Origin of the sequence: Microbacterium sp. W4I4 (assembly GCF_030816235.1) — a bacterium.
Taxonomy (GTDB): domain Bacteria; phylum Actinomycetota; class Actinomycetes; order Actinomycetales; family Microbacteriaceae; genus Microbacterium.
Genome location: NZ_JAUSXT010000001.1, coordinates 343,097 through 400,767 on the forward strand (window position 1 = coordinate 343,097; position 57,671 = coordinate 400,767).

The window sequence follows — 57,671 nt, forward strand, 5'->3', positions numbered from 1 at the left end:
CGTCTCGATCGGCGGCGGATTCGTCGGCGTCGCCGGCGCCGTCTCGGTCTGGTCGATCGGCACCGCGCCCACCGCGTCGTACTCGAGCGACGCGCACGGTCCGCACCGCGGGGCATGGAGCAGCACGACCCCTTACGCCTCCGGCGATGTCGTCACCTACAACTCGAAGACGTGGATCGCGAAGAAGAACAGCACCAACGTCACGCCCGGCTCGAACGCGACGATCTGGCAGGAGGACGTGCCGAAGACGGCCACCGACGGTGAAGGGACCGACGGCCAGCACCAGGCCGATCAGGTCGCCTCGGGCGAGGGCAGCGACGCCCCCGCACCGGCCTGGAACAGCGCCACTGCGTACTCGAAGGGCGACTACGTCACCTTCGACGGCACCAGGTACCAGGCGACCGTCGACGTCTCGGCCGGTGCTGCCGATCCGGCGAACAGCACTTCCTGGTACGCCGTCAAGGACGGTTGGAAGTCGGCACTCGACGGCGCCCCCGCCGACGGCACCGCGGCGTTCCTCCTCGGTGCGGCGTACGCGACCGGCGACTATGTCACCTTCGGCGGCCACAGGTATCGCGCGAAGGTCGCCATCGCGAGCGCTGACGCCACCCCGATCGTCGATCTCGACCGCTGGGCGAACGCCGACGACGACTACCGATTCCGGGTGTTCGGCGGCGCGGCGGCATCCGACTCGAGCGTCGCCGGCTCCTACTCCGAGTCGAGCCCGACCGCGGACCAGTTCTCGCAGCCCGCCCCGCCTTCCGGTGTCTCGGCCGGCATCTACGGCACCGTCCACTCGATGCTCGCCGACGTCGAGGTCGTGGCGCGCGAGCGCGTCGACGTCTTCGTCCTCGCCGGCGCCGTCGCGGGCGGCGCGGGAGCGATCGGCGCGGGCATCGCGATCCTGAACATCGCGGGCAGGGTGGATGCCGGGATCTTCGGCACGGCCGTAGTCTCCGCAGGCGGCGCCGTGCGCGTCACGGCCGACCTCGACGAGAACGTCACGATCATCGCCGTCACCGGCACCGTCGGTGCAGTGGCGGTCGCAGGACAGATCCTGGTGCTCACCGACACCAGCTCGACCACCGCCCACATCGACGATTCGGCCGACGTGCTCAAGGCAGCCGCCGGGATCTTCGTGACGGCGCACTCCGACAAGACGGCCGCGGGATACGCCGTCGGCATCACGATCGCCCTCGGCGGCGTCGGCGCAGCCATCTCGGTCATCGAGGTATCGGGCGACACGACGGCGCTCATCGGCGACGTGGCGATCGGCGCAGGCGGCGCGATCGGCGGTATCACCGTCACGGCGACCGACGCCTTCGACCCCACCGCATGGGCCATCGGCGTCGTGGGCGGCGTCGGAATCGGCCTCAGCGGCATCGTCGCGGTGATCACCTACTCCGGTCTCACCCGCGCCGCATCGTTCGCGCACGGCGCCGTGACGATCGGCGGAGGCGTCTCCGTGCAGGCGTTCGGCCAGCGGCAGCAGATGACGGGGCAGACGCTCAACATCACCACGGGAGCCGCGGCGCTCGGGTTCACCGTCTCGATCGCGACGATGGACCGCGACACCGAGGCGGAGCTCGGCGGGTCGATCACGGCATCCGGCTCCGTAGCCGTCAACGCCGAGGCGACCAACGTGGTGACGGCCAGCACGCCGAGCGTCGCGATCGGCGGGATCGCCGTAAGCGCCATGATCCCGATAGCCACGGTCTCCGGCCACACCACCGCGACGCTCTCCGGCATCATCGGCGGATCGGCGAGCGCCCAGGTGCGGGCCGCTGCCGAGAACCGCGCGACCGCTGATGTCCTCGTCGTCAGCATCTCGGGTCTCGGACTCAACGTCGCCGTCGCCGTGGCCGAGGTGACGGCGGATGCCGACATCACGGCGACCGTCGCCGACGGCGCGTCGATCTCCAGCAGCGGGGCAGTGTCCGTGACCGCGCTGGTGCTCGGCTCGAGCGGACGTATCGAAGCGATCGCGAAGGGCGAGAACGTCGCCGCGGCCCTCTTCGGCAGCGGCGCGGTCTTCGTCGCGATGGCCACGCAGGCCGCGGCGGTCGCCGCCCGGCTCGACGGCGACGTCACCTCGTCGACCTCGGTGTCGGTCACCGCGACGGGCGGCAGCAGGGCCAAGGCCGATCTGGTCGTGGTCGCGGCAGGCGGCCTGGCAGGCATCGCCGTCAGCGTGGCGGTCGCGGAGATCTCCTCCGGGGCCGACGTGACGGCATCCTCGTCCGATGCGAACGACGACCAGCAGATCACGAGCAGCGGCAAGGTCTCCTTCAACGCCACCTCGACGAACGTCGCGACCGTCACGACCGGCATGGGCGCTGGCGGCGCGCTCTTCGGCGTCAGCGTCTCCGTGCCGTCCGCCCTCGTCGGCGGCGCGACCACGGCGAGCGTGCAGGGCGATGTCACGGCAGGCGCGGCGGGCGTGGAAGTCGGTGCGACGAGCCACAACTCCGCGACGACCGATGTGCTGATCGTCTCGATCGGCGGCCTCGGAGCCGCAGCGGTGAACGTCGCGGACGCGCGGATCACCTCGGCCGCCTCGACCCGGGCACTCGTGCTCGCGGGCGCCTCGGTATCGGCACCCGGCGGCGCCGTGAGCGTCCACGCCACGGCCACGAACGTCGCAGCGGCCTCGACCACCTCGGTGTCGGCATCCGCGACGCTCAGCGTGAGCGCGCAGAAGAGCCTCGTCACCATCGCCGGTTCGACCACGGCGTCGTTCGACGGCGACATCCCCTCGACGACGATCAGGACCGCAGCCCTCTCCGTCACGGCCATCGCGAGCAACGACGCGTTCAGCGACACCAAGGTCGTCACGATCGGCCTTCTCGGCGGCGCGACGGTGATCGTGTCCGAGGCGATCGTCTCGTCGAACACGGATGCCGTGATCGACGCCGACGCGAACATCGCGCTCTCGGGTGCCCTGTCCATCGATGCGCACCTGGCCACCGGTGCACGCGGCGGGTACCAGAACGTCGCGGAATCCAAGATCCGCGGCGCGGGCGGCGGCCTGGGCGGCGGATTCAACCTGATGAGCGCCAAGGCGACGGTCTCGGGTTCGACGAGCGCCAAGCTCAACGGCGCCGTCACCGCCGCGTCGTCGTTCACGATCAACGCCGACGCCCGCGCCGACGCACTCGCGACCAGCGACTTCGCCAGCTTCGGCGGTGTCGCGATGTCGGGCAGTGAGACGATCGCGCTCGTCAGCGGCCACACCATCGCGGGCGGCGACAGCGGCACCGCGGGCGGCACCGGCGCGTTCACGGTCACGGCCGATTCGACCTACAACGCGACCGCCGAGTCGGACGGACCGACCATCGGCCTGCTCACCGTCGACGTGAAGCTCCCGAGTGCGGCTGTGAGCGGCAGCACCAAGGCGAACTACCTGGGCCAGGTCACCAGCGGCACCTCGGCCACCGCCACCGCGAACTCGCACAACACGGCCCTGGCCGACGCATCCGACATCATCTCCATCGGCCTCATCGCGGTGTCGGTCGCGTACGCGCTGGCCGTCGTCAGCTCGTCGACCGAAGCGGCTCTCGGCGGGGCGAGCGTCAGCGGCACCGTCCTGGTGAGCGCGACCTCCGACGACGACGCGACCGCCCTCGCCGGCGGCGTCTCGGGCGGCGCGATCGGCGTGCAGCTGCTGCAACCCGACGCCCGGTCGCAGGGGAGCACCCGGGCCTTCGTCGGCAACGGCAAGACCGTGTCGGGCACGTCGCTCACGATCCAGGCGATCGCGACGCCGGACGCGCACACCGAGGCGAACATGGTGGGCTTCGCCGCCGTCGCCGACGTCCTGGTCACCAACCCCGTCTCCACGATCGGCGGCACGACCGAGGCCTTCATCGGTGACGACGAGACCGTGACCCTCGGGTCGGGCGCCGTGACCCTGACCGCCACGCGCACGGCGAACGCGAGCGTCGAGGGCACGAGCATCGCGATCTCGCCGATCTCGATCTCCGCGGTCGACCTGCAGGCGACGACCGGCGGCACGATCGCCGCGCACATCGACGACCGGGCCGACGTCACAGGCGGGTCCGTCTCCCTCACAGCCGGCGGCACGAGCAGCCCCGTCGCCTCGAGCACCAGCGTCGGCGTCTCGGTCATCGGACTCGCCGGAGTCTCGCTGTCGACGACCGACTCCACCACCGTCGCCAGTTGGATCGGGCCCGTCGACGGCGCCTCGGCTGCGGATGCCGCCGACCCGACGAACGTCACGACCTCCACGGCATCCGGAATCTCCGTCAAGACCGACTACACGGCGCACGTGCTCGCCGACGCGATCGCGGCGGGCTTCGGCCTGCTCTTCGCCGGCGCTCTCGTGCACGGCACCGCGACCGCCACGCCGACCGTGCTCGCGTACCTCGGTCACCGCGCCGAGCTGCACGCCGACGGCGGCGGCAGCATACTGATCGAAGCCGCGGCCGTCGTCACTGCCATCGCCGACGGCACCGGGTTCAGCGCCGGTGCGATCGCGGCCGGACAGATCACGACGAAGGCGGACCTGCGCCCGATCGTGAAGGCGTACACGGTGGGCGGCGGTGCGCTCAGCGGCACGGGCGTGACGGTTCGCGCGCGAGTCAACACGGACACCTCGGGCGCGGCCATCAAGCCCACCTACACGTACAACACGATCGCAGGCAACGCCCAGCCGACGACCGTCGCGCCGGCATTCGCCCGCGCATCGCTCGGCGGTGCTTCTCTCGTCGCGAGCGCATCCGGCGCGACGGCGACGGCGATCAATTCGCCCACCGTCCTCGCCGCCGTCGGCACCGGCACCTCCGTCAGCGCGACCGGCGCCCTGAACGTCATCGCCCGCTCGCTCGGCGACTCGGAGGTCGACGGATACGCCCTCGCCGCGTCGATCGGCGTCGGCATCGGGCTCGTCAGCGGCACGGCGACCAGCGGCGGCAGCGTCGACGCCGGATTCCACGGCGTGTCGGGGGCGATCGGATCCGCCAATATCCTGGCCATCGTCTCGGCCCACGCGGAATCCGCCGGGCGCGGCTTCAGCGGGGCGCTGGGCGTCGCGATCAACGCGGGAAGCCAGCAGGCGACCGTCTCGGTCACGGTACGCGCTCTCGTGGGCGGAACGCTCGTCGCGACGGGTTCCGTCCTGGTCCGCGCCGACGTCCGCACATCGGCCTCTGCCGAGTACCGGGCGCTGCAGCTGGCGGCTCTCGCAGCAGTCGGCACCGCCGATGTCGACGCCACCGACGAGTCGAGCATCCGGTCCGCCGTGACGGGCAGCGGACTGATCCGGTCGACCTCGGGCAACGTGACGGTGTCGGCGTGGCACAACTTCGACGGCAGCGACTTCATCGACACCAACCGCGTCGAGGCGTCTTCGAAGATGGCCAGCGCCGGGCTGCTCGCGATCGGAACCGCGAGCCTCGACGCCGTCGCGAAGGCCACGACGAAGGCCGAGGTCGAGGCCGGAGCGACCCTCGCGGCGCCGTCGGGCGGTGTGACCCTCGAATCACTCTCCGGCGACTACGCGCTCGCGCACTTCGAGCGCACTCAGGGTGGATTCGCCAGCATCGCACCGTCGGCGAACCCGACGGCGGAGGCGAGCGGCACGACCGAGGCGAACCTGCTCGGACACGTCCGGGTCGTCTCGGGAGGCACCTCCAGCGGCGGGTCGAGCCTCACGGTGCTCGCGAAGGCGGAGGACCTCGCGCGCGCGGGCATGGACAACGCGGCGGGCGGACTCCTGGAGATCTCCAGCTCCAACTCCACAGCGAAGGGCACACCCCACGTCAAGACGACCCTCGGCGGCGCCGCGAGCGTCATCCTCACCACGGGCGCGATCACCGCGAAGGCGGAGAGCCTGAACGATGCGGATGCCGCGACCTCCAGCGCCTCGGGCGGTCTGCTGCGCATCTCGACATTCTCGGCCTCGGCGACGATGACACCCACCGTCTCGCTCGTCGTGACGGGCGGCGCCTCGATCACCAGCGCGAGCGGAACGATCACGATCGACGCGACGAGCAACCGACCGCCGCCGCCGAGCTCCGACGGCACCTTCAATGCCGGCACGGTCTCGGGCAACACGATCTCGTTCGCTCTGCAGCACAACGCCTACACGGGCCAGCTCGTCGTCTACGACACGCAGAATGCCGGCGCCCCCGTCGCGACGGGCCTCAACGGTCGCAGCATCAACATCATCGTGACCGGTGCGAACAGTCTTCAGCTCGGGCTCGAGTTCACCTTCGACGACCCGTCCACCACGGACGTCATTGAAGGCGCGACGATCGACCCCGACACAGACATCATCGACTTCGGCTTCCAATCGCACCATTTCGAGACCGGCGACCTGGTCGTCTACCAGCCGGTGGGCGGTGCCATCGGCGGGCTCGCGGCAGGCGTGTACAAGGTCTACAAGATCGATGCGACGCACCTCAAGCTGCAGTCGACGTCGGTGGACGTGACCAACCCGCCGCAGGCCGTCGCGACACCCGGTCAGATCGACACGGCCACCGATCGCATCACGGGCAGCCTGAGCAACGGGCAGTACGTCACCTACCATGCGGCACCGGCGGCGAACTTCTTCTCGTCGTCGAACGTGAGCGGCAACACCATCACGGTCGCTGCTGACACCGTCCCCTCCAGCGGCACGCCGATGCAGTACTTCACCAACGGCGCCGCGATCGGCGGGCTCTCCAACGGCGCCACCTACTACGTGATCCGCGTGAACGGCTCGCAGCTGCGGCTCGCGACGACGTACTGCAACGCCCGAGGCATCGCTCTCGGTGCCAACGCGGTGTGCAACAGCACATTCGCCGGCGGCATTCTCGGCGACGACGGCGCGGCCGGAAGTGCGAGCGTCGTCGCGATCTCGCTCAACGCCGGTGCCAGCGCCACGACGGTGCGCCACCAGCTCAACGCGACGACCACGCGCACCCTCGGCCCGCTGCAGGACCTGCACGGGTACTGGGTCGTCGGAGCGAACGGATCCAGCTTCCAGCTGTCCACGGGCTTCAACGGCTCCGCGATGAACCTCACCGACGGCGGTGCCTACCCGCACATCTTCCGCGTCGAGGGTCTCGACCTCACGGGCAACGGCAGCGGCATCCAGCGACTGGTCCTGCAGATCTCGCCGACCAGCGGCACACAGCGCCTCAACGGCATCGGCGGTCCCTCCGGCGCGGCGAACTCGAACGACGGCATCGTCTCGGCGACCGCCGCGGGTGGTGGCGGTGGCGCGATCAACGTCTCCACCGCGAGCTCGACCGCGGCGACGACCGTGACGGTGAGCGTCACGGTCGAAGGCAGCGCCGCGATCCGGGGCACGGACGTGACCATCACCACGCACGGCACGGCGCAGGCCACGGGCGTCGCGGGCAACGCCGGCGGCGGCGCGATCTCGATCGGCGACTCCGACGCACAGGCCACGACCACGATCGACAACGACATCGCCATCGTCTCCGGCGCGGTCATCACAGCGACCGATGACCTCACCATCGCGGCTTACAGCAACCTGCAGCCCAAGGTGCTCGCCTCGACGCAGCAGGGCGGTCTGGTCGGCGGGTCCTTCGGATCCACGGACGCCCGCGGGGCCTATTCCACCAGGACCACCACGAACGGCACTCTCACCGCCGGGGACCGTCTCGCCGTCGAATCGCACACGGCGTTCTCCGGCTTCGCCGACTCCGTCGCCGATGTCGGCGGTCTCGGTGCCTCCGCCGAGACCGAGGCGAATGTGCTGATCGGCGTCGGCGGCGACGACGCGGACACCCTCACCGAGGTCGGAGGAGCCCTGACCGGCCGGCACGTGCGGATCGGGTCCTTCGTCGACGCGGCCAAGGCGTACGCGCACACCTACACCTATGCGATCGCGCTGGGCGCCGACTCCGACGCATCCTCCCAGATCAACATCGAGGGCTACACGCGCACGACGCTCCTCGCGAACGCGGCGATCGTCGGGCACGTCGACACGGCCATCCTCTCCGAGTGGCTCGGCGTCGACTTCAACGCCGACGCGTTCGCCGAATGCGACTGCGGCGGCGGCGACACCGACTCCTACGCCAAGATCTTCCCGACCCTCGAGGCGAAGGTCGTCGGTCGTCACCTGAGCGTGATCACCACCTCCGACCTGACCGTGCAGGTCAACGACCGGATCGATCGGATGCGGCGCCACGCCAGCACCTCGGGCGGGCTCTTCGACGGCGGCAACGACGGCGATGCAGAGGGGAGCAACTCCGCGCTGCGCAGGGAGATCTTCTGGGAGACCAGGGTGATCATGCTCGGCGAGCCCAACCCGATCCTCCAGATCGACGCCACCGGCGCCATCACCGCCATCGTCAACCTGCGCGTCTGCGACGACGCCGGGCACTGCTACCAGGACGACCCGTTCACGGACACCCACACGCAGGGCACGCTCTCCGGCACGACCATCACCGTCGACGACATCGAGTACGACCACGGCGCCCAGGCACGGTTCCTCGCCAACGACCTGTCCATCATCGGCGGACCCGAGGGCAGCATCTGGGGCGGCGTCGGACGCTTCGAGTTCCAGCAGACCTGGGACTTCGTGCGCATCCTCAACGCGTCGAGCCTCAACCTCGTCACGAACATCATCGACGTCGTGAACGCGCAGAACCCGCCGCGCATCGACATCCGCGTCGACACGATCTGGGACAACGGCGCCGCCGCGAACGCCTCGCTCAGCGAGGACGACCCGAACACGACGTTCGACTTCGACATCGAGTACACCTTCCCCCCGACCTACGTGCAGATCCACAACACGTGCGCGTTCACCTGCCCGGTGCGCCAGCCCTTCATCCGCCTGGACGACTACATCGAGAACCCGCTCGGCGAGACGGAGATCTTCAACGCCTCGGGGGACATCCTCTCCGGCTCCGGTCACGAACTGATCCGCACCAACGTCATCGACATCGACGCCCCGCACGGCGACATCGGACACCAGAGCCCGACCCACCAGAACCCCGACCCGGTGCGCAATCCGATCGAGGTCGAGCTGGTGCACTACATCCACCCCGATCCCGACTTCTGCGCAGGCAGCGCCCCGTGCGACAAGGCACCTGTCGTCACACTCGACGCCGGCTGGGACGTGGTCGTCGACCTCACGTACTTCCGCCGCACCGACACCGCACTCGGCACTGCCGCGACCATCGTCATGGATCGCATCCGCGCGGGCGACGACGTCGACGTCGTGCTCAACGACTCCAAGAACGGCGACGACCCGAGCGAGCTCGTGCTCGTCATCGTCGACATGTACGAGCCGTCCTCGTCGTCCACCTACTACGGGTTCGCCTTCCCGTCGACGTACACACCCGCGATCAATGACGGCGACTCGATCGAGCGCGGCGGCTGCACCGGCGCCTACCCAGGCGACTGCGGCACAGGCTCCGGCAGATACGAGACCCACTTCCGTCCCGACGTGTCGGATGCCGACCTCGCGCACATCCTCCGCGCCCTGGGCACCGACGTCGACGGCGAGATCGACTCGACCTACGACTTCACCGAAGTGCGCGCCGGCGACGACATCGACATCTGCCACGTCACCACCGGCGGCCAGGAGCCCAAGACCTGCTTCACGACGACGATCGACAGCGCCGCGCACAACGTGACGAGCGACCCCGCCTCGGACACCCGGATCGACATCGTCATCGGCACCGACGTCGCGTGGACCGGAGGAGCCGGCCACACCGGCCCGGTGGACGACCCCGGCATGACGGTGAACGTGGCACAGATCTTCATCCGCACGGACGGCGACATCACCGCCACGGAACTCGTCGGCGACATGCTCGTCGGCCACATCCACTCCACGAACGGCGACGTCGAACTGCACTCGCCGATGCGCATCCTCGACGCCGACGGCAGGTCGACCATCGACGTCACCGGCGTCGACATCACCATGTACGCGGGTGAAGCCGGCGGCGTCGGCGGGATCGGAACCCCGACCGACTGGCTGGAGATCGACACCGCGGTGCTCGACCCGACGTGGGACAGCGTCTCCGATGGCGTGCTGAAGGCCTACGACCTCGACTCCGACGATGCGCAGACCACCGGCATCCACCTCGACGAGCTCACCGGCGACATGCCTCTGTGGGAGATCTTCACCGCCGGAAGCACCTCCACCGCGACCGGCAACGTCACCCTGCGCACCGTGGGCGGCAGCATCCTGAATGCCAAGACGGATGCCGATGAGGACAACATCCGCGGCGACTCCGTCGACCTGGACGCCAACGGCGGCTCCATCGGCCTGCAGTCCAAGGACGTCATGGTCGACTCGGGCCGCGCGCCCCCGTTCGGCTGCACGTACCTCAACTGCGGCAACGACCCCCTCACCGGAGCATCCGACCCCGCTCTCGCCGCAGCCGGCGATGACGTGGGCCTGGAAGCCACCGGGGGCATCTACTACACCGAGACCGACTCCCACCTGCGACTCGTGCTGGCGCACTCCCTCATGGGGAACATCCGCCTCACCGTCCGCGAGACCGCTCAGCTCGACGAGGACCTCTACCTCGTCCGCAGCGGCACGGCGCAGTTCGCCGAGTCGAACACCCGCGGACCGAACGGCGATGTCGACGCCCCGCGTGCGATCCCGAACGGGACGATCTTCGCCGAGACCGGCAGCGTCGAGCTCCGCGTCGGCGACGACGTCACGCTGCACCAGAACACTCAGATCCTCGCGAACCTGTCGATCGACATCCGCGGCGATTTCGGCAACGCCGACACCGGCGCCGTCGGCACCGAATACGGCACCTCGATGATCCTGCGCGGCCGCCTCATCGCCGACTGCGTCGTGACCCCGGGCGGACCCGGCGACGAGCCGATGGGCGTCTGCGCACCGTCGGCCGCGAACCCCGACGCCGGTCGCCAGACGAACATCTGGGGCGGCAGCGACGTCGACATCATCCAACTCGGCGACCCCTCGGGCCTCGATCTCTCCCAGCCGGGCGCGAAGACGACCTGGGGGAGTGCAGGGTACGTCTTCCTCGGCTCGAAGACACTCGTGCACGGCAACGCGACCCTGACCTCGAACACCGCCGACGGCGAGGACGAGATCACCGTCTGGCACCTGCAGTCGATGAACGTCGTCACGAGCCCCACCGGGCTGCAGTCCGGCGCCGGCGCGGGCCACACGCTCACCCTCGACGGCCAGGGCGAGACCGACCACTACGCGGTGTACACCAGTGGCAGCCACGGCAGCGTCCGCAACTACGTCATCAACGTGCTCGACAGCGGTCCCGCGAACGACGGGGTGGACGAGCTCGACGTGTACGGCTACGACAACACCGCAGCCGGGTACAACGGCCCGAGCGGCGCCACGGACGACATCTGGCTGATGCGCGCGCTGACCTGCATCGACAACCAGTCGCCGTTCGCGCTGAACGCCGGTGCGCCCGCGACCTGCGCCACCCCGACCGAGCAGGCCGACCACCCCGCGTTCATCGCGCTGCTGGCCGGCAACGGCAACGCCGATGGCGGCATCGGACTGTACCGCGACCGCGTCCAGGGCAACGAGCCGAGCTCTCTCGTGCAGCGGATCACCTACGACCGTGCCCTGAACGGACGCATCACGGTGTTCGGTCTGGCGGGCAACGACGCCTTCTACGTCGACGACACCCAGGCGACCATGACCCTCGACGGCGGCGCCGGCAACGACACGTTCCAGATCGGCCAGATCTTCGGCACGCAGCGTGACGGCCAGCCCGCGCCGGACGGCGGGGCGCTGCTCTCGGCCGACACCTTCCCGTCGCTCGTGCCGACGACGCGCGGCTGGCTCAGCCCCGGCACGCACGCGCCGCTGCTCGCCGCCGGCGGCACCGGCAACGACCGGTTCGTCGTCTACGCGAACCAGGCGGAGATCCAGCTCAGCGGCGACGACGGCAACGATCTGTTCATCGTGCGGGCGTTCGCGATCGCGGCGGTCTGCGACACCAATGCCGACAACATCGCCGGCTGCGGTCTGAGCGACGTCGACTACCGTCCCGCAGGCGGGGTCTTCCCGCAGGATGCCGCAGACGGCACCGTCGACGGCCGGTGCCTGCTCACCGGCGGATACATCCGCTACGACAACAACGGCGACGGCGTCTGCAACAACGCCGACGCCCACATCACCTACAACCACGCGGCGGGCAGTAACGTCGACCTCGATCACACCATGTGGCGGGACGACGTCATCCCGCTGAACGCCGGCGTCGCGGTGCCGGTCATCGGCCTCGGCTTCTCGACCAGTCGGCCGCTCGACATCCGCGCCGGCGGCGGTGAGGACGAGGTGCAGTACAACGTCAACGCGCCTGTCAACGTCGATGGCGGCACCGGGTTCGACAAGCTGGTCGTGCTCGGCACGGAGTTCGCCGACGACTTCGCCATCACAGACAAGGCGATCTACGGCGCCGGCCTCAACGTGAAGTACACCACCATCGAGGTGCTCGAGATCGACGGGCTCGAGGGCGACGACCAGTTCTTCGTGCTCTCCACCGCGTACGGCGTCGCCTACCGGGTGATCGGCGGCCTGGGATCCGACCAGATCTCCGTCGCCGGCGACGTCACCACCGACATCGTCACGCGCGAGCTCGAGGGCATCTCGGGCGCCGTGGACCACATCGTGCTCTCCGACGACCCGCGCTACGACGGCATCGTCGTCGACGGGGTGCCGTACAACTTCGCCACACCCGGGTCCGGCGTCGTCGTCATCAAGGAATCCGGCTCCTCGACGAGCGTCCGCGAGGGCACCACCGGCGGACCGATCACCGAACGCGACTACTACACGGTGGAGCTCAGCCACGCGCCGACGGGCAGCGTGTATGTCACGGTCTCGGCGGCCCTCTCTCCCGACGAGGAGGCCCGCGACACCTTCCACAACCCGACCGGGTACGGTCTGACGGACGGTCCGGCCGACACGATCTGGGTGTGCGTGGACACCTTCCCGTACGGCGACCAGTGCATCACCGCTTCCGATTTCCAGCGCCACTACCTGCGTAACGGCGTCATCGTCGACGAGGCGGGCAGGGCTGTCGTGCTCACGTTCGACGCCGCCAACTGGAACACGCCGCAGCGCGTGTACGTCCGCGCCTACGACGACCTGCGCTCGGAAGGCGACCGCACGGTGGTCGTGCAGCACTCGGTGATCGCCGCCGACCCGATCGCGGACGCCGAATTCGACGGCGCGACCGTGCGTCAGGTGAACGTTCGGGTGTACGACGACGACACACCCGGCGTGTACGTCTCGCACGTCGAGCCGTCCGCCTCCTGCACCGCAGTTCACGCGACCTGCGTCCTGGACGACAGGGGAGTGGTCATCGAGGGCAGCACCACGACGCAGCGCACGGATCAGGTGCTCGTGCAGCTCGCGAAGGACCCCGGCGGCCTCACGATCACGGTGCGGATCTCGATGGATGCCGCATCGCAGCGCATCCTGCAGATCCTCGACCCCGGACTCGGCGCGAGCCGCTGGACCAAGGTCACGGATCCCGCGCTCGGCACCTGGTACCTGCTGACCTTCGACTCGACCAACTGGGATGACCCGGTGCTCCTCACGCTGCAGGCCAGGAGCAACCCGGAGCCCGGTGACCCGACGACCGCGGTCATCAGCTGGGGTCAGGAGTTCGCGACCAGCGCCTACCGCTTCCCGAACCTGCGCTCCGGGGTGCAGCGCAGCGATGTGCTCGTCTATGACGACGAGGCGGCCCAGGTCGTCACTGTCCCGACCGGCACAGACACCGTCGTCGTCCAGTGCGGCGACACCGCATGCACGACGCCGGGGCTCACGGACGGCTATGACATCCGCCTGACGACGGAACCGAACGGCGACGTGCGCGTGGTCATCACACCGGACGGCCTGGTCGATGTCGTCTCGGTGAACGGCGTCGCGATCAGCCCCGCCCAGTACGTCGCCATCGGCGGCGACATCCCGTCGCGCGTCTTCCTGGGCAACCTGACGTTCTCGGGATCCACGGTCACCAGGGCGAACGGCAGCGACACCGGCAGCTTCCTCTCCGACGGGATCGCCGCAGGCATGCGGGTGCGCTTCGCCGCCTGCACCGACCCGGCGATCGGGTACTACACCGTGCTCGCCGTCGCCGCCGACGGGAAGTCCTTCACACTCACCGTGCCGCTGATCGGATGCGGTGGGTCGGCGTCGGGCACGAGCATCAACGTGCTCACCCGCCGCGGCATCTGGGATGGCGCGGCGAGCGCGGCGACCGCCACCGGCGACGACCTGCTCTCGCATTACCGCTTGACCCGCGCCGGCGGGGGCTGGCTGTCCGACGGCTTCCTCGAGGGCCAGTGGGTGCAGATCTGCGACGACTTCGGGCACTGCGTGCGGGCGAAGATCCAGAACATCCGCGGCACCAACCTCACGCACGACCAGCAGCTCGAGTTCCGGCCCGTCTCCTACGACGACCTCGCCGCACTCGTCGGCACGCACTTCACCGTGGTGCGCATCGCCGCACAGGCGACGTTCACCGCATCCGACTGGTATCTCGATCAGCGCGTCGAGCTGCAGGCCGACCTCGGCTACTACCAGCCCATCGTGCGCCAGGGCGTGAAGACCTTCCCGGCCTCGCAGCACCTCCTCTCCCGCCTGCGCGGACCGCTGGCCGTCGAGGGCGGCGTCAGCGGCGCCGACCGCTCGCTCGAGCTCGGACTCAAGCTCCCCGGCGAACAGGACGGTCCGCTCTTCGGGATCGCCGCGCAGGCACCCGAGTCCAAGCAGATCGACGTGCTGAACATCTACGGCGACGGCAGCGTGGCGCACAACTGGGGAGCGATGACGTCGACGACGATCCGCGGCCTCGGAATGGCAGGCGACCTCGACTTCGGCGCGAGCTACGGCGGGGCGCAGGACGAGACGTTCGGCGAACCGCAGGTGTTCCCCGGCGGCATCAGCTTCGGATCGGTGTCGTTCGTCGACGGCGCCTACGCGACCGACGGCGGTCGCAGCACGATCGAGGTGGTCAACCTCTTCCTCGGATCCGGCAATGACCGCTTCGACGTACAGGGAACTCTGCAGCCCGACGTCCCCGTCAAGCTGATCGGCACCGTCGTGCTCGCGGCATCCGCCGGACAGTTCGGCTCGACCCACCGTCTCTCCCGGACTGCGCCGTTCGATTGGAAGGCGCAGGGCTTCCTGGTCGGGCAGCCCGTGACCATCAGCGGCATGAGCGGCCTGTTCCGCGTCGTCGGCTTCGGCGACGACGATCCGATGGACACCACGGATGACACGGTGATGTATCTGCAGCTGCTCAGCGGCTCCGCATCCGTCGGTACCGCCCTGCGCACGGTCATCGCACAGGACGTCCCCGTGACCATCACCGTTCCGGTGACCATCGTCGGCGGTGCCGCGGGCGGCACCGTCACCCGCGCGACCGGCAACTGGATCACCGACGGCTTCGTCGTCGGCCAACTGGTGCGCATCGCGAACATCTCCGGACAGTGGCGGCTCGTCGGCGTCACCGCGACCACACTCACCCTCGACAGGGGAGACGCGCTTCCCAGCATCGGCGCTCCCGTGACGCAGACCGTGTTCGTCCCCGGCCCGCACGGAGGTCTCACCACCGTGCACGGCGGCGGCAACTCGCCGATCCGCACCGTGTTCGAGATGGACCGCACCGCGCCGACCGCCGCGCAGAGCGCAGCCTTCCCCGGCGCCGCACTCGTGCTCACCCGCCTGGACGGTCTGAACTGGGCGTTCAACGGCATCCTGCCCGGCAGCGGCTACCACGCCGGTGACCCCTATCTGCACCAGTACCAGCACGTTCAGCTGGCGGGCGAGAACTTCACCCGGATGATTCTCGGATTCCAGGATCTGCCGTGGGAGCTGTGCCCCTACTCCGACCCGTTCCCGGGTTGCGGTCTCGGGTCGATCATGATCCTCGGCGGACCGAACATCGCTCCGGTCGCGCCGGTGGCACTGCCGCTCGGCAGCGCGCTGGTGACGGACGTGCGTGCGGCGACGCCGGTGAAGATCGAGGTCACCACGCCGGTGCAGGTGCGCACCTCGAGTCTCACCCGCGCCGACGGCGCGAGCTGGGCCGCGGCCGGATTCAAGGTCGGCATGCAGGTGCGCATCAGCGGCTTCGCCGGACCGTTCACGATCTCGGCCCTGTCGGGCAGCGTGATGACCTTCGCGAACACCGCGTGGGCCCCGAGCATGCACCTCAACGCCGCAGGCATCGCCGTCTGGCACGCGGTCGGCCTCACCGTCACCGCGTGGGACGAGTACCGCCAGTCCACCGGCATCCGCATCGGCGGCGACATCCTCACCGTCTGCAACCGCTCGCCCCTGCTGTTCCGCATCGACGCGGACCTCGACGGCGTGGTCGACGACACGGTGACCTGCGACCAGACGCACACCGCGGGTCCCGGCTCTCCACTGGTGATCTACGGCGACACGTCACAGGACGGCATCTGGTACTCCGGCAACCCGGGCGACAACCTCGGCATGGAGTTCGGTCCCAAGCCGTTCGACCCGTTCACCTACATCCCCGACGCCGAGAACGAGGACGACGAGTGGATCTTCGGCCTCGCGAACCCGTACGACTTCAGCGGCGACGACATCATCGACGCCTCCGGTCTGTTCGCCGAGCTCGCGCCGGCGAACCTGCCGAGCGTCGGCATCACCGCCTACGGCGGACTCGGTGACGACCTCATCATCGGCAGCCAGGCCGGAGACCACCTGGCCGGCGGATCCGGCGACGACGAGCTCCGCGGCCAGCGCGGCGTCGACCACATCTACGGCGACTCCGGCGTCAACGTCGACGTGCTCACCCGGGCGCTCGAGATCGCGACGATCAATCGCAGCCCGCGGCCCGGCGTGACAGGGGCGGGCTTCATCCCGAACGGCACCACGCTGACCCCGACGGCCGGCGGCGTCGCGGGCATCGTCGACGACCTGCTCGTCGCCGGCTACGACCTCATCCACGGTGAAGGAGCGCCCGGCCTCGGGCTCGGCTCCTTCATCGTCAACGCCGGAGCACAGCCGGACAGCGCCTACGACGACATCGTGTTCGGCGACCACGGCGCCGTCGATCAGGATGTCGCCGACCCGAACGAGCCCGACGCTCGCCTGCAGAAGATCCAGACCACCGCGCTGTCGACCGTCATCCGCATCCGCAGCGTCAATCTCGACAAGGGTGCCGACGATGTGATCTTCGGCGGACTCGGCCGTGACGTGCTGATCGGCGGAGCCGGGAACGACATGGCGGACGGCGACGCGGCCGACGACATCCTGTTCGGCGACGCCGTGTGGTTCGACCGCGCCGACTGGCTGAGCGGACGGTTCCAGACGCTCTGCGGCACCCTGCTCTACAGCCGCAGCGACATCACCGCAGCCGGGAATCTGTGCGGCACGCTGCACCCGGTTCCCACCGAGAACGCCTCCGGCGAACTGCTCGTCGACGGCGCACCCCGCCCGTACCGCGACCCGGACGGCGCACCGTGGTGGGCCGAGTACGACGTCACCAACCTGTTCCACGACGTCGCCTCCGACACCGGCTCCAAATGGGCGGGCACCTGGGGCAACGATCACCTCGCCGGAGGACAGGCGAACGACCTGCTGTTCGGTCAGCTCGGCGACGACGTCATCCAGGGCGATGGCGACCTCGACCGGGCGCGGCGCCGCTGGATCGACGACCACGCACCCGCGGTGCGCGTGGGAGCGTCCCGCACGCCGCTCGGCTGCATCGGGACCCCGGGCGCATCCCTGTTGTGCGACTACACCGGCGTGCTCGTCGTGGTGCCGGCTGTCGAGGCGGCCACCGACGGCGAGGACTACATCGAGGGCGGTGCCGGCGACGACGTGATCTTCGGCGGCCTCGGCCAGGACGACATCATCGGCGGCTCGAGCGACTTCTTCAGCCTGGTCACCGCCGACCAGCGGCCCGACGGACTCATCGCTCCTGCCCTCGCCTACCTGCCCGGTCATGACCGCGGCGCCGACATCCTGTTCGGCGGCGCCGGAACCCGGATCGGCATCGACGACCAGACCACCGGCGCAGGCGGCCTCGCGAGCACCCCGGTGACGGGCGGCTCGCTCGCAGACGGCACGACGACCGCGAACATGGATGCGCGCGACGCGGACACCATCGTCGGCGACAACGGCCGCATCATCCGCATCGTGGGTGTGAACGGCGCCGACGTGAACGGCGACGCGAACACCGGCTCGCCGAACGTCGCGCCCACCACCGGACCGAACTACGTGACCTTCGCGTACGACGTCTACGGCGCAACGGCGGCCGGCGGCCAGCGGCTGGTCGTTCGGGGCGTGCACCTGCTCGACTACACGGTCGGCGGCCCCGACTACCTGCCGCAGAACTTCGGTCTCGGCGAGGGCGCGGACTGCAACGGCTCGCCGACGCAGCCCACCTGCTCGCTGGTGCTCGACACGGCGACCGGCACCTGGCGCAACACGGCCTTCCCTGGCGGCGCGGGCGCGCAGACCGGCGGACGCGACGAGGTGCATGGCGAGACGGGCGACGACACCGTGTACGGCGGCGCCGACCACGACGTCATCTACGGCGACGCGCAGAACGACGACATCATCGCCGGTTGGGGTAACGACTGGGTCTCCGGCGGCACCGGATCGGACGGCATCCTCGGCGACGACGGCCGCATCTTCACCAGCCGCAACACGGGATGCTCCGCCGCATCCAGCACGGTGTGCACCGAGCTCGCCGAGCCGCTGTACGGCATCCGCAGCCTGCGACGCGTCGACCCCGACGCCAAGACCAGCCAGGGCGACGTGCTGAACGAGTACATCTACACGCCGGGCAAGGTGCAGGCCGCCACGATCAACATCGCCGGGGCACTGGTCAAGTCCGTCGATCTGACGGTCTACAACCTCGGCCCCGACACCAACCAGAGCCAGCACCACGTCGCCAACCAGCCCACCTACGACGCCAACGACTCGGACGACATCCTGTTCGGCGGGTGGGGTTCGGACTGGATGCACGGCGGCTCGGGCGACGACGCGATCAGCGGATCCGAGGCGATCGGCGTGGGCGGCACGAGCGGCTACGCGCAGCACTTCGACGACGACGGCGATCCGATCGGCGTGGAGTACATCGACTTCGCCCACCCGTGGAACCCCGGCGACGTGCTGCACTTCGGCGCCGACAGCAACCCGTGGCACGCCAACAACCACAACGAGCTGCGGCTGGGCGAGTTCTACCTGTACGACGAGTACGATCCGCGTCGCGCCATCCTGTTCGACGGCACCGGCGACGTGTGGCAGTGCACCTCCACCTCGCCGAGCGGTCACACCTGCACGGGAAGCGACGACCGCGCTCTGTTCCCGAACCAGTTCTTCCTGAACAACGAGGACCTCACCGGTGACCACGTCACCGCCTGCATCGCGGTCGACAACCAGGGCAACTGCACCCTGACGATCACGAACCAGCGCTCCGACGGCGACGACTCGATCTTCGGCGATCTCGGCAACGACTGGATCGTCGGTGGCACAGGGCAGGACACACTGTGGGGCGGCTGGGGCAACGATCTGCTCAACGCCGACGACGACCTGCACTCCGGGTGCGTGACGGCCCAGCCCAACGGCACCTGCGCCCAGACCGGTGACACCTGGCTGAACGACACTCCCGACGGGGTCAACTCCAGCTTCCAGGACCGCGCGTTCGGCGGCGCCGGACTCGACATCCTGATCGGCAACACCGGCGGCGACCGTCTGATCGACTGGGTGGGGGAGTTCAATACCTACCTCGTGCCGTTCTCACCGTTCGGCATCGCGACCGTCAGTCGCCAGGTGGAGCCGCAACTGCCCGAATTCCTCTACGCGCTCAGCCGCAGCCAGGGTGTCGACCTCACCCGCTGGAGCGATGAGGGCACCGAGCAGCTCCGCAACGGCGAGCCCTACGGCGAGCTGGGGCTGATCACGCAGCATGATCACGGTCAGTGGCAGACGCAGACCGGCGGACCCACCGACCCGCAGGCCGGCAACATCCCCGGCGGTCGGCGCGACACGCTGCGCGGCTCCGACTTCAACGACGGCACCATGCAGGGATTCGCCACCGACTCGGGCGTGTTCGCCGTGCAGCAGGGCGTCCTCAAGGTCACCGCCGCCGACGTCAGCGGCGACGCCGTCGCCGTCTGGTACTCCGACGCGTACAAGAGCATCTACTACGAGGTCTCGGCGAAGATCTCGATGGACAAGCCCACCGCCGGCTGGAAGGCCAACGCGTACATCGTGCTGGACTACTTCGGACCGGATGACTTCAAGTTCGCAGGCATCGACCAGTCCACCAACAAGGTCGTCATCGGGCAGCGCGCGAGCTGGGGCTGGGCGGTGCTCGCACAGGCCTCCGTCCCCGGTGGTGTGAAGGCGGGCACCTACTACGACCTGAACGTCATCGTGAACGGGCTGATCGTCTCGGTCACGATCAACGGCCGCACCGTGCTGTCGTACACCTTCCCACCGCGCATGCTGAACGGCGACCAGGTGGCGCTGAACAAGGGGCTGGTCGGCTTCGGCTCCGATCGGGCCCGCGGCTGGTTCGACAACATCGCACTGACGGTGATCGCGCCGGCGATCACCGTGGACCGCACCGAGTACTTCGACGGCACTCCGCAGACCGTCACCACCCCGCAGACCGGCAGTTGGAGCACGCAGGACGGCAGACTCGAGGGACGGACGGATGCCACCGGCACCGCCGTCGCGCTGATCGGGGTGCCGCTGTCGGGCGGGGGCGCCGCGCCCGCGTTCGACGCCGCAGCCTACGTCGAGCTCGAAGCGGTGTTCCAGCCGATCGGCGTGAGCGGCTTCGTGTTCGACTGGTACTCGGCATCCGACCACAAGTTCGTCGCGCTGGACGTCGCGGGTCAGCGCGTGCTCATCGGCCATGTCGGCCGTGCGGGCCGCACCATCGACCTCGTCATCGGCCGCACGATCCCCGCCGGCATCGACCACACGCTGAACATCGTGCTGAAATACCGCGTCGTGACCGTCACGCTCGATGGCCAGGTGCTCGCATCGTACGCGTTCAACTCGCCGCTCGGCGATGGCAGGCAGGGCATGTTCGGGCTGGGCAGCGGCAAGGTCGTCTCGATCGACTCCTACCGACTGCGCACCGACGAGGTGGTATACGTCGGGGCGCCTCCGCCGTTGCAGAGCGTGACGATCTCGGACACGGCCGTCGTCGAGGGCAGGCGCGGCACCTCGCGCACGGTCACACTGACCGTCACCCGCTCGTCGGGGGAGGGCACGCTGTCGGTGGGCTGGTCGATCGATCCGACCGAGAGCACCGCGACTGCCGGAGTCGACTACACCGGGGCGACTTCGGGGGTCATCACCTTCGCCGAAGGACAGACCGCGGCGACGATCACGTTCACCATCACCGGGGATGCCGTCGCCGAGGGCGACGAGTCCATCGCCGTGCGCCTGCAGCCCAGCGCCGACATCAACCTCAGGCGCTCCCGCGGCACCGTCCTCGTCACCGACGACGACGGCTAGCCGCGCACAGCTTGGCGGGTCGGGCCTGACCTCCCCCGACAGGTCCGACCCGCCAGGGACTAGCTGACCGTCAGCCGCGCGACGGGATGCGGATCATGATCTCCTGCGCGACGGTCGCCATCAGCACGCCGTCGCGCGTGTAGATGCGCCCCTGAGCGAGGCCGCGTCCGCCGCGGGCGTTCGGGGACTCCTGCACGTACAGCATCCACTCGTCGACCCTGCCGAAGCGATGCCACCACATCGCGTGGTCGAGACTCGCGACCTTCAGCCCGGGTGTCTCCCAGGTGACGCCGTGCCCACGCAGGATGGACTCCTGGATGGTCATGTCGCTCAGGTAGGCCAGCGCTGCGCGGTGCAGGCGCGGGTCGTCGGGCAGAGGCGCGCGCATGCGCATCCACACCGCCTGCTGCGGTACCTGCTCGCCGCCGGCGTCGATGAACAGCGGACCCGTGACGTGCCGGATGTCGGCGGGACGCTCCGCGAGCAGACGACCCGTGATGGGATGCACGCGCCCGATGAGCTCGTCGTCGGACGGCAGCGACTCCGGATCGGGGATGCCCTCCGGCATCGGCTCCGCGTGATCCAGCCCCGGGTCCTCGTCCTGGAACGACGAGATCATCGAGAAGATCGGCACGCCGCCCTGGTACGCCTGCGAGCGGCGGGTGGAGAACGATCGCCCGTCGTGGATGCGATCCACGGCGAAGGTGATCCCCTGCGTCGCATCGCCGGGCCGCAGGAAATAGCCGTGCATGGAATGCACGATGCGCTCCTCGGGCAGCGTGCGCTCGGCGGCGATGAGCGACTGCGCGAGCACCTGCCCTCCGTAGACCCGGCCGGTCGGCATCAGATGCGAGACTCCGGTGAAGATGTCCTCGGTGGTGCGGGCCGTCGACGCGTCCAGGTCGAGGATCGCGAGAAGGTTCTCGATGGAGCGGAGGGCATTCGTCTCTGCGGTCACGCCCCCATCCTAGAAGCAGGGGCTAGTTTAGAAGGAGTGACCACACCTCTCGTTCTCGCTGATGCGCCCACGGCTCGCGATGTGCTGACCTTCTCCGGACGTGCCGAGCGGGCCGGGACGGACGGCGTCCGCCTGCAGGCCGCCGGCGGCATCCTCGCCCTCACCTCTGCCGCTCTCGCCCCCCAGGGGCTGTTCGATCAGACGCCGACCATCCTCGCGATGCGGATCGTGCGGGCCGACCCCGAGCTGCGCTGCGACCTCGTGGTCGAATCGCTGAAGGAGGGTGCACAGCCGACCGAGCTGGCGCTGCCGGACACCGCGCTCTCGCCCGCCTGGGCGGGAATCGCGCCACCGCGGGACGGATGGGAGCATGTCGCCGATCTGCCCGCCAGGATCCTCGCCGAACGCGCGCAGTGGGGCATCTCCGCGGTCGCGCACGGCAGCCCCGACGGTTCCGGCGAAGAAGCGGTCCGCGCCTTGAGAGCACGCATCTGGGGCGAGCCGGATGAGGATCTCCACGGTCTGCCGCGGGGAGTGGCCTTCGCCGCGCAGGCATTCGGCTTCATCCTCGGTGCGGAACAGGTGCGCGTGACGCGATCCGGCCGCTGGTCCCGTCTCGCCTTCGAGCGCGGACACGTGCTCAGCAGGGGTCCGGCTGTCACCGGCCTCACCGCCGTGCGCGAAACGGGCTCGCCGTCCCTCTAGGCGTGCTTCAGCGGCTCGCGGCGCGCCCCGCCTGACGGCCCGAGAACAGGCATCCGCCCAGGAACGTCCCCTCCAGAGCCCGATAGCCGTGCACGCCGCCGCCCCCGAATCCACTCGCCTCACCGGCCGCGTACAACCCGGGAATCGGCGCGCCGGCCGCATCCAGGGCACGGCCGTCGAGATCGGTCTGGATGCCGCCGAGCGACTTCCGCGTCAGCACGTGCAGCTTCACGGCGATCATGGGCCCGGCGGCCGGATCCTGCAGGCGATGAGGTGCCGCGGTGCGGATGAGCCTGTCGCCGCGGTAGGAGCGCATGGATCGCAGCATCGCGATCTGCGCATCCTTGGTGAAGTCGTTCTCGATCTCGCGGTCGCGGGCGATGATCTCCCGGCGCACCCGGTCGATGTCGAGCGACTCGCCACCGGGCATGCGCTGCATCTGCGTCAGCAGGGTCTCCAGGTCGTCCTCCACTATGAAGTCCGCGCCCTCGTCGAGGAACGCCTGAACAGGACCCGTGGGCCCCTTCGCGAGCCGAGATGACAGCAGCAGCTTTACGTCCTTGCCGGTCAGATCAGGGTTCTGCTCGCTGCCGGAGAGCGCGAACTCCTTCTCGACGATCTTCAGCGAGGTGATGAACCACGAGTGGTCGTGCCCGGTGGTTCGCAGGTGCGCGAGCGTGCCCAGCGTGTCGAAGCCCGGGAACAGCGGCACAGGAAGGCGATTGCCGCTGCCGTCCAGCCAGAGCGAGGACGGCCCGGGAAGGATGCGGATGCCGTGAGCCGGCCACACCGGATCCCAGTTGGCGATGCCCTCCACGTAATGCCACATCCGATCGCCGTTGATCAGGTTGGCGCCGGCGGACTCGGAGACCGCATGCATGGACCCGTCGACGTACGCGGGCACGCCGGTGAGCATGTGCTCCGGAGGGGTGCCCAGACGCTCGGGCCAGGCCGCACGCACCAGGTCGTGGTTGCCGCCGATGCCGCCGGAGGACACGATCGTCGCGTCCGCCCTGATCTCGAACTCACCGGCCCTCTCCCGCGAGGAGGACACGCCGCGCGGCTCTGAGCTGGGCACCAGTACGTCGCCGCGCGCGCCGACGACCGCACCGGACTCGACGACCAGTTCGGTCACCCGGTGTCGGGGGAGGAGCGTCACGCGGCCCTCGGCCTCGCCGGCCTCGACCGCGTCGATGAACGGCGCGACGATGCCGGGACCGGTGCCCCACGTGATGTGGAAGCGCGGCACCGAGTTGCCCGGGCCGATGGCGCCGCTGCCGCCGCGCTCCGCCCAGCCGACCACGGGGAAGAAGCCGACGCCTCGCTCGCGCAGCCAGCTGCGCTTCTCTCCGGCGGCGAAGGCCAGATAGGCCTCGGCCCACCTCCGGGGCCACTCATCCTCGGGGCGGTCGAACCCGGCATTGCCGAACCAGTCCTGGGTTGCCAGTTCGAGCGAGTCGCGGATGCCCATCCGACGCTGCTCGGGGGAATCGATCAGGAACAGCCCGCCGAAGGACCACCAGGCCTGGCCGCCGAGGTTGGCGCGCGGCTCCTGGTCGACGATCGTCACACGGCGTCCGACCGCCAGCGCCTCAGCGGCCGCCACGAGGCCGGCGAGCCCCCAGCCGATGATGAGGACGTCGGTCTCGAGGGTGCTGTCTGCCATGGCGACTCCTTCGTCGATGGTGGGGGATTCAGGTCAGGACGTCAGCCCGAGGTCGGGTCGGTTCTGCTGTGCGGGACCGACGCCGGGTGAGGGTTCGAACGTGTTCACCATGGCGTGCGCGGCGCGATCCAGATAGTCCCACAACTCTGCGTCGTGCAACGGGGAGAGCTGGAGCTCGTCCAGTGCGGTGCGCATGTGCGTGAGCCACCGGTCGCGGGCGTCGGGGTCGACGTGGAAGGGCACGTGCCGCATCCGCAGCCGCGGGTGGCCGCGGCGTTCGCTGTACGTCGACGGCCCGCCCCAGTACTGCTCCAGGAACATCGTCAGGCGCTCCGCGGCCGGACCCAGGTCCTCTTCGGGATACATGGGTCGCATGACCGGATCGATCGCGACCTCGCGGTAGAACACCTCGACCATGCGCCGGAACGTCTCGTGTCCGCCGACCTCGTCGTAGAACGTCATTTCGCAGGGCCCTCCTCGTCGCCGGACTTCTTGCGCCGCCAGATGCCGCGTTCGGCGACCGGAGGCACTCCCGTGACCGCGTTCGGGCGGGTCATGGGCGGGTTGGCGCCGCGCACCCGGCGTGCGCCCTCGAAGCCGGTCAGGTTCACGGATGCCAGCTGAGGGATCTGCACGTCCTTCGCGACCAGCGCGTCGCGCAGGCGGCGGCGCAGTTCCTGCGCGACGTCATCCATGGCGACCGCTCGGGTCTTCATCACCACGCGCACGACGAGCGCATCGCCGTCGATGGTGCGCAGCCCCCAGATCTCGGGCTTCTCGATGATGCGGGTGCGCCACTTCGGGTCCTTCGCGAGTCCCTGCGCGGTCTCGAGCATCGTCGTCTCGACGAGCTCCAGGTCTGCGTCGGGGGTGACGCCGATGTCGATGATGGCGCGTGCCCAGCCCTGTGACATGTTGCCGATGCGGGTGACCTCGCCGTTGCGCACGTACCAGAGCGTGCCGTTCACGTCGCGAACCTGGGTGATGCGGACGCTGACATGCTCGACGACGCCGGAGGCGAGCCCCAGATCCACGACGTCGCCGATGCCGATCTGATCCTCGGCGACGAGGAACAGGCCGTTCAGCACGTCCTTGACGATGTTCTGGGCGCCGAAGCCGAGTCCGGCGCCGACAGCCGCGGTCAGCAGCGTGAGGGAGCTCAGCAGTTCGGGGGAGAGCTGCCACACGATGAGCAGCAGCGCGACCACGAGGACGATGACGTTGACGATGTTCTGCAGGATCGATCCGAGCGTCCTGGTGCGCTGGATCAGACGCATGTCGGCCAACGGCGAGCGCTCGAGCGCCTGCGTGTCCTCGATGTTCGCCTTGGACTTCGCAGTGGCCACGATGCGGCGCACGACCCGGCGGATGACGAGACGCAGCAGCATCGCGAGGACGTACGCGGACACGATGATGACAGCGACCCAGAGGGCCTTCATGCCGATCTTCCCCAGGGTGTCCAGGATCGTCGTCCAGGTGTCCTGTGGAGTGGCGGGATCGGTGGCGAAGCGCAGGAGAGGCACGTCTCGATCCTAGCGATCAGGCCTCGGCATGCCCTGGAAGCGCCAGAGCCCGTCCATATGGCGCGATCTGCCCCGAAATGCTGCGAAAGGGGGCGGAATGCGCCATATAGACGGGCTCTCGGGAGGGATCAGTCCTCGGCGTCGCGGGACTGCGCGGCGAGTGCGCGCTCCACGTCGGCGAGGTTCTCGTGCACCAGTCGGCGCAGCGCGGGCGCCGCGTCCTGGTTCGACGAGAGCCACGCCCTGGTGGCGTCACGCAGCTCGACGTTGGCGAGCGTGCGCGGGTACAGTCCGACGATCAGGTAGTCGGCGATCTGGTAGGTGCGATCCTCCCAGATGGGCACGAGCATGTCGAAGTACTTCGGGATGAACTCGCCGAGCGCCACGACGCCGGACGGATGCACGAATCCGAGGGCCGCGGAGCGGACGATCGTGTTCGGCAGGTCGGCGTTGTCGATCAGTGACGACCAGGCCGCGTGCTTCGCCCCGGGGTGAGGCAGTGCGGCACGCGCCTGAGCGGCGAACTCGGCACCCTTGGACGTGTTGTCGGCGGAGAGAGCCGCCTCGATGGCACCCTCATCCGTGGCGCCCACCGCGGCGAGGCCGTTCAGCAGCAGCCACGACAGGTCGGCGTCGATCTCGAGACCCGGCAGGGTCTCCTCACCGGAGCGCAGGCGACCGATGATGCCGGCGTGCTCGGGAGTGACGAGGGTGTTGGCGAATGCGGTGACCAGCTGCAGCTGGCTGTCGCTGCCGGGCTCGGCCTGCTGCGCGAGGGCCCACAGTCCGTCGGCCACCTTCTCCCGCGACGCGACGCGCTCGGAGGGGACGACGTAACTGGAGGCGGCCAATGCCAGCTGCGAGAGCGTGGTGCGCACCGTGGTCGATTCGGTCTCGCGGCCGATGTTGCCGAGCACGAGGTCGATGTAGTCGGATGCGGCAGTCTCGGCATCCCGGGTCTGATCCCAGGCCGCGCCCCACACGAGCGAGCGGGCGAGCGGGTCGCTGATGTCTGAGAGGTGCTCGATGGCCGTGGCCAGCGAGCGCTCGTCCAGACGGATCTTCGCGTACGCGAGGTCCTTGTCGTTCAGCAGCACCATGTCGGGGCGTTTGAGGCCCTGCAGTTCGGGGATCTCGGTGCGGTCGCCGTCGACGTCGACCTCGACGTGGTGCGAGCGCACGAGCGCGCCGCCGTCGAGGTTGTAGAAGCCGATGCCGAGACGATGCGGCCGGATCGTCGGGTAATCCGCCGGAGCGGTCTGGGTGACGGCGAATCGCGTGATGACACCGGAGGCGTCCTCGGCGATCACCGGAGCGAGCGTGTTCACGCCGGCGGTCTCGAGCCACTTCTTCGCCCAGCTGGTCAGCTCGCGACCGCTGGTGGCCTCGAGCTCGACGAGCAGGTCGCTGACCTCGGTGTTGCCCCAGGCGTGCTTCTGGAAGTACTGCGAGACACCGGCGAAGAACGCCTCGATGCCGACCCAGGCGGCGAGCTGCTTGAGCACCGATCCGCCCTTGGCGTACGTGATGCCGTCGAAGTTGACTTGCACGTCCTGCAGGTCATTGATCTCCGCGACGATCGGGTGCGTGGAGGGCAGCTGATCCTGGCGGTACGCCCAGGTCTTCTCCATGGCGTTGAACGTGGTCCACGCCTCGGTCCACTCGGTGGCCTCGGCCGTCGCGATGGTCGATGCCCACTCGGCGAACGACTCGTTCAGCCACAGGTCGTTCCACCACTTCATGGTGACGAGGTCGCCGAACCACATGTGCGCGAGCTCATGCAGGATGGTGACGACGCGGCGCTCCTTGACGGCATCCGTCACCTTGCTGCGGAACACGTAGGTCTCGGTGAACGTCACCGCGCCGGCGTTCTCCATCGCCCCGGCGTTGAACTCCGGTACGAACAGCTGGTCGTACTTGGCGAACGGGTAGGGCACGCCGAACTTCGACTCGAAGTAGGCGAAGCCCTCGCGGGTCTTGTCGAAGATGTATTCCGCGTCCAGGTGCTGCCACAGGCTCTTGCGGCCGTAGACGCCGAGCGGGATGACCGCGCCGGACGAGCTGGTGAGCTCGGAGAACGTCGACTCGTACGGGCCGGCGATCAGTGCGGTGATGTACGACGAGATGCGCGGGGTGGGCTCGAAGCCCCAGGTCGCGGTCTGCTGCGTGCCGGAGTCGGTCGACGCGTCGTGCACGATCGGCTCGGGAGTGGGGGAGTTCGAGACGACCTTCCACGCAGCCGGGGCGGTCACGGTGAACTGGAACGTCGCCTTCAGGTCGGGCTGCTCGAACACCGCGAAGACGCGGCGGGAGTCGGGCACTTCGAACTGCGAGTACAGGTAGACCTCGCCGTCGACCGGGTCGACGAACCGGTGCAGTCCCTCACCGGTGTTCGTGTAGAGGCAGTCCGCATCGACGATCAGCACGTTCTCGGCCTGCAGGCCGCTCAGCGCGATGCGCGAATCGGCGAACGTCTCGTTCGGGTCGATCTGCTCGCCGTTGAGCGAGATCTCGCGCACATCGCGGGCGATCAGGTCGATGAAGGTGAAGCTCCCTGGCGTCGCGGTGAACCGCACGACGCTGCGGGATCCGAAGACCTCCGGGCCCTTGGTGAGGTCGAGCGAGACCTCGTAGGACTGAGTGTCGATGAGGCCGCGGCGCTCCTGCGCTTCGGTACGGGTGAGGTTTTCTCCTGGCACAGCTGTATCTCCCAGTGGTGAGGGGTGTCGTCCCGCGTCGGCGCGGCTGGCGCCGACGACAACCCTGACAGCCTACGCCAGGGGCGCGGGACGCAACCTCCTCCGGTCGGTTCCGCGCCGGCTCATAGCCAGGAGTGAGAACATGAGTGACGTGACTTCTGAAGTGACCGATGCCGTACTGCACGCCTCTCCCGCAGCATCCGGAGGCGAACCCTTCATCGAGCAGCCGGTCGCGTATGACGCGATCCTGCTGGCCGGATTCGGTGGGCCGGAGGGCCAGGACGACGTGATCCCCTTCCTGCGCAATGTGACGCGAGGGCGCGGGATCCCCGATGAACGACTCGAGCAGGTGGCCCACCACTACCGGCACTTCGGCGGCATCAGCCCCATCAACGGGCAGAATCGCGCGCTGAAGGCCGCGCTCGAGTCTGAGCTGAAGGCCCGCTCGATCGACCTGCCGGTGTACTGGGGCAACCGCAACTGGGCGCCGTACCTCGAGGATGCCGTCGCCGAGGCGGCATCGAACGACGACACGACGCTGCTCGCCTTCGCGACCAGCGCGTACAGCTCGTTCTCCAGCTGCCGTCAGTACCGCGAGGACCTCTCCCGCGTGCTGGACGGCACGGAGTACGACGGCGTGGTGACGATCGACAAGATCAGGCCCTTCTACGACCATCCCGGTTTCGTGCAGGCCTTCGTGGAGGGCGTGCACGACGCCGTGGCCGAGTTCCTCACGGACGGCATCCCCGCCGACGCGGTGCAGGTGCTCTTCTCGACCCACAGCATCCCGACGGCCGATGCCGAGCGCTCCGGGCCGCGCGACGTGGACTGGGGCGGCGAGGGCGGAGCGTACGCCGCCCAGCACGAGGCCGTCGCCGCATGGGTGATGGACCGTGTCGCACAGCTGCTGCCCTCGGCGGCATCCGTGCCGTGGGAGCTCGTCTACCAGTCGCGCTCCGGCCCCGCGACGCAGGCCTGGCTCGAGCCGGACGTGTGCGACGTGATCGGCGAGCTGGCAGGCCGTGGCCGTCAGGCCGTGATCGTGGTGCCGGTCGGATTCATGAGCGACCACATGGAGGTGCTCTGGGATCTCGACACCGAGGCGAAGGAGGCGGCGGAGGCCGCCGATCTGCGCTTCGCCCGCACACCCACACCTGGCGTGTCGCCGTCGTTCGTGGCCGGCATCGTCGACCTGATCCAGGAACGGCTCGAAGGGCGCCCCGCGGCCGATCGTGCGCACGTGACGACCGTGGGCGGCTCCTTCGACGTGTGCCGGCCCGGATGCTGCGAGAACGTGCGAGCCGGCTTCAAGCGGGCCGCCGCGGGCATCGCGCCGTAGCACTCGGCGCGCGGGCCGGACCCTCAAATAGGATCCCCACGCCCCACTCCAGTCATCGCTTCGCGCTGACTGGAGCCTCGGGGGCGCGTGGGCCCTGCATGGTCGTGCACGGGAAATAGGATGTCCTCATGCGCATCCACATCGCCACCGACCACGCGGGCCTCGACTTCTCCACCCGGCTGCAGGACCATCTGCGCTCAGCAGGGCACGAGGTCACCGACCACGGCCCAGTGGAGTACGACGCGCTCGACGACTACCCGGCGTTCTGCATCCGCGCAGCTCAGGCCGTCGTCGCGGATCAGACCGCCGGCGTGGAAGCTCTCGGGATCGTCTTCGGCGGCTCGGGCAACGGTGAGCAGATCGCCGCGAACAAGGTGCAGGGCATCCGCGCCGCTCTCGTCTGGAACACATCGACGGCGGAGCTGGCCCGCGAGCACAACGACGCGAACGTCATCTCGATCGGCGCCCGTCAGCACACCTTCGACGAAGTGACCTCCTTCATCGACACGTTCATCGCGACGCCGTTCTCGAACGAGGAGCGCCACTCGCGGCGGATCGCCCAGATCGCCGACTTCGAACGGGACGGGTCGCTGCTGCCGGATCCGAGAGCCTGACATGCCCGAGGGTCATTCCGTCCACCGCATCGCCCGGCAGTTCGCACGCAACTTCGTCGGCCGCTCGGTCAGCGCCTCCAGCCCGCAGGGCCGCTTCTCCCAGGGCGCGGCCGTGCTCGACGGGCGCGAGATGCTCTCGGCGAAAGCCGTCGGCAAGCAGATGTTCCTCGAGTTCGAGGACGACACCTGGCTGCGCGTGCACCTGGGCCTCTACGGGGCGTGGGACTTCGCCGGCGAGATCCTCGTCGATCCGACCATCGCCTCCGCCAACGGGCGGATGGGCCAGACCAATCAGCGCGGCACCGAGCTCGGCGATGGCGATGACGCCATCCTCGACGACGCAGGCGAGAACTCGCTGACCTCGATCGGTGCGCCCCGGCGCACGCGTGTGCACGTGCGGATGTCCGAGCAGACCAAGGGGCTGGCCGACGAGGGCGAGGAGTGGCCGCCGCCGGTGGTCGGGCAGGTGCGCCTGCGCCTGCTGACCGCGTCGACCTGCGCCGACCTGCGCGGACCGACCGCCTGTGCGCTGCAGACGCCGGACGAGATGCTCGCCACCGTCGCCAAGCTCGGACCGGATCCCCTGGTGGGGGACCCCGCCGAGGGCGAGGAGCGCTTCGTGCAGATCGTGCGCCGCAAGCCCACCGCGATCGCGCTGCTCCTCATGGACCAGTCCGTCGTCAGCGGGATCGGCAACGTCTATCGCGCCGAGATGCTCTATCGCGCCCGCCTGGACCCGCACACGCCTGGTCGTGACGTGCCGGAGGAGATCGTGCGGCAGCTCTGGCGGGACTGGGTGCGGCTGCTGTCGATCGGTGTCGAGACCGGGCAGATGATGACGATGGACGACCTCTCGCCCCATCAGTACCGGGCGGCGATGGCCAGCCGTGACGACCGGCATTGGGTGTACCACCGCGCGGGGCTGCCGTGCCGGGTGTGCGGCACCGAGATCGCCCTGGAGGAGATCGGCGCGCGCAAGCTGTACTGGTGCCCGTCCTGCCAGCGCTGATCGCGACGGTCGGCGCTTCTGCGCGAATCTGACCGTCGGCTGTGAATAGGATTGCCGAATCCGTTCGCATCGATGCACGACAGGAGTAGCCATGGATCTATCCGGCCTGCAGGCGGTTCTCGAGAACATCAGCTCATGGATCTGGGGACCGTGGATCCTCATCCCGCTTCTTCTCGGCACGGGCCTGTACCTCACGATCCGCCTCGGCGGACTTCAGTTCCTCAAACTCGGCGCCGCGCTGCGACTCGGACTGTTCACTCGGCGTGACCCCGGCTCCGACGGCGACATCTCGCAGTTCCAGGCGCTGACGACCGCACTGGCGGCGACGGTCGGCACGGGCAACATCGTCGGCGTCGCGACCGCGATCGGCATCGGCGGGCCCGGTGCGCTGTTCTGGATGTGGGTGACGGGCCTGCTCGGCATGGCATCGAAGTACTCCGAGGCGTTCCTCGGGGTGCGCTTCCGCACCACCGACGCCGCGGGGGAGAAGTCCGGCGGCCCGCAGTACTACCTCGAACGCGGCATTCCGAACAGGTTCGGAAAGTTCCTCGCGATCTTCTTCGCCATCGCCGCCGTCATCGCCTGCTTCGGCATCGGCAACATGACCCAGGGCAACTCGATCGCCACGAACATGGAATCCAGCTTCCACGTCCCCACCTGGGTGACGGGGATCGTGCTGACGGTGTTCGCCCTGGTCGTCCTGGTCGGCGGAATCAAGTCCATCGGCCGAGTGACCGCCGGGCTCGTGCCGGTCATGATCATCTTCTACGTGGTGGGAGCGATCTACATCCTGATCGCCAACATCGGCGGGGTGCCGGCCGCGTTCGCGCAGATCTTCACCGAGGCGTTCACCGGAACCAGCGCGGTCGGCGGGTTCGCCGGCTCGGCGATCATCATCGCCGTGCAGTTCGGTGTCGCCCGCGGCATCTTCTCCAACGAGTCCGGCATGGGCTCCGCCGCCATCGCCGCCGCAGCGGCGAAGACCAGTCACCCTGTGCGTCAGGGGCTCGTGTCGATGACGCAGACCTTCATCGACACGATCATCGTCGTCACCTGCACGGGCCTGGTCATCATCACCACGGGCGTGTGGAACATGACCGACCCCGAGACGGGCAAGCAGATCAGCCCCGCGCTGATGACAGGCGAGGCCTTCTCGCACGGGCTCCCGGGAGAGTGGGGGCACTACATCGTGACCATAGGCCTGGTGCTGTTCGCCGGGTCCACGATCCTCGGCTGGTCGTACTACGGCGAACGCAGCCTGGAGCGCCTGGTCGGTGTGAAGGCGATCATGCCGTTCCGCATCATCTTCTCCCTGGTCGTCTTCATCGGCTGCACCGTCCAGCTCGGCGTGGTGTGGGCCTTCTCGGACGTGATGAACGGACTCATGGCACTGCCGAACCTCATCGGGCTGCTCGTGCTCTCGGGACTGGTCGCGCGCGAGACGAAGAAGTACCTCGACAACGATCCGAAGCTGACGGCCACGACAGAAGAGGTCAACGCCTTCATGGTCGGGGATGCGGCGTTCGATGACTGGAAGACGCAGGCGATCCCGGTGGTGGGCACCCGTCGCTGAACGGCGGCGGCGGGGCCGGAAGCATGAACTCGGCCCCGCCGCCGCGGTCTTAGTCTGGTCTCATGCGCCAGAACCCCAGCTTCGCCATGACGGACATCACCGAGCTGCGCAGGGTGATCGCGCAGAATCCGTGGGCCACGGCGGTCGCGACCGGAGACGACGGCCTGGTGGCCTCGCACTACCCGGTGCTGCTGGACCCGGACCGCGACGACCTCACTGTCGTCGGCCACGTCGGCAAGCCCGATGACCAGGTGCTTCGGCTCGGGCAGCAGGAGCTGCTGCTGATCTTCCAGGGGCCCAACGGCTACATCTCGCCGAGCTGGTACGGCGACGTGCGCGCGGTCCCCACCTGGAACTACACCGCCGTGCACCTGGCCGGTGTGCCGGAGATCGTCGACACGCAGGCGAACCTGAAAGTGCTGGACGACCTGGTCACCCATTTCGAGCGCAAGCTGCCGCAGCCGCGGATGATGTGGCAGGCGCCCAACACCGAGGAGTTCGTCACCGCGCTCGAGGCCGGCACCGTCGGATTCCGTCTCACCCCGACGCGGGTGTCGGCCAAGCGCAAACTCAGCCAGAACAAGCCCGACAGCATCGTGGAGACCGTGATCGCCGAGCTCGAGGGCGCCGGTGAGTACGCCAACCCGGTGCTGGCTGCGGAGATGCGTCGCGCGCACGAGGCACGTCTGGCGCACCGCGGATGAGCGGCGACCTGCTGCTGCGATCGGTTCGCGTCGCCGGCCCCGGGGGCGAGCTGCTCCCGACGGAGGAGCCGGTAGACATCCTCATCCGTGCGGGTCTGATCGCCGACATCGCCCCTGCGGGCAACCTCCGCGTCGCGGTCGAGGAGATCGATGGTGACGGGATGTGGGTCATCCCGGGGCTCTGGGACCATCACGTGCACACGGTGCAGTGGGCGCTGGACGCGCAGCGCGTGCAGCTGGGCGTCGCGACGAGTCCCTCCGAAGCCGCGCGCCTGACGGCGGATGCCGCCGCACTGCCCGACGGGCGGGTGGTCGGCGCGGGCTTCAGAGACGGACTGTGGAGCGAACCTCCCTCGCGGGCGCTGTTGGATGAGATGACGGGGGAGCGCCCCACATACCTCATCAACGCCGACGTGCACAGCGTGTGGCTGAACTCCGCGGCGCTGCGCCGGGAGGGATTCGACGGCGTCGATGACGACGGGATGCTGCGCGAGGAGGACGCCTTCGAGATCTCGCGCCGCCTGAACGCGACGGATGACGCCACCGTGGACGCCGCGATCCGCACTGCGGCCGAGCGTGCCGCCTCCCGGGGCATCACCGGCCTCGTCGACTTCGACATGGCCTGGACCGCGGACGCCTGGCGGCGCCGTGCCGCAGCGGGGTTCGACATGCATCGTGTCGAGTTCGCGTTCTACCCGGCAGGGCTGCAGCGCGCGATCGATGAGGGTCTGCGCAGCGGAGAGGAGCTGGACGGCACGCAGGGACTGGTGCACGTCGGGCCGCTCAAGCTCATCACCGACGGCTCGCTGGGCACGCGCACCGCCGCATGTTCGCATCCATACCCGGGCGATCCCGCCGACTTCGGCGTGCTGACGATCCCTCCCGATGAACTGCGGGATCTGCTCACGCGCGCGACCGCCACGGGGCTGGAGGTCGCGGTGCACGCGATCGGCGACCGTGCCGTGGCATCCGCCCTCGACGCCTTCACCTACACCCAGGCACGCGGCACGATCGAGCACGCGCAGCTGGTGCGTCACGCCGACCTGGCCCGCTTCGCGCGGCTCGACGTCGTGGCAAGCGTGCAGCCCGCGCACGCGCTCGACGACCGGGACATGGTCGAGGATCTGTGGCGCCACCAGCAGGCCGTCAGCTATCCGCTGGCGACGCTCCTGACCGCGGGAATCCGCGTGCGGTTCGGGTCCGATGCGCCGGTGGCGCCGCTGGATCCCTGGGTGACGATCGCCGCGGCGGTGCACCGGACGGATGACGAGCGGGCGCTCTGGCATCCGGAGGATCGCGTGAGCATCGATCAGGCGCTGCTCGCCAGCAGCCGGCACGGCGACGCCTCCATCGGGCTCGGCGCGGTCGCCGACCTGGTGCTGTGCGGCGCAGACCCGCGCGCGGCCGGTCGCGAGGAGCTGCGGCGGATGCGGGTGGCGGCCACGATCCTCGGCGGACGCGTCACCTTCCGGGCGTGAAAAGACCGTCTGTGGGGCGCAGAAGCTGGCTTCGCGGACGGCGAAAGGTGCGTCTACGCCCCACAGACGGTCTGTGAGTCGGTCAGGCCGCGATGTGCGAGACGAGGAACCAGCGGTCCTTCTCGAGCCCGCGCTGGATCTCGATCGCGACGTCCTGGCTGGTCAGGTCGACCGCGTCGAGCCCGTCGACGGCGGCCCTCACATCGACGAGGATCGCGTCGATGTCGGAGATGACCGCGCGGATCACCTCGTCCGACTGTGCGAATCCGGCGGGCACCGATGTCGACGCGACCTTCTCGGCCACGGTTCCGAGGCGCGAGTCGACCGGCAGACCCAGAGCGACGATGCGCTCCGCGGCGGTGTCGGCGAAGCCGCCCGCGTTCGCGACGATCGTGTCGAGCAGTTCGTGGACACCGACGAAGTTGGCGCCGCGGACGTGCCAGTGCGCCTGCTTGCCGTTCACCGTCAGAGCCTCCAGACCGAGGACGACGGGGGAGAGGAACTGCGCCGCCGCGGCTGCCACGGTCGGGTCGACGGCGGTGGTGGGGACGGTCTGCGCCTTGCTCATGGAATCCTCCGAGAAGTGGTCGTTGCGGGCTTGCTGGTGACAACGCTACTCAGCGCAGGACATTCCGCAAGCAAGCGAAGGCAACGCTTACCGGGTCTGTTCCGCCGCATGTTCACGCGGATGTGAGGGTAGTCTCGCCTGCATGAGCATCGCCGCGACAGCATCCGTCCTCGCCCTCGCCGATCGTGCCCCCGAGATCGCGGACGACGCATTCGTGGCAGACGGAGCGCGGATCGTCGGCGACGTGACCTTGGGCTCGCGGGCGAGCGTCTGGTACAACGCCGTGCTGCGCGCGGATTCGGCGGCGATCGTCATCGGCGCGGGCAGCAACGTGCAGGACAACGTGTCGGTGCATGTCGACAGCGGGCACGGCGTGCAGGTGGGCGAGAAGGTGTCGATCGGGCACAATGCGGTGGTCCACGGCTGCACGATCGGCGACGGCTCACTGATCGGGATGGGAGCGGTCGTGCTCAGCGGGGCCGTGATCGGCAGCGGATGCCTCGTCGCGGGCGGGGCGGTGGTGCTCGGCGGAACCGTGGTGCCGGACGGATCGCTCGTGGCGGGCGTGCCCGCGAAGGTGCGCCGTGCGTTGAGCGATGAGGAACGTCAGGGTCTGCTGGACAACGCGCATTTCTATCTGGAGCACACCGACACGCACCGCGCGTCGCGAGCGGTCTGACCGCACCGGTAGGCTGGTTGCTCTGCGGGGCGGTGGCCAAGTTGGTTAAGGCAGCGGGCTCATAACCCGACGATTCGTGGGTTCAAGTCCCACCCGCCCTACTGTTCGTCCAGTTCGTCATCCAGTTCGTCCGCGATGCTCTGCGGGCCGCCGATCACGCCGATGCCCACGGCCTGGTGGCTCGGCTCCGGGTCGTGCGGCTTCTCGGCCTTCGGCACCTCGTCGGGCTCCTTCTCGGTGCTCGGCTCCTGCAGCTCCTCGGTGGTCGGCTCCTCGCCGTCCGGTGGCTCTGCGGCCACGTCCGGCTGCCGCTGTTCCGGTTCTTGGCTCGCATCCGGTTCCTGGCTCGCATCCGGTTCTTCTGTGGCATCGCTCATGTCTGCACTCTCTCCTGCGCTCGGCGGACAGCCCAGGGGCTTGACAGGAGGCGGGGGTCGCCACCGTCGCGGGCAGGTGGATGTCGGGCGCGCGGGTTGCGGCAATACTGTGAGCATGGGGATGAACGCAGATTCGCACTCGACCGCACGTGTCGACACCGCTCTGGCGCAGGCGCGATTCATCGTCGTGCGCGTCGCGCGCGGCTTCTTCCGAGCCTCGGGCGCAGACGCAGCCGCCGGGCTCACGTTCTACGCCGTGCTCGCCGGCTTCCCGGCGATCATCGCCGCGTTCTCGCTGATCGGGATGATCGGGCGCAAGCGGGATGTCGTCGGATACATCCTCGACGCCGGCGAAGAGGTGCTGCCTCCTGACATCATCGCGGCCATCAGTGAGCCGGTCGAGCGCGCAGCCGCGACGGCGGGCGGTGGCTGGGTGCTGATCCTCTCCCTGCTGCTGGCCCTCTGGTCGGTCGCCCGCTACGTCACCGCCCTCGGCCGTGCCATCAACCGCGCCTACGGCGTGCTCGAGGGGCGGGTCTTCTGGAGGATGAAGCCGACGCAGCTGCTGGTCACGCTGCTCGTCTTCGTCCTTGTGTGGGTCGCCGGTCTGCTGGCAGCCCTGAGCTGGCCCGTCGCGCAGTCGCTCGGACGGGCGATGGGCGCCGGCGAGGGGGCGCTGATGGTGTGGCGGATCGCCCGCTGGCCGATCGTCGTGCTGGTGGTGGTGCTGGTGGTGGCGATCCTGTACTACTTCTCGCCCAACATCCGGCATGCGCATTTCCGGCTCGTGAGCGTCGGCGCCATCGTGGCGATCCTGCTGTTCGCGTCGGCATCCGTCGGGTTCGGCTTCTACGTCGCCAACCTGGCCGACTACGACCGCGTCTACGGCTCGTTCGCCGGAATCGTGATCTTCCTGGTCTGGCTGTGGATCGGCAACATCGCTCTGGTGATCGGAGCGCACCTCGATGCCGAGCTGGAGCGCATCCGCGAGCTCCGCCGGGGCATCCCCGCCGAGCGCGAGCTGCAGGTGCAGGTGCGCGACACTGAACGGCTCGAGCGAAACGCCGAGAACGACGTGCGCGACGAGCGGCGGGCACGACGCTTCCGGCAGTCCCGGCGCTGACGCGTCCTACGCGTGCTCGGTGGGGTAGTGGTCCCGGATGCGCTGCGTGAAGAACCGGCCGGCGCTGGGTGCCGCGAGAAGGCCGGCATGCACCGACGGCGGGACCGCGAAGTACCGGTAGACCTCGCCGCTGCGGAACTCCAGCTCCAGAACCGCGATCTCAGGGTCGTAGCCTGTGCTCGCGAGTACGGAGGATTCGATGGGCAGGCGTCTCACGAGCGCGCTTCCGGATGAGCGACGCGGCTGTCATCGACGCGGCTGTCATCGACGAGTCGGGCGAGAGCGAGCGCGTCGTGCGGAGCGTGACCGCGCGCATCGTTGTCGAAATACACGTACACGTCGCGCGCCGCTCCGACGCCGTCCCGTGACCAGTGGATGCAGCGCTGCGCCCACCTCCGCAGCTCCGCGGCCGAGTAGCCGCTGGTGTACAGCTCCGACGCTCCGTGCAGTCGCACGTAGACGTGGTCGGCCTCGGTCGGCTCGAACTCGGGCCAGCGGCCCGCGGTGTCGGCGACCGTGAGGGCGACACCGTGCCGGTCGAGCAGCTCGCGCAGCGCCGGGTCGTCGAAGCTGACGGACCGGGGCTCCAGTGCGTAGCTCAGCGGACGATCCACGCACTCCTCCAGCCAGGCTCTCCCGTCCAGCCGCTCATCGTGCCCGCGCGCGAGCTCGAGCGCCTCACCGGTCGTGCGGGGCAGCGCCGCGAGGAACGCCGACAGCACCTCCGGATCGAACCGGTGCCGCTCGGGCAGCTGCCAGAGGATCGGACCCAGCGCGGGGCCGAGAGCGAGCACGCCGGAGGCGAAGAAGTTCGCGAGGGCGGAGCGCACCTCGCGCAGCGCCAGCATGTGCGAGATGTACCGGGAGCCCTTGACCGCGAAGACGAAGCCCTCAGGTACGGCGGCGCGCCAACGCAGGTAGCTGCCCGGACGCTGCAGCGAGTAGAAGGAGCCGTTCAGCTCCACCGTCGAGAACCGCTCGCCGATGAAGGCCAGCTCCCGCCGCTGCACGAGCCCACGCGGGTAGAAGTCGCCCCGCCAGGAGGGATAGCGCCAGCCCGAGGTGCCCACGCGGATCCTGCCGGTGGCGGCGGGTGCGGAATCCTGCTTCATCGTCATCCCCGTCAGGCTAGAGCCCCCTCGTCGTGCGCGGCACGGGGTTGACGCACGCTGCGCTGACGGTCAGCCTGCTCCGACGCAACCCTCTTTCGCACAGTCGCGCCGACAGGGATGCTGGAAGGTCCCACGACGAGAGGATGCGACATGCCCCGCGAGAACGAGACGCCGTCCATGCAAGCCGCCGACGCGGACCGGATGGATCAGGAGCGCGAGGTGCTGGTCGATGCGCCGGACCCCGAGGAGGCCATGACACCGCCGCAGCCGGACGGCGTCGAAGCCGACCCCGCCGACGTCCTCGATCAGTCGATCGAGGGTCCCCGAGGACGACGGGCGCGATCGCCGCGCCGAATGACGGCTCAGCGCACGCGGCGGTCGTGCGCGAGATCGAGCAGGTGCTCGAGCACCGGGCCCGAGCGCAGCCCGTTGTGCTCGTGCTCGCTGGTGACCCACAGCCGCACGCCCGGCAGCAGGCGGGCGGTCTCGAGGGAGTACTCCACCGGCACGTAGGCGTCGTTGACGTACACCGCTGCGGCGCCACGGGCCTCGGATTCCAGCAGCGCGCCCCGGCCGTAGATGCGGGGCCATTCGTGTTCGGCCAGCGCGAGCGCGACGTCGCGCCACGGCCGGAAGGCGGGCACCGTCTGCGTCCACTCCTGCCGGATGTGCTCGCCGGTGAACAGCGACGCATCCTCGACGAAGTCCGCGGGCTCCACCCGTTCGGCCGACCAGCGCGTGGCGTGCCCGGAAGCGTAGCTGGATTCGTGGAAGGCGAAGTACAGCGGGTTCCGGCCGCCGAACGGCATCGCCGCCGCGAGGTCGTGCAGGAACGCGTTGGATGCCGGATCCTGCTCGAGGAGCGACCACACGGTCTGCCAGCCGTCGTTCGTGCCGAGAGCCGAGCCGATGGAGCGCAGGCGCGACGGCGAGACGACCTCGCCGTCGGGCAGGACGATCCCGCCGGAGGCGGCGAGATCGACGAGCGCTCGCACGCGATCGCGGTGCTCGGGGAAGCGCCGGTAGTAGCGCTCGGAGGCGTCGCGCATCTTGTCGTAGCAGAGCGCGTACACCTCGTCGGGGGTGCGATCGATGGTGCTGAGCCCGCCGGTGAAGTACACCCGGTCCAGGGACCCGGCGTCCGTGGACAGGTAAGCCAGAGTCGTGAAACCTCCGAACGACTGCCCCAGCACGTTCCAGGTCTCCGCACCGAGATGCTGGCGGAACGCCTCGGCATCGCGCACGATCGAGTCCGCGCGCAGATGCGTGAGGTGCTCGGCGACGGCATCCGATCCGCGTTCCAGATCGCGGTCGCCGACGGCCGTGGAGCGGCCTGTCCCGCGCTGGTCGAGCATGACGACGCGGTGCTCGGCCAGCGCCGCATCCAGCCACGCGGGAGACGACGACGAGCCGAACGCCCGAGGCGCCTCGTGACCCGGTCCGCCCTGCAGGAACAGCAGGTACGGCAGGTTCTCGCCGCCCTCTCTGCTGACGACCGCGGCGAACACGTCGATGGTGCGCGCATCGGAGGCATCGCCCCAGACCAGGGGGAGCGTCAGGGTGTGCTCCTCGATCGTGAGGCCCTGCATGCGTCGGATGGTCGTCGAGGTCATCACATCACGTTCCCTATGTAGGAGTACTTGACGAACACCTCGGCAGCGATGCCGGACTCCTCCAGCACCCCCTGCAGCGCCGTCATCATGTAGTTCGAATCCCACCCCATGTACAGGTGGCTGCCGTCGGCGAGCGTGTCCCACTGGCCCTTCCAAGCCATCGACTCGTACAGCGGCCCGCCGTGACGGGCGCTGTAGGCCAGGGCCGCGTCGCGGTCGTCGGTCCAGGCGCGACGGAACACCCGGTTGAAGAGCGCCTTGACGTCCTTCACCTCCCAGTGCTCCCCGCGGTACTCGCAGTAGTCGAACTCGCGATCCCAGCCGGCGGGCCAGCCACGGCGGCGCACGGCGTCGAGCACCGGGGTGAGACCGTCGTCGTCGATCTCGGTCATGATCGGGCGCGCCCAGATCCGCAGCAGGTGGGCGGTCAATCGCACGGTGCGCGCCGAGATCGCCGCGGTGCCCCAGGATTCGATCTCGGCGAGCTCGCGCGTCGCCGGCACCGTGCTGCGCGCGTACGCCTGCTCGCGCTTGTCGGGGAACGAGGCACCGAACACCCGCTCGGTGAGCGACTGCTCCAGCAGGGTGAGATTGCCCAGGGTCGGCGCCAGCGCACGGTGGCTGTTCTGCTCGTCCTCGGAGTACTCGCGCCAGGGGCGCTGTCCGTCGCCGCTCCAGCCCTCGCCGGGAGCGGCGGGGACGATGCTCTCGATGTCGAAGTCGGCCGTGTCATCGACGCCCTCGATGCGGCCCAGAACATAGGCGGGGTGGGGGAGCTCGCCGTACTTCAGCACAGCCTGGACGCGCTCGTCGGACGGAGTGATGCGCGAAATCGCCCGCATCAGCCGCTCGCGGCCCTGCTGCCAGGCACGGCACAGGCGTGCGATGAGGCGCTCGGTCGGCAGCCCGACGATGGCGCGGCGCAGGAACAGCGCCTGCACCCATTCGAGCACCTCGACCAGTTCGTCGCGCGTGATCGCGCCCCGACGGTGACCGCCGTAGGCGCTCATGACCAGGGGATACGTCGCCCGGCCGAAGGTGCTCAGGTGCTTCAGCTGCAGCCGGATCTCGGCATCCGATTCCCGCTCGGGATGCAGGAGGATGCCGTAGATCTCCGCGTTCTCGCGCCACACCGCTGCGTCGGCCCTCAGATGCGCGACATCCAGTCGCGGGAACGACGCCCGGAACGCGGCATACACGCCGTGCTCGCCGGAGACGTCGATCTCGCGTCCCGTGGTCATCATCAGATAGTGCCGCCAGAACGCGCCGATGCTCTCGCCGGTGTGCTCCTCGATCGGGATCCAGAACTGCTCCTCGATGCTGAGCTGCTCGGCGTGCGAGAGCCCCATCAGGATGTAGTTGTGGATCAGTTCGTGATCGCGCAGCGGCTGCCCCGTGGAGTTCAGGCTCTCGAAGATCTGCTGCGCGTTGGCGGAGGCGCCGAGCGTGATGGACACGTGCTCGAGCTTCTGCAGACCGCGCCAGATCAGCGGCACCTCGTCGGCGTGCACCTGGCTGCGGAAGAAGGCGTAGTTGTCGTCGAAGCGGGACTCCCGATCCGTGTCGTCCCGACGATCCAGCACGACCGACTCGAACAGGCCCGCCCAGGCGTCGTGCGGTCGCAGCTTCGTGCGTCCGGCGTCGTCGGCCCGCACCAGCACCTGCTCGAGCTCCGCGCCGAGGGCGGCATCCGTCGCGCGCACAGCGTGATGCAGGGCGGCGATCAGCAGCATGACGGTGGTGATGCGCTGCTGGCCGTCGATCAGGATCAGATCTCCACCGGAGGCGTCCTCGGCGGAGAGGATCGAGCCGATGAAGTGCCGGTGCGCGTCATCCTCGCCGGCGACGGCCCGCACATCGGAGAGCAGCTTCTCGCAGGCGCCGATGTCCCACCGGTACTGGCGCTGGTACACCGGGACGACGATGTTCGTCGTAGGGGCGGCGAGCCATTCGACGGTGCCTGTTGCGGTCGCTTCGACATTGGTCGCCGTTGCCATCACTGCGTGAATCCTCCGATCAGCGGACAGCGCGGAGCCGCCGGAACGAGTCTAGTCCGCGCGGATTTTCTCCGGTCGGACTCCGGGGCGTGTCCAGATGGCCGATGTAGGCTTGCCTAAGTAGGGCCTGTTAAAACGTGCTGGCCCATTACGAAAGGACATGACTCAGATCATGGGATACATCAAGTCCGAAGCCCTCGAGGACAAGGGATTCGTCATCCTCGACCGCTACGCCCAGGAGCTCGACCCCAAGGAGTGGCTGGACATCGAGTACAACGACTGGAAGTCCTCCGGCGACACCCGCTTCGCACCTCTGGCCAGCGCCAAGGGCGAGATCGAGTGCAATGGCTTCTGGAACCACAAGCCGCCGCGTACCGACAAGGACGGCGTCTGGATCGAGTCGCAGACGGCCAAGGCGCCGAACCTCACCCGTCGTGCCCAGGAGCCCGGCGCCAACGTCGGTCGCTGCCGCGTCATCGAGCTGCAGCCGACGCCCTATGGCGAGACCCTCTACAACCTCCACCAGGACGACAACAACCGTCTGAACCCGGACGGCACAGGCTGGGTCGTGCGCGGCTTCTTCAACCTGACCGACGACAAGGACAGCTTCTTCGTGCTGCGTGAGAACCGCACCGATCCGGAGGGCGAGGTCCGCATCGCCCTTCCCGCCGGCGCGCAGCTGATCATCGACACGCAGCGCCTGTGGCACGCCACCACGCACACCGGCACCGAGCCGCGGTACAACCTCATCACCTCGTGGACGTCGGGGCCCGAGCTGGACGCCTACATCGAGAAGTACCATGGCACCGATCAGCACGAGCAGTTCGAGGTCGCCCAGGATGTGCTCGAGCAGGGCTATGCGGAGCAGGCCCGCAAGGATGCCGCCCGTGCGGCCTACTACGCGGCCAAGGGCCAGCAGGCCAAGCTTGCGATGAGCGAAGCCTGACCCTCGAGCAACCCACTCGAACAGCGGCACCGGTCCTCGGATCGGTGCCGCTGTCGGTTCCAGGGGAATCACATGCTTGTGATTCCGCCGGAACTGAGCGATAATCGCCGTACAACCGCATAGTTCGCCGAGGTTCTTCGGATCAGGTCGTTGGGGAAGACGCACCTGATGAAACGGAGAGATCATGGCGACGGGATACGCACGCGGAGTGGTGTACATCCACTCCGCACCTCGCGCGCTCTGCCCGCACCTCGAATGGGCGGTGGGACGCGCTATCGGTCGAGCCGTCAACTTCGACTGGAGCGACCAGCCGGTCCAGCAGGGCACCCGGCGCGCCGAGTTCTACTGGGACGGTCCGGTCGGCACCGGTTCCGCTCTCGCGACCGCGATCCGCGGCTGGGAGCACCTCCGTTTCGAGGTCTCCGAGGACCCGACGGCGGGCAACGACGGCGGACGCTGGCTGCACACGCCCGACCTCGGCATTCACTACGCCCAGACGGACAGTGCCGGCAACATCGTGATCGGCGAGGACCGCATCCGCTACGCGATGGAGATCGCCGCGGGCAGCATGGTCGAACTGCAGCGCGAGCTGGACGTCGCGCTGGGCGCTGCATGGGATGACGAGCTCGAGCCGTTCCGCCACGCCGGAGACGATGCTCGTGTCGTCTGGCTGCACAAGGTCGGTTAGGCCGGCCCCCACCACTTGCGGGGAAGGCGTGAGTAACAGCATCCGGTGAGAATCTCCCGGAAGCCGAGAAACCGAATCCTCCGCATCACGAACGAAGCCCCCCGCGAAGACGCAGGGGGCTTCGTCGTGCGCAAGCGCTTCAGTCGACGCTGCGGAACGCGACGACGGCATTGTGTCCGCCGAAGCCGAACGAGTTGCTGATGCCGAGCAGGCTGCCCTCGCCCAATGGCTGGGACTGGCCGGACAGCTTGAACGGCACGGCCGGGTCGGGCTCGGTCATGTTGATGGTGGGAGGCGCGATGCGGTCGCGCAGTGCGAGCACCGTGTAGATCGCCTCGAGTGCGCCGGTGCCGCCGAGCAGGTGGCCGGTCGACGCCTTGGTGGCCGAGACCGGGATCTCGTCGATGCGGTCGCCGAAGACGCGCTTGAGCGCTTCGTACTCGTTGGGGTCGCCGACCGGGGTCGACGTCGCGTGCGCGTTGATGTGCGACACCTCGTCCGGCGAGGCTCCGGCCTGAGCCAGGGCGGCCTCGACGGCGCGGGCCGCGCCGCCGCCCTCGGGGTCGTTGCCGGTGATGTGGTACGCGTCGGCGGTCACGCCGCCGCCCACGAGGTAGGCGTAGATCTTCGCGCCGCGTGCCTTGGCGTGCTCCTCGGTCTCCAGGACCAGCGCAGCACCGCCCTCGCCCATTACGAAGCCGTCGCGGTCGATGGCGCCGGGGCGCGAGGCCGTGGCCGGGTCGTCGTTGCGACGCGAGAGCGCCTGGGCGGACGCGAAGGACGCCATGGTGATCGGGTGGATCGCGGATTCCGCGCCACCGGCGATGACCACATCGGCCAGACCGTCCTGCAGGTGCTCGTAGGCGTTCGCGATGGACTCGGTGCTGGAGGCGCACGCGCTGACCACGGTGCGGGCGAAGGCGCGCGCGTTGAACTGCAGCGACAGGTTGCCGGCGCCCGCGTTGGGCATGAGCATCGGGACCGTCAGCGGCATGACGCGGCGCGGACCCTTCTCGCGCAGCGTGTCCCAGGCATCCAGCAGCGTCCAGACGCCGCCGATGCCGGTGGCCCAGTCGATGCCGAGGCGCTCCGGGGCGACTTCGGGGGACCCGGCGTCTTCCCAGGCCTCACGCGCGGCGATCAGTGCGAACTGGGTCGAAGGGTCGAGGCGCTTCGCCTCGTGACGGGGCAGGACCTCCTCAGGGCGGACGATGGCCTCGGCGGCGAAGTGCACGGGGATCTGGTACTTCTCGATCCACTCGTGCGTCAGGGTGCGGGTGCCGGACATTCCGTCGAGCAGATTGGCCCAGTTCTCGGGTGCCGTGCCGCCCAGAGCGGACGTGGCGCCGATACCGGTGACGACGATGCGCTTGGTCATTGAAGGGTCCTTCGTGAGGAGGGGGAGGATTCAGGGAAGGAGGATGCCACGACCCGCGGTCGGCGGGCGTGGCATCCGCGGGTGTTACTCCTGGCCGGCGACGATGAAGTTGACGGCGTCCGCGACGGTCTTGAGGTTCTTGACCTCGTCATCGGGGATGGTGACGCCGAACTTCTCCTCGGCGTTGACGACGATCGTCATCATCGAGATGGAGTCGATGTCGAGGTCGTCGGTGAACGACTTCTCCATCGCGACCTCGGATGCGTCGATGCCGGTCTCGTCGGTGACCAGCTCGGCAAGTCCTGCGAGAACCTCGTCTGTGGTGAGAGCCATGATGTTTCCTCTTTCTCGGAATGGTTGGGAACCGCTGAACAGTCTAGGGAGGATGCGCGCCCGATCAGGGCAGCACGACCACCTGCGCGCCGAACACGAGTCCGGCGCCGAAGCCGATCTGCAGTGCGAGACCGCCGCTGAGCTCGGGGTGCTCTTCGAGCAGACGGTGGGTGGCGAGGGGGATCGAGGCTGCCGAGGTGTTGCCTGTGGTCTCGATATCACGGGCGATGGCGACCGTCTCGGGCAGCTTCAGCTGCTTGGCGAACTCGTCGATGATGCGCATGTTCGCCTGGTGAGGGATGAACGCGGCGAGGTCGGATGCCTCGATGCCGGCCACCTCGAGCGCCTGGCGGGCGACCTTGGCCATGTCCCAGACCGCCCAGCGGAACACCGTCTGGCCCTCCTGGCGGAGCGTGGGCCAGTTGGCGTCGCCGTCGCGGTAGTCGATGAGGGTCGAGTTCATGCCGACGGCGTGCGCCTTCGAGCCGTCGGAGCCCCACACGGTGGGCGCGATCGCGGGGAAGTCGCTCGGGCCGATCACCACGGCGCCCGCACCGTCGCCGAGCAGGAACGAGATGCTGCGGTCGGTGGGGTCCACGACATCCGACAGCTTCTCCGCGCCGATGACGAGCGCGTAGTGGGCGCTGCCGGTGCGGATCAGCGCGTCGGCCTGGGCGACGCCGTAGGCGAAGCCGGCGCACGCGGCGTTGGAGTCGTAGGCCGCGGCCGGGTTCGCACCCACGCGGTCGGCGACGACGGCGGCTGCCGACGGGGTCTGCTGCACGTTGCTGATGGTCGCGACGATCACCAGGTCGATATCGGCCGGGTCCACGCCGGACTTCTCGATGGCCTCCTGGGCGGCAGTCGTGGCGAGGTCGACGGCGAGGATGCCGGCGGATGCCCGGGTGCGGGTGATGATCCCCGTGCGCTGGCGGATCCACTCGTCGCTCGAGTCGATCGGCCCGACGAGATCCTCGTTGGGCACCGACAGGTCGCCGCGGGCGGCGCCGTAGCTGTAGATGCGCGTGTAGGGCACGCCCTGGGACTGCTTGAGAGTGGCGCTCACAGTGCTTCTCCATCCAGCAGCGCGACGGCTGCATCGAGGTCTTCGGGGGACTTCACGGCGACGTTCGGGACACCGGTCATGCCGCGCTTGGCGAGACCCACCAGAGCGCCGGCGGGGGCGACCTCGATGAACCCGGTGATGCCGGCCGCGACGAACGACTCCATGCACAGGTCCCAGCGGACAGGTGAGGACACCTGCGTCACGATGCGGTCCAGGGCATCCTGACCGTCGGTGACGACGGCGCCGTCGCGGTTGGACCACAGCGTGCGGTCGGGATCGCTGTGCGCGACCTCAGCGATCGCCGCGCGCAGCGACTCGACGGCGGGCGTCATGAACGAGGTGTGGAATGCGCCGGCGACCTGCAGGGGCATCACCCGGACGCCGTGCGGAGCGCTCTCGGCGAGCTTGGCGAGGTTCTCCAGCGCGCCTGCGGCGACGATCTGACCGGCCACGTTGTAGTTGGCCGGAGTGAGGTCGAGGTCGGCCAGCAGAGCGAGGACCTCGTCCTGCTCGCCGCGCAGAACCGCGCTCATACCCGTGGGGGTGTGAGCTGCGGCATCCGCCATCGCCCGACCGCGGATGCCGACGAGTCGCATCGCATCCTCGGAGCTGATGACACCAGCGCCGTTCAGTGCCGCCAGCTCGCCGACCGAGTGTCCGGCGAGGCCATCGGCGGTGCGCTGGGCGCGTGCGGCCAGCAGGTTCATGGCGATCATCGACGCGGCGACGATCAGCGGCTGCGCAATGCGCGTGTCGCGGATGGTGTCGGCATCCGACGTGGTGCCGTGCGCGATCAGATCGACCTCTGCGGCCTCCGAGTACGCGGCCAGCTGTTCGGCGACGCCGTCCAACTCGAGCCAGGGTGCGAGGAAACCGGGGGTCTGGGAGCCCTGTCCAGGGCAGGCGACGACGATCACCTGTCTATCTTGCCAACGATTCTCGAAACCCGGTGGATGAACCATCACAAGAATTCACGATTCGTTTGTGCGTGGCGGACAGTCGAACGTGGATCCGCGCTCAGCGTCGGCGCGGCTGCGGGCGGCGACGGGCCGTCTCCGCGGAGCCGATCGAGCCGAGGATCAGCGCCGTCTGCAGGATCAGCGCCTCGCGGGGGCCGGTGGCATCCCAGCCGATCACCTCGCTGACCCGCTTCAACCGGTAGCGCACCGTGTTCGGGTGCACGAACAGCTCGCGAGCTGTCGCCTCGAGGGAGCGGCCGTTGTCGAGGTAGCTCCACAGCGTGGTCACCAGGTCGGGCGAATGCGCCTGCAGCGGGCGGAAGATGCGCTCGATGAGCGTGACCTTCGCGAGCGTGTCGCCGGCGAGGGCGCGCTCGGGCAGCAGGTCATCCGCCTCCACCGGACGCGGAGCACCGCGCCAGGCGCGGGCCACGGCGAAGCCGGCCAACGCGGCGCGTGCGCTCTGACCGGCATCGATCAGCGCCGCGACGGGAGGTCCGAGCACCACGTAGCCGGGGCCGAAGGACTCCTCCAGTCGCTGGGCGATCTCGGCGAAGGGCAGCTCATCGCCCTCGATCTCCTTGCCAGGCACCCGTGCACGCCCGATCACGAGCACGAGTCGGGAGCCCTGCACCCCGATCAGGACGTCCACGGCCAGGCGGCGCGCCGTGCGGCGAACCTGATCGACGTCGAACTGCGGGGGTGTCGTGCCGACGAGAACGCAGACCTCGCCGTGCCCGTGCCAGCCGAGAGCCGCGATTCGGCTCGGCAGCTCCTCATCGGCCTCTCCGGTGAGGATGGAATCGACCACGAGTGCTTCGAGCCGGGCGTCCCACAGTCCGCGCGCCTCCGCGGCGCGCGCGTACACGTCGGCCGAGGCGAACGCGACATCCCGCGAGTACAGCAGAATCGCCTCGCGCAGATCGTCCCCGCGACCGGCGACGCGTTCCTCGGTCACCTCGACGGTGACCCGGATGAGCTGCAGGGTCTGCTGCAGGCTGACGCTGCGCAGCAGTTCACGTGGGGCGGCGGCGAAGATGTCCGCCGCGATCCACGGCGTCGACGTCGGATCCTCGTACCACTGGATGAACGAGGTGATGCCGGCCTGCGCCACCAGCCCGACGGAGCTCCGTCGGGCTGGTGGCATGTCGGCGTACCAGGGAAGGGTGTCCTCGAGGCGCTTGATGGTCACCGTCGCGATGTCACCGGAGATCCGGCGCAGCCAGGCGAGGGTCGCGGCCTTGTCCATGGCCTGCTTCGAGGATGCGGTCACAGGGTCAGCTCTCGCCGCCTGCGTTCCCGCTGGTGCCTGCGTTCACGTCGTGCAGCGCGTACTTCTGGATGGCCTGCGCGACGAGCGAACGCTCGATCTTTCCGTCGTCCGCCAGAGCCTGCAGCGTGCGCACCACCATGGACGGGCCGTCGATGTGGAAGAAGCGGCGAGCTGCGGCACGGGTGTCCGAGAAGCCGAAGCCGTCGGCGCCCAGCGTGTAGTAGCGGTTCGGGACCCACGGACGGATCTGGTCCTGCACGGCGTTCATGAAGTCGCTGACCGCGATGACCGGGCCCTCTGCGCTCTGCAGCTTCTGCGTGAGGTAGGCGGTGCGGGGCTCCTCCTCGGGGTGCAGGAAGTTGTGCTCGTCGACGGCAAGACCGTCGTTGCGCAGCTCGCCCCACGAGGTGACCGACCAGACATCCGCGCTCACGCCCCAGTCATCGCGCAGCAGGTTCTGCGCCTCGAGCGCCCACGGCACACCGACGCCCGAGGCGAACAGCTGCGCCTTGGGGCCCTCGCCCGTGGCGGGGGAGATGCGGTGCAGACCGCGGACGATGCCGTCCACGTCGACGTCCTCGGGCTCAGCGGGCTGCACGAGCGGCTCGTTGTAGACCGTGATGTAGTACATGACGTCCGGGTGCTCGTGCGTGCCGCCGTACATGCGCTCCAGCCCCGAGCGCATGATGTGTGCGATCTCGTAACCGTAGGCGGGGTCGTACGACACGGTGCCCGGGTTGGTCGACGCCAGCAGCGGCGAGTGGCCGTCTGCGTGCTGCAGGCCCTCACCGGTCAGCGTGGTGCGACCGGCGGTGGCACCGATCACGAAACCGCGTGCCATCTGGTCGCCTGCGGCCCAGAGTGCGTCACCGGTGCGCTGGTATCCGAACATCGAGTAGAAGATGTAGATCGGGATCAGCGGTTCGCCCTGAGTGGAGTACGAGGTGCCGGCTGCGGTGAACGCCGCGACAGCGCCGGCCTCGTTGATCCCGACGTGCACGATCTGGCCCTGAGGGCTCTCCTTGTACGCCAGGAGCAGCTCGCGGTCGACCGAGGTGTACTGCTGACCGTTCGGGTTGTAGATCTTCGCGGTCGGGAAGTACGCGTCGATGCCGAAGGTGCGGGCCTCGTCGGGGATGATCGGCACGATGCGGTTGCCGAAGTCCTTCGAGCGGAGCAGGTCCTTGAGCAGGCGGACGAACGCCATGGTGGTGGCGATCTCCTGCGTGCCGGAGCCCTTCTTCGGCAGCGCGTAGGTGGCGTCTTCCGGGAGGGTGATCGCGGTGTGCTTCGTGCGACGCTCCGGGATGAATCCGCCCAGCGCGCGGCGGCGATCCAGCATGTACTGGATCGTCTCGTCGCTCTCACCCGGGTGGTAGTAGGGAGGCAGGTACGGGTTCTCTTCGAGCTGCGCGTCCGTGATCGGGATCTGCATGGTGTCGCGGAACGTCTTCAGGTTGTCCAGCGTCATCTTCTTCATCTGGTGGGTCGCGTTGCGGCCCTCGAAGTGCGGACCCAGGCCGTAGCCCTTGACGGTCTTGGCGAGGATGACGGTGGGCTGGCCCTTGTGCTCCAGCGCGGCCTTGTACGCCGCGAACACCTTGCGGTAGTCGTGGCCGCCGCGACGCAGCTGCCAGATCTGCTCGTCGGTGTAGTCCTTCACCAGGGCGGCTGCGCGCTCGTCCTTGCCGAAGAAGTGCTCGCGGATGTACGCGCCGGACTCCGCCTTATAGGTCTGGTAGTCGCCGTCGGGCGTCGAGTTCATGATGTTCAGCAGGGCGCCGTCGGTGTCGCGGTCGAGCAGGTCGTCCCACTCCCGACCCCAGATGACCTTGATGACGTTCCAGCCTGCGCCGCGGAAGAACGACTCCAGCTCCTGGATGATCTTGCCGTTGCCTCGGACCGGACCGTCCAGACGCTGCAGGTTGCAGTTGATCACGAAGGTGAGGTTGTCCAGGCCCTCGTTCGCGGCGACCTGCAGCTGGCCACGGCTCTCGACCTCGTCCATCTCGCCGTCGCCGAGGAAGGCCCAGACGTGCTGATCGCTGGTGTCCTTGATGCCGCGGTTCGCCAGGTAGCGGTTGGACTGCGCCTGGTAGATCGCGTTGATCGGGCCGAGACCCATCGACACGGTCGGGAACTGCCAGTAATCCGGCATCGACTGGGGGTGCGGATACGACGGCAGCGCGTTGCCCGCGTGGGACTTCTCCTGGCGGAAGCCGTCCATGTCGGCCTCGCTCAGGCGTCCTTCGAGGAAGGATCGCGCGTAGATGCCGGGGGAGGCGTGGCCCTGGATGAAGATCTGGTCGCCGCCGCCCGGGTGGTTCTGCCCGCGGAAGAAGTGGTTGAAGCCGACCTCATAGAGCGAGGCCGCACCGGCGTAGGTGGAGATGTGACCGCCGACGCCGATGCCGGGGCGCTGCGCACGGTGCACCGTGATGGCCGCGTTCCAGCGGATCCAGTGCCGATAGCGGCGCTCGATCTCCTCGTCGCCGCCGAACTCCGGCTCGTTCTCCGGTGCGATCGTGTTGATGTAGTCCGTGGTCGGCACCATCGGCACGCCGAGGTGGAGATCCTTCGAGCGCTTCAGCAGGCTGAGCATGATCTCGCGGCCGCGGCCGTGTCCCTTTGCCTTCACCAGCTCGTCGAGGGACTGCTGCCACTCGCCGGTCTCCTCCGGATCGCTGTCGAGGGGGCCCTGAGAGTACGGATCCTGGTCGTGAACGGTCACGTGGAGCCTTTCGTCAAGCTGGCAGGTCTTGCCAAGGAAACGGGATGCGACGTGGGGGAGCCTTGTCTGCTCCGCACAACACGTGCTGTGTTCAGCCTATATCCGTTCGCGGGACGGATGCCGCAATCGCGTCCCGGTAGACTGGTGCGATCCAGGGCCTTTAGCTCAGCTGGTAGAGCGCCACGTTTACACCGTGGATGTCGTCGGTTCGATCCCGGCAGGGCCCACCTCAGAAGCAGCGTCCTCAGTCGTCTGTGCGGAAGCCCGCCGCCTTGTGGGTCCCGTCGCAGAACGGTTTGATCGTCGACAGGCCGCAGCGGCACAGGGCGACCGTCCGACGATGCCGGGGGATCGGGTCTCCATCGGCCGTTCGCAGCTCCACATCACCGCGCAGGATCAGGGGGCCGTCGGGATACGGCGTGAGGGTGGGCGCCTCGTGTCGAGCGCTCATGACAGCACCCCCGACCGGAGCGAGGACTCGCCCCGTTCCCATGCCGCCAGCATGTGCGCGGCCACGCGCCCGTCCACGGCCAGACAAGCGGCGGCGCCGAACATGATGTCGGCGAGCAGATCGGGGCGCTCGAATGCGAGGGAGCCGGCGAGGTCCCGCGCCGCGATCTGCTCGTGCACGGCATCCGCCTCGACGTGCTCGTCGAAGTAGTCCGTGACGTCGTCGCCGAACCCCAGCCGGCGCAGGCCGTCTCCGTACAGCCTGTTGGGTATCGACGAGGTCATCTCGAATGCGGCCAGGTGGCCCACGATCGCACCGATGAGCCTCCGGTTCAGCCCGAACATAGACATCATGTTGTGCGAGGCGAGCGTGACGGCGGGAACATCGTCGAGGTACGCACCGTACCTGTCGTCCAGTCCCGCTCCGCGAACCGCCTTGGCGAAGATCTCGGCGTGCACGCGGTCGGGGCGCCCGCCGCCGTACTCGTCGGACTGGATCTCGACGAGCGCCGCCTTCGGGATGCCGGACAGGCGGGGGATCGCCCAGGAATGCGGGTCGGCCTCGCGCAGCGTGTAGATCGAGCGCTGCATCAGGAACTCACGCAGCTGCGCCTCGGTCGCCTTCTTCGCGACGTAGCGCGACAGGCTCGGACCGGTGTCGGCCTGCACCAGATCGAACAGGGCCCTCGCGACAGCGTCGACCGTCGGATCGGGCAGCGGCGGAACGGCGACCGCATCGCGCAAAGACCGCTCGAACGCCCTCTCGAGCGTCGAGCGCGCGGCGATCAGCGCGGGGTCCCACTCCTTGTCGGGATCGAGGTTGTCGAGGGAGCCGTAGGCGGATGCGTACAGCAGGAACAGTGCCAGCTGCACGTCGTCGTCGGTCGCGACATCGTCGCACGCACCCACGGCCTCCGCAGCGAGACCTGACAGTTCAGGGCCGACGGATCCCGTGAGCGTCGCGAGCACGGCCTCGCTCAGCGGACCGCGGGCGGCGAGCAGGATCTCCGGATGGGGTGCGAGTGCGATGTCGGACATGGAATGGCTCCCGTCGTTCGATGAGTGTGCGAGAGTCTTGTCGGAAGAGTCCGGCTGGGGCAGGGTCTTGACCTTCCCCGCCGCTCGGGGTACCCCTCCGTCCTCGTGTGGCGCGCGAACGCAGGCAGATGAGTCGGGGGAGGTCTCCTCAACGTCGATCGCGGCAGCGCACTCCTGTGGTGCGGCATTCGAAGACGCCGAAGCCGTCAGCTATCATTACCAGTAGATGTGTGGTCGAACCGGCTGAGCCGGTTCCGGGCAGAGTCGAGGTCGACATGTACGGTGCGCTGGGCGGGAACCTCGGAGTGTCGCTGTTCATTCCGTATCGATATACCGAGGAGCGGATGTTCCAGGCCGTTCAGGATGCGGGTTTCAATGATTGGACCCTTGCGCAGTGCCGGGTGTTCCAGCGAGTGGAGCCGGGCGGATCCCGTCTCACGGATCTCGCCGTCCAGGCGCAGATGACCAAGCAGAGCGCGGGCGTGATGGTCGATCAGCTGGAGCGGTTGGGTTATGTCCGCCGGGTGCCCGATCCCACCGACGGGCGTGCGCGCCTGATCGAGATCCACGGGCGCGGAGTGGAGGCGGCGAAAGTGGCACAAGCGACCCTCGACCAGATCCTCGCGGAGTGGGAGTCCTATCTGGGAACCCGCAACTTCGACCTGCTGCAGCGGATCCTGGATCAACTGCGCGAGATCACCGACCCTCAGTCGGGTGCTGAAGCGCCGCAGCGTCGCATTGGGTAAATAGTCAGGATTCATGACTACTCTAGCTCCAGTCCTCACCGAACCCATGGTGAAGGACGTAGAGCAGAAAGCGACAAGTCATGAAGTTCCTCGTTCTCGGAGCAACCGGCCGCACCGGCGCCCTCTTCATCCGCAAGGCACTGGACCAGGGGCACCGAGTGACTGCTCTGGTGCGCAGGGCGGACGCCGCGATCGATTCGCGTGCCGACGTCGTCAGTGGTGATGTCACCGACGCCGCCCTGCTCGCAGAGGCTGCGGCAGGCCACGATGCGATCATCAGCGCACTCGGTGTCAGGAGCGCCAAGAAGACGCCCAGCCTCATCACCGACATGGTGCGCGCGGTCATCGACTCCGTGAAGGTCTCTGGAGTCGATCGTTTCGTATTGGTCTCCGCCTTTGGTGTGGGAGAGTCACTGGACAAGGCCTCGTTCCTCGTCAGTCCGCTGTTTCGCACCATGCTGCGCAGACCCTATGCCGACAAGGCCGCATCAGAGGTGCTCCTGAAGGCCAGCGATCTGCGCTGGACTCTGGAATACCCGGGCGCGCTGAACGACGGGAAGAGCACTCGCTACGACGCGGTCACTCTCGAGAAGGCGAAGAAGCTGCCACTGTTCCCCACGACCTCGCGCACGAACGTCGCCGAGTTCCTGCTCGACACCGCCGTGCAGGGCGGCTTCGTGCGTCAGACCGTCGTCGTCACCGACGCGCGCTAGGCATCTGTCTTCCGCGCCGGCCACAGCCGGCGGGGAAGCTCGAAGAGCAGGCTCACCGGCATCCGGCGACCGATCAGCGCGAACGCCGTGGACACGGCGACGGTGACGACGAAGATGATCACGAGTCCCACCCCGGGGTTCGAGATGCCGGCCTTCAAGGCGAGCCAGCCGAGGGCGGCGAACACCGGGTAGTGCGACACGTAGTAGATCAGCGAGTAGCGACCGACGAAGCGCGCCGGCGCGAGCCAGCGGGCGTCGGGGGCGATGGCGGTGAGTCTGACCAGGATCAGGATGCCGAGCATGGCGGGCAGCGCCGAGAGTGGCGCGTACCAGAGGGGCTCGATGAATCCGGAGTACAGCGCGACGCCGATCGGGATGATGGAGAGCCCGGCCGCGAGCGGCACGCTGAGCCACTTGGCGTACTGGTCCCAATGCTTCTCGATGAACGCTCCGAGGAAGAAGAACGGCATCAGGTAGAAGAAGCGCTGCAGCAGCTCCAGCTCCGGCGGGATCAGGAACATCACCACGAACGGCACGGCGATGAGCACCCAGGCCGGGATCCACCGGATCAGCAGCGCGATGATGTAGTACGCGAAGATGAACTGCATGAACCACAGGTAGGTGTTCCAGAAGCCGAACTCCCAGGGCATGTGCTCGTTCTGCCCGACGACCGCCTGCGAGCCCGCGTAGATCACCGTCCACACGATGATCGGCCACACGATGCGCCGCACCTTGCCCCACACGTACTTGCCCGCGGGAGCATGCAGGGAGCCCGCGACCAGCAGCCCGGAGAGCACCATCAGCATCGGCATCCGGAAGGGCGCGAAGAAGGAGCTCAGGAACTCGAAGAACCCGGGGACCTCGCCGATGCGGTACTCGACGATCTGGGTGCTGTGATGCAGGATCACGAGCAGGATCGACAGACCGCGAAGCAGATCCATCCAGCCGATCCGCCGGTCGTGGCGATCCAGCGCCCGACCGATGTCGGCACCGCCGCGGGCGGTCGCCCGTCGGGCGTCGGCGCGTGTCGTCGGCGTGGGCGACGCGGACGGCGTCGGGGCGGAATCGGTGTGCTCGGACATCCGGGTCAGTATACGAGGGGCATCCGGATGCGCCCCGCAGTGACGCTCACATCTCCTCGTGCGTCGCGGGATCTCCATCGAACAGCCGGCCGTCGGCGCGCCCGAGCGCGGTGATCGCCTCGACCTCCGCGTCATCCAGCGCGAAGGACGCCGCGTCGAGATTGGCCTGCTGATGCTCGGCCGACGATGCCTTCGGGATGGAGACCACGCCGCGAGCCGTGTGCCAGGCGAGCACCGCCTGTGCGGGCGTGATCGTGTGAGCGGCGGCGATCTCGACGATCACCGGTTCCGCCAGCAGCTCGCGGCCGCGGCCCAGCGGACTCCAGGCGACGGTGAGGATGCCGCGTTCGGCATGCAGGGCGACGGCATCCGTCTGCGGGAAGTACGGGTGCACCTCGATCTGGTTGACGACCGGACGCACGCCGCCGTCCGCCTCGATGCGATCGAGGTGCTCGGGCAGGAAGTTCGACACGCCGATCTGACGGACGATGCCGCGCTGCTGCGCCTCGATCAGCGCACGCCACGCCTCGGAGTAGCGGTCGTGGCTCGGGTTGGGCCAGTGGATGAGGTGCAGATCGGTGGCGTCCACGCCGAGCCGGAAGCGGCTCTCCTCGATGCTTGTACGGGCCCTGTCCCCGCCGTGATGACGACCGGGCAGCTTCGTCGTGACGGTGATCTGCGAACGCTCTACGCCGGATGCGGTGATGCCGGCCCCGACCGCGCCCTCGTTCTCGTAGTTGAACGCCGTGTCGATCAGGCGGTAGCCGAGATCGATACCGGCAGCGACGGCGGCGGCACCCGCTTCGCCGTTCAGACGGTACGTCCCCAGCCCGATGGCGGGCAGGGCGAAGCCGTTGTGGGCGGTGAACGGCGCGAGCGTCGACATGGTCCTCCTCCTGAGCGGTGTGCCGCCAGCCTACGCGCGCTCTGATCGGCTCACGAGTGCGCGCACCTGCCACGATGGAGGGATGACGAACCCCGTGCACCCCGCCGACGATCAGCGCTGCCCGTGCACGAGCGGCGACGTCTACGGCTCGTGCTGCGGACCGGTGATCTCCTCCGGGATCGCAC

The 57,671-nt window shown here is 68.8% G+C and carries 36 protein-coding genes and 2 tRNA genes (2 of these 38 running past the window's edge); 17 read left to right on the plus strand and 21 right to left on the minus strand.

Annotated elements, in window-relative coordinates:
- Positions 1–21,460 carry the 3' portion of a Calx-beta domain-containing protein gene (locus QF046_RS01665; RefSeq protein ID WP_307365555.1) on the plus strand. The gene continues 1,082 nt to the left of window position 1, outside the view, so only the last 21,460 of its 22,542 coding nucleotides appear in the window; its start codon lies beyond the left edge, outside the window; it ends in the stop codon at positions 21,458–21,460.
- Between the two features lie 70 nt (positions 21,461–21,530).
- Here the strand turns inward: QF046_RS01665 and QF046_RS01670 are convergent, their stop codons facing one another.
- Positions 21,531–22,418: an acyl-CoA thioesterase II gene (locus tag QF046_RS01670; RefSeq protein ID WP_307365557.1), complete on the minus strand. Its 888-nt coding sequence runs from the start codon at positions 22,416–22,418 to the stop codon at positions 21,531–21,533.
- Positions 22,419–22,454: 36 nt separating this feature from the next.
- On the opposite strand from QF046_RS01670, the gene QF046_RS01675 reads away from it, so the two are divergent.
- Positions 22,455–23,123, plus strand: a complete 669-nt coding sequence (locus tag QF046_RS01675; protein ID WP_307365559.1) for a hypothetical protein — start codon at positions 22,455–22,457, stop codon at positions 23,121–23,123.
- Positions 23,124–23,130: 7 nt separating this feature from the next.
- Here QF046_RS01675 and QF046_RS01680 read toward each other — a convergent pair whose 3' ends face one another.
- The 4 genes from QF046_RS01680 to pepN form a co-directional block, all read right to left on the minus strand.
- Positions 23,131–24,789, minus strand: coding sequence for an FAD-binding dehydrogenase (locus QF046_RS01680; RefSeq protein ID WP_307365561.1), 1,659 nt, complete (start codon positions 24,787–24,789; stop codon positions 23,131–23,133).
- 33 nt (positions 24,790–24,822) lie between these two features.
- Entirely contained in the window at positions 24,823–25,251 is a 429-nt protein-coding gene (locus QF046_RS01685) for a globin (RefSeq protein ID WP_307365563.1), read from the minus strand.
- Positions 25,248–26,312: a mechanosensitive ion channel family protein gene (locus QF046_RS01690; protein WP_373425642.1), complete on the minus strand. Its 1,065-nt coding sequence runs from the start codon at positions 26,310–26,312 to the stop codon at positions 25,248–25,250. The genes QF046_RS01685 and QF046_RS01690 overlap by 4 nt, the downstream gene beginning before the upstream one ends.
- Before the next feature lie 128 nt (positions 26,313–26,440).
- Positions 26,441–29,011 carry an aminopeptidase N gene (gene pepN / locus QF046_RS01695; RefSeq protein ID WP_307365566.1) on the minus strand — a complete coding sequence of 857 codons (2,571 nt, stop codon included), beginning with the start codon at positions 29,009–29,011 and terminating at the stop codon, positions 26,441–26,443.
- Between the two features lie 142 nt (positions 29,012–29,153).
- Here pepN and QF046_RS01700 point away from each other — a divergent pair, with 142 nt between their 5' ends.
- The 6 genes from QF046_RS01700 to QF046_RS01725 all read left to right on the plus strand — a co-directional run bounded on the left by QF046_RS01700 (position 29,154) and on the right by QF046_RS01725 (position 35,728).
- A complete protein-coding gene (locus QF046_RS01700; RefSeq protein WP_307365568.1) occupies positions 29,154–30,350 on the plus strand; it encodes a ferrochelatase in 1,197 nt (398 codons plus the stop codon).
- A gap of 128 nt (positions 30,351–30,478) precedes the next feature.
- Positions 30,479–30,964, plus strand: a complete 486-nt coding sequence (locus QF046_RS01705; RefSeq protein WP_307365570.1) for a ribose-5-phosphate isomerase — start codon at positions 30,479–30,481, stop codon at positions 30,962–30,964.
- 1 nt (position 30,965) lies between these two features.
- Positions 30,966–31,973: an Fpg/Nei family DNA glycosylase gene (locus QF046_RS01710; RefSeq protein WP_307365572.1), complete on the plus strand. Its 1,008-nt coding sequence runs from the start codon at positions 30,966–30,968 to the stop codon at positions 31,971–31,973.
- A gap of 91 nt (positions 31,974–32,064) precedes the next feature.
- On the plus strand, positions 32,065–33,546 hold the full coding sequence (locus QF046_RS01715) for a sodium:alanine symporter family protein (protein WP_307365574.1): 1,482 nt from the start codon (positions 32,065–32,067) through the stop codon (positions 33,544–33,546).
- 62 nt (positions 33,547–33,608) lie between these two features.
- Positions 33,609–34,250 carry an FMN-binding negative transcriptional regulator gene (locus QF046_RS01720; RefSeq protein ID WP_307365576.1) on the plus strand — a complete coding sequence of 214 codons (642 nt, stop codon included), beginning with the start codon at positions 33,609–33,611 and terminating at the stop codon, positions 34,248–34,250.
- Positions 34,247–35,728 carry an amidohydrolase gene (locus tag QF046_RS01725; protein WP_307365578.1) on the plus strand — a complete coding sequence of 494 codons (1,482 nt, stop codon included), beginning with the start codon at positions 34,247–34,249 and terminating at the stop codon, positions 35,726–35,728. Before QF046_RS01720 ends, QF046_RS01725 begins: the two co-directional genes overlap by 4 nt.
- 82 nt (positions 35,729–35,810) lie before the next feature.
- On the opposite strand, the gene QF046_RS01730 is transcribed toward QF046_RS01725, so the two are convergent.
- Complete coding sequence (locus QF046_RS01730) at positions 35,811–36,296, minus strand: Dps family protein (protein WP_307365580.1); 486 nt, start codon at positions 36,294–36,296, stop codon at positions 35,811–35,813.
- 142 nt (positions 36,297–36,438) lie between these two features.
- Between QF046_RS01730 and QF046_RS01735 the strand changes: the two genes are divergently transcribed.
- The gene (locus tag QF046_RS01735) at positions 36,439–36,975 is read left to right on the plus strand and encodes a gamma carbonic anhydrase family protein (protein ID WP_307365582.1); all 537 of its coding nucleotides are present in this window, start codon (positions 36,439–36,441) and stop codon (positions 36,973–36,975) included.
- A 26-nt stretch (positions 36,976–37,001) separates the two neighbouring features.
- Positions 37,002–37,076 (plus strand) — tRNA-Ile (locus QF046_RS01740).
- On the opposite strand, the gene QF046_RS01745 is transcribed toward QF046_RS01740, so the two are convergent.
- Positions 37,074–37,352, minus strand: coding sequence for a hypothetical protein (locus tag QF046_RS01745; protein WP_307365584.1), 279 nt, complete (start codon positions 37,350–37,352; stop codon positions 37,074–37,076). The two genes, QF046_RS01740 and QF046_RS01745, sit on opposite strands and share 3 nt — an antisense overlap.
- A 115-nt stretch (positions 37,353–37,467) precedes the next feature.
- Here QF046_RS01745 and QF046_RS01750 point away from each other — a divergent pair, with 115 nt between their 5' ends.
- On the plus strand, positions 37,468–38,475 hold the full coding sequence (locus tag QF046_RS01750) for a YihY/virulence factor BrkB family protein (RefSeq protein ID WP_307365586.1): 1,008 nt from the start codon (positions 37,468–37,470) through the stop codon (positions 38,473–38,475).
- Positions 38,476–38,481: 6 nt separating this feature from the next.
- On the opposite strand, the gene QF046_RS01755 is transcribed toward QF046_RS01750, so the two are convergent.
- From QF046_RS01755 to QF046_RS01770, 4 genes are all read right to left on the minus strand, one after another.
- On the minus strand, positions 38,482–38,691 hold the full coding sequence (locus tag QF046_RS01755; RefSeq protein ID WP_307365588.1) for a KTSC domain-containing protein: 210 nt from the start codon (positions 38,689–38,691) through the stop codon (positions 38,482–38,484).
- A complete protein-coding gene (locus QF046_RS01760; protein WP_307365590.1) occupies positions 38,688–39,593 on the minus strand; it encodes a DUF72 domain-containing protein in 906 nt (301 codons plus the stop codon). Before QF046_RS01760 ends, QF046_RS01755 begins: the two co-directional genes overlap by 4 nt.
- Positions 39,594–39,949: 356 nt before the next feature.
- Positions 39,950–41,200: an alpha/beta fold hydrolase gene (locus tag QF046_RS01765; RefSeq protein ID WP_307365592.1), complete on the minus strand. Its 1,251-nt coding sequence runs from the start codon at positions 41,198–41,200 to the stop codon at positions 39,950–39,952.
- Positions 41,200–43,197 (minus strand): DUF262 domain-containing protein, encoded by a 1,998-nt coding sequence (locus QF046_RS01770; RefSeq protein ID WP_307372631.1) that lies wholly within the window; start codon positions 43,195–43,197, stop codon positions 41,200–41,202. The genes QF046_RS01765 and QF046_RS01770 overlap by 1 nt, the downstream gene beginning before the upstream one ends.
- 172 nt (positions 43,198–43,369) lie before the next feature.
- Here QF046_RS01770 and QF046_RS01775 point away from each other — a divergent pair, with 172 nt between their 5' ends.
- Positions 43,370–44,143, plus strand: coding sequence for a hypothetical protein (locus QF046_RS01775; protein WP_307372633.1), 774 nt, complete (start codon positions 43,370–43,372; stop codon positions 44,141–44,143).
- A 184-nt stretch (positions 44,144–44,327) separates the two neighbouring features.
- Entirely contained in the window at positions 44,328–44,831 is a 504-nt protein-coding gene (locus QF046_RS01780) for a DUF3145 domain-containing protein (protein ID WP_307365594.1), read from the plus strand.
- Between the two features lie 139 nt (positions 44,832–44,970).
- On the opposite strand, the gene QF046_RS01785 is transcribed toward QF046_RS01780, so the two are convergent.
- The 6 genes from QF046_RS01785 to aceE all read right to left on the minus strand — a co-directional run bounded on the left by QF046_RS01785 (position 44,971) and on the right by aceE (position 52,571).
- Positions 44,971–46,209 carry a beta-ketoacyl synthase gene (locus QF046_RS01785; RefSeq protein ID WP_307365596.1) on the minus strand — a complete coding sequence of 413 codons (1,239 nt, stop codon included), beginning with the start codon at positions 46,207–46,209 and terminating at the stop codon, positions 44,971–44,973.
- Positions 46,210–46,293: 84 nt separating this feature from the next.
- Complete coding sequence (locus QF046_RS01790) at positions 46,294–46,542, minus strand: acyl carrier protein (RefSeq protein WP_193596127.1); 249 nt, start codon at positions 46,540–46,542, stop codon at positions 46,294–46,296.
- 64 nt (positions 46,543–46,606) lie between these two features.
- The gene (locus QF046_RS01795) at positions 46,607–47,608 is read right to left on the minus strand and encodes a beta-ketoacyl-ACP synthase III (RefSeq protein WP_307365600.1); all 1,002 of its coding nucleotides are present in this window, start codon (positions 47,606–47,608) and stop codon (positions 46,607–46,609) included.
- Positions 47,605–48,525: an ACP S-malonyltransferase gene (locus QF046_RS01800; RefSeq protein WP_307365602.1), complete on the minus strand. Its 921-nt coding sequence runs from the start codon at positions 48,523–48,525 to the stop codon at positions 47,605–47,607. Before QF046_RS01800 ends, QF046_RS01795 begins: the two co-directional genes overlap by 4 nt.
- 100 nt (positions 48,526–48,625) lie before the next feature.
- On the minus strand, positions 48,626–49,816 hold the full coding sequence (locus QF046_RS01805; protein ID WP_307372635.1) for a CdaR family transcriptional regulator: 1,191 nt from the start codon (positions 49,814–49,816) through the stop codon (positions 48,626–48,628).
- A gap of 28 nt (positions 49,817–49,844) precedes the next feature.
- The gene (gene aceE, locus QF046_RS01810) at positions 49,845–52,571 is read right to left on the minus strand and encodes a pyruvate dehydrogenase (acetyl-transferring), homodimeric type (RefSeq protein WP_307365604.1); all 2,727 of its coding nucleotides are present in this window, start codon (positions 52,569–52,571) and stop codon (positions 49,845–49,847) included.
- A 154-nt stretch (positions 52,572–52,725) separates the two neighbouring features.
- On the opposite strand from aceE, the gene QF046_RS01815 reads away from it, so the two are divergent.
- A tRNA-Val gene (locus QF046_RS01815) sits at positions 52,726–52,798 on the plus strand.
- A 17-nt stretch (positions 52,799–52,815) separates the two neighbouring features.
- Here the strand turns inward: QF046_RS01815 and QF046_RS01820 are convergent.
- Both QF046_RS01820 and QF046_RS01825 read right to left on the minus strand, forming a co-directional pair.
- Positions 52,816–53,022, minus strand: coding sequence for a CDGSH iron-sulfur domain-containing protein (locus QF046_RS01820; RefSeq protein ID WP_307365607.1), 207 nt, complete (start codon positions 53,020–53,022; stop codon positions 52,816–52,818).
- On the minus strand, positions 53,019–54,059 hold the full coding sequence (locus QF046_RS01825; protein ID WP_307365609.1) for an iron-containing redox enzyme family protein: 1,041 nt from the start codon (positions 54,057–54,059) through the stop codon (positions 53,019–53,021). Before QF046_RS01825 ends, QF046_RS01820 begins: the two co-directional genes overlap by 4 nt.
- Positions 54,060–54,289: 230 nt before the next feature.
- Here QF046_RS01825 and QF046_RS01830 point away from each other — a divergent pair, with 230 nt between their 5' ends.
- Together QF046_RS01830 and QF046_RS01835 are read left to right on the plus strand one after the other, a co-directional pair.
- Positions 54,290–54,805, plus strand: a complete 516-nt coding sequence (locus QF046_RS01830; RefSeq protein WP_307365611.1) for a MarR family winged helix-turn-helix transcriptional regulator — start codon at positions 54,290–54,292, stop codon at positions 54,803–54,805.
- Positions 54,806–54,885: 80 nt separating this feature from the next.
- Complete coding sequence (locus QF046_RS01835; RefSeq protein WP_307365613.1) at positions 54,886–55,518, plus strand: NAD(P)-dependent oxidoreductase; 633 nt, start codon at positions 54,886–54,888, stop codon at positions 55,516–55,518.
- Here QF046_RS01835 and QF046_RS01840 read toward each other — a convergent pair.
- Both QF046_RS01840 and QF046_RS01845 read right to left on the minus strand, forming a co-directional pair.
- Positions 55,515–56,600, minus strand: a complete 1,086-nt coding sequence (locus QF046_RS01840) for an acyltransferase (RefSeq protein WP_307365615.1) — start codon at positions 56,598–56,600, stop codon at positions 55,515–55,517. The genes QF046_RS01835 and QF046_RS01840 overlap by 4 nt on opposite strands.
- A 46-nt stretch (positions 56,601–56,646) precedes the next feature.
- Complete coding sequence (locus tag QF046_RS01845; protein WP_307365617.1) at positions 56,647–57,486, minus strand: aldo/keto reductase; 840 nt, start codon at positions 57,484–57,486, stop codon at positions 56,647–56,649.
- Between the two features lie 82 nt (positions 57,487–57,568).
- On the opposite strand from QF046_RS01845, the gene QF046_RS01850 reads away from it, so the two are divergent.
- Positions 57,569–57,671, plus strand: the start of a protein-coding gene (locus QF046_RS01850) for a YchJ family protein (protein ID WP_307365620.1). Its footprint extends 305 nt past the window's final position; 103 of the gene's 408 nt are visible here — the first part of the coding sequence; the start codon lies at positions 57,569–57,571; its stop codon lies off the right edge, out of view.

Excerpts from the sequence above, each read along its gene's own strand:
- QF046_RS01680 (WP_307365561.1), bottom strand. The coding sequence starts at position 24,789 with ATGGCAGACAGCACCCTCGAGACCGACGTCCTCATCATCGGCTGGGGG.
- QF046_RS01685 (WP_307365563.1), bottom strand. The coding sequence starts at position 25,251 with ATGACGTTCTACGACGAGGTCGGCGGACACGAGACGTTCCGGCGCATG.
- QF046_RS01700 (WP_307365568.1), top strand. The coding sequence starts at position 29,154 with ATGAGTGACGTGACTTCTGAAGTGACCGATGCCGTACTGCACGCCTCT.
- QF046_RS01705 (WP_307365570.1), top strand. The coding sequence starts at position 30,479 with ATGCGCATCCACATCGCCACCGACCACGCGGGCCTCGACTTCTCCACC.
- QF046_RS01710 (WP_307365572.1), top strand. The coding sequence starts at position 30,966 with ATGCCCGAGGGTCATTCCGTCCACCGCATCGCCCGGCAGTTCGCACGC.
- QF046_RS01715 (WP_307365574.1), top strand. The coding sequence starts at position 32,065 with ATGGATCTATCCGGCCTGCAGGCGGTTCTCGAGAACATCAGCTCATGG.
- QF046_RS01720 (WP_307365576.1), top strand. The coding sequence starts at position 33,609 with ATGCGCCAGAACCCCAGCTTCGCCATGACGGACATCACCGAGCTGCGC.
- QF046_RS01725 (WP_307365578.1), top strand. The coding sequence starts at position 34,247 with ATGAGCGGCGACCTGCTGCTGCGATCGGTTCGCGTCGCCGGCCCCGGG.
- QF046_RS01730 (WP_307365580.1), bottom strand. The coding sequence starts at position 36,296 with ATGAGCAAGGCGCAGACCGTCCCCACCACCGCCGTCGACCCGACCGTG.
- QF046_RS01735 (WP_307365582.1), top strand. The coding sequence starts at position 36,439 with ATGAGCATCGCCGCGACAGCATCCGTCCTCGCCCTCGCCGATCGTGCC.
- QF046_RS01745 (WP_307365584.1), bottom strand. The coding sequence starts at position 37,352 with ATGAGCGATGCCACAGAAGAACCGGATGCGAGCCAGGAACCGGATGCG.
- QF046_RS01750 (WP_307365586.1), top strand. The coding sequence starts at position 37,468 with ATGGGGATGAACGCAGATTCGCACTCGACCGCACGTGTCGACACCGCT.
- QF046_RS01760 (WP_307365590.1), bottom strand. The coding sequence starts at position 39,593 with ATGACGATGAAGCAGGATTCCGCACCCGCCGCCACCGGCAGGATCCGC.
- QF046_RS01765 (WP_307365592.1), bottom strand. The coding sequence starts at position 41,200 with ATGACCTCGACGACCATCCGACGCATGCAGGGCCTCACGATCGAGGAG.
- QF046_RS01770 (WP_307372631.1), bottom strand. The coding sequence starts at position 43,197 with ATGGCAACGGCGACCAATGTCGAAGCGACCGCAACAGGCACCGTCGAA.
- QF046_RS01775 (WP_307372633.1), top strand. The coding sequence starts at position 43,370 with ATGGGATACATCAAGTCCGAAGCCCTCGAGGACAAGGGATTCGTCATC.
- QF046_RS01780 (WP_307365594.1), top strand. The coding sequence starts at position 44,328 with ATGGCGACGGGATACGCACGCGGAGTGGTGTACATCCACTCCGCACCT.
- QF046_RS01785 (WP_307365596.1), bottom strand. The coding sequence starts at position 46,209 with ATGACCAAGCGCATCGTCGTCACCGGTATCGGCGCCACGTCCGCTCTG.
- QF046_RS01790 (WP_193596127.1), bottom strand. The coding sequence starts at position 46,542 with ATGGCTCTCACCACAGACGAGGTTCTCGCAGGACTTGCCGAGCTGGTC.
- QF046_RS01805 (WP_307372635.1), bottom strand. The coding sequence starts at position 49,816 with ATGGACAAGGCCGCGACCCTCGCCTGGCTGCGCCGGATCTCCGGTGAC.
- QF046_RS01820 (WP_307365607.1), bottom strand. The coding sequence starts at position 53,022 with ATGAGCGCTCGACACGAGGCGCCCACCCTCACGCCGTATCCCGACGGC.
- QF046_RS01825 (WP_307365609.1), bottom strand. The coding sequence starts at position 54,059 with ATGTCCGACATCGCACTCGCACCCCATCCGGAGATCCTGCTCGCCGCC.
- QF046_RS01835 (WP_307365613.1), top strand. The coding sequence starts at position 54,886 with ATGAAGTTCCTCGTTCTCGGAGCAACCGGCCGCACCGGCGCCCTCTTC.
- QF046_RS01840 (WP_307365615.1), bottom strand. The coding sequence starts at position 56,600 with ATGTCCGAGCACACCGATTCCGCCCCGACGCCGTCCGCGTCGCCCACG.
- QF046_RS01845 (WP_307365617.1), bottom strand. The coding sequence starts at position 57,486 with ATGTCGACGCTCGCGCCGTTCACCGCCCACAACGGCTTCGCCCTGCCC.